At 62.5% G+C, this 57,671-nt stretch carries 54 protein-coding genes (2 of these 54 cut by a window edge); 18 read left to right on the top strand and 36 right to left on the bottom strand.

All coding sequences use genetic code 11. The annotated features are described in order from the left end of the window. The 13 genes from JX25_RS13300 to JX25_RS13240 all read right to left on the bottom strand — a co-directional run. Positions 1-14, bottom strand: partial view of a type 1 glutamine amidotransferase domain-containing protein gene (locus JX25_RS13300; RefSeq protein ID WP_128255582.1) — the 5' end (the start) only. It extends 667 nt beyond the left edge of the window; only the first 14 of its 681 coding nucleotides appear in the window; it begins with the start codon at positions 12-14; the stop codon falls past the left edge of the window. A gap of 150 nt (positions 15-164) precedes the next feature. Next, on the bottom strand, positions 165-1,445 hold the full coding sequence (locus JX25_RS13295; protein ID WP_128255581.1) for a TRAP transporter large permease: 1,281 nt from the start codon (positions 1,443-1,445) through the stop codon (positions 165-167). Next, positions 1,446-1,997, bottom strand: coding sequence for a TRAP transporter small permease (locus JX25_RS13290; protein WP_241557969.1), 552 nt, complete (start codon positions 1,995-1,997; stop codon positions 1,446-1,448). It abuts the gene before it with no gap. Further along, entirely contained in the window at positions 1,994-2,974 is a 981-nt protein-coding gene (locus tag JX25_RS13285; RefSeq protein ID WP_128255580.1) for a TRAP transporter substrate-binding protein, read from the bottom strand. Before JX25_RS13285 ends, JX25_RS13290 begins: the two co-directional genes overlap by 4 nt. A gap of 449 nt (positions 2,975-3,423) precedes the next feature. Beyond that, entirely contained in the window at positions 3,424-4,185 is a 762-nt protein-coding gene (locus JX25_RS13280; protein WP_128255579.1) for an isocitrate lyase/PEP mutase family protein, read from the bottom strand. Beyond that, a complete protein-coding gene (locus tag JX25_RS13275) occupies positions 4,182-5,255 on the bottom strand; it encodes a bifunctional transcriptional activator/DNA repair enzyme AdaA (protein ID WP_128255578.1) in 1,074 nt (357 codons plus the stop codon). The genes JX25_RS13280 and JX25_RS13275 overlap by 4 nt, the downstream gene beginning before the upstream one ends. A gap of 302 nt (positions 5,256-5,557) precedes the next feature. Further along, positions 5,558-7,525, bottom strand: a complete 1,968-nt coding sequence (locus JX25_RS13270) for a TonB-dependent receptor domain-containing protein (RefSeq protein ID WP_128255577.1) — start codon at positions 7,523-7,525, stop codon at positions 5,558-5,560. 56 nt (positions 7,526-7,581) lie between these two features. Continuing rightward, positions 7,582-8,349 carry a heme ABC transporter ATP-binding protein gene (locus tag JX25_RS13265; RefSeq protein WP_128255576.1) on the bottom strand — a complete coding sequence of 256 codons (768 nt, stop codon included), beginning with the start codon at positions 8,347-8,349 and terminating at the stop codon, positions 7,582-7,584. Beyond that, on the bottom strand, positions 8,346-9,395 hold the full coding sequence (locus tag JX25_RS13260) for a FecCD family ABC transporter permease (RefSeq protein ID WP_128255575.1): 1,050 nt from the start codon (positions 9,393-9,395) through the stop codon (positions 8,346-8,348). The genes JX25_RS13265 and JX25_RS13260 overlap by 4 nt, the downstream gene beginning before the upstream one ends. Before the next feature lies 1 nt (position 9,396). After that, complete coding sequence (locus tag JX25_RS13255; RefSeq protein WP_128255574.1) at positions 9,397-10,209, bottom strand: heme/hemin ABC transporter substrate-binding protein; 813 nt, start codon at positions 10,207-10,209, stop codon at positions 9,397-9,399. Next, entirely contained in the window at positions 10,206-11,204 is a 999-nt protein-coding gene (locus JX25_RS13250) for a hemin-degrading factor (protein WP_128255573.1), read from the bottom strand. Before JX25_RS13250 ends, JX25_RS13255 begins: the two co-directional genes overlap by 4 nt. 105 nt (positions 11,205-11,309) lie before the next feature. Then, positions 11,310-12,524: an MFS transporter gene (locus JX25_RS13245; protein ID WP_206611599.1), complete on the bottom strand. Its 1,215-nt coding sequence runs from the start codon at positions 12,522-12,524 to the stop codon at positions 11,310-11,312. Between the two features lie 84 nt (positions 12,525-12,608). Continuing rightward, positions 12,609-13,115 (bottom strand): MarR family winged helix-turn-helix transcriptional regulator, encoded by a 507-nt coding sequence (locus JX25_RS13240; RefSeq protein WP_128255571.1) that lies wholly within the window; start codon positions 13,113-13,115, stop codon positions 12,609-12,611. Positions 13,116-13,264: 149 nt separating this feature from the next. On the opposite strand from JX25_RS13240, the gene JX25_RS13235 reads away from it, so the two are divergent. The 3 genes from JX25_RS13235 to uvsE are packed head-to-tail and all read left to right on the top strand — an operon-like array spanning position 13,265 to position 15,758. Beyond that, complete coding sequence (locus JX25_RS13235) at positions 13,265-13,558, top strand: hypothetical protein (protein ID WP_128255570.1); 294 nt, start codon at positions 13,265-13,267, stop codon at positions 13,556-13,558. Positions 13,559-13,611: 53 nt separating this feature from the next. Then, positions 13,612-14,670, top strand: a complete 1,059-nt coding sequence (locus tag JX25_RS13230) for a DHH family phosphoesterase (protein ID WP_206611598.1) — start codon at positions 13,612-13,614, stop codon at positions 14,668-14,670. Beyond that, positions 14,667-15,758, top strand: a complete 1,092-nt coding sequence (gene uvsE, locus JX25_RS13225) for a UV DNA damage repair endonuclease UvsE (RefSeq protein ID WP_164876162.1) — start codon at positions 14,667-14,669, stop codon at positions 15,756-15,758. The genes JX25_RS13230 and uvsE overlap by 4 nt, the downstream gene beginning before the upstream one ends. A gap of 5 nt (positions 15,759-15,763) precedes the next feature. Here uvsE and JX25_RS13220 read toward each other — a convergent pair whose 3' ends face one another. Both JX25_RS13220 and JX25_RS13215 read right to left on the bottom strand, forming a co-directional pair. Continuing rightward, positions 15,764-16,414, bottom strand: a complete 651-nt coding sequence (locus JX25_RS13220; protein ID WP_128255569.1) for an HAD family hydrolase — start codon at positions 16,412-16,414, stop codon at positions 15,764-15,766. Continuing rightward, positions 16,380-18,860, bottom strand: a complete 2,481-nt coding sequence (locus JX25_RS13215) for a glycoside hydrolase family 65 protein (protein ID WP_128255568.1) — start codon at positions 18,858-18,860, stop codon at positions 16,380-16,382. The genes JX25_RS13220 and JX25_RS13215 overlap by 35 nt, the downstream gene beginning before the upstream one ends. A 489-nt stretch (positions 18,861-19,349) precedes the next feature. On the opposite strand from JX25_RS13215, the gene JX25_RS13210 reads away from it, so the two are divergent. Further along, on the top strand, positions 19,350-20,300 hold the full coding sequence (locus JX25_RS13210) for a sulfotransferase (protein ID WP_128255567.1): 951 nt from the start codon (positions 19,350-19,352) through the stop codon (positions 20,298-20,300). 33 nt (positions 20,301-20,333) lie between these two features. Here the strand turns inward: JX25_RS13210 and JX25_RS15290 are convergent, their stop codons facing one another. Next, on the bottom strand, positions 20,334-20,861 hold the full coding sequence (locus JX25_RS15290) for a hypothetical protein (RefSeq protein WP_338323042.1): 528 nt from the start codon (positions 20,859-20,861) through the stop codon (positions 20,334-20,336). Between JX25_RS15290 and JX25_RS13205 the strand changes: the two genes are divergently transcribed. From JX25_RS13205 to JX25_RS13185, 5 genes are all read left to right on the top strand, one after another. Further along, a complete protein-coding gene (locus tag JX25_RS13205; RefSeq protein ID WP_338323041.1) occupies positions 20,860-21,504 on the top strand; it encodes a hypothetical protein in 645 nt (214 codons plus the stop codon). The genes JX25_RS15290 and JX25_RS13205 overlap by 2 nt on opposite strands. Positions 21,505-21,823: 319 nt before the next feature. Then, positions 21,824-23,278 carry a hypothetical protein gene (locus JX25_RS13200; RefSeq protein WP_206611596.1) on the top strand — a complete coding sequence of 485 codons (1,455 nt, stop codon included), beginning with the start codon at positions 21,824-21,826 and terminating at the stop codon, positions 23,276-23,278. Beyond that, entirely contained in the window at positions 23,275-24,273 is a 999-nt protein-coding gene (locus tag JX25_RS13195; protein ID WP_128255564.1) for a UbiA family prenyltransferase, read from the top strand. Before JX25_RS13200 ends, JX25_RS13195 begins: the two co-directional genes overlap by 4 nt. Beyond that, positions 24,270-24,959 carry an HAD family hydrolase gene (locus JX25_RS13190; RefSeq protein WP_128255563.1) on the top strand — a complete coding sequence of 230 codons (690 nt, stop codon included), beginning with the start codon at positions 24,270-24,272 and terminating at the stop codon, positions 24,957-24,959. The genes JX25_RS13195 and JX25_RS13190 overlap by 4 nt, the downstream gene beginning before the upstream one ends. Beyond that, entirely contained in the window at positions 24,956-25,357 is a 402-nt protein-coding gene (locus JX25_RS13185) for a GtrA family protein (RefSeq protein WP_128255562.1), read from the top strand. The genes JX25_RS13190 and JX25_RS13185 overlap by 4 nt, the downstream gene beginning before the upstream one ends. Before the next feature lie 18 nt (positions 25,358-25,375). On the opposite strand, the gene JX25_RS13180 is transcribed toward JX25_RS13185, so the two are convergent. The 3 genes from JX25_RS13180 to JX25_RS13170 are packed head-to-tail and all read right to left on the bottom strand — an operon-like array spanning position 25,376 to position 28,330. Continuing rightward, positions 25,376-26,167 (bottom strand): ABC transporter ATP-binding protein, encoded by a 792-nt coding sequence (locus JX25_RS13180; RefSeq protein WP_128255561.1) that lies wholly within the window; start codon positions 26,165-26,167, stop codon positions 25,376-25,378. Next, a complete protein-coding gene (locus JX25_RS13175; RefSeq protein WP_128255560.1) occupies positions 26,161-27,219 on the bottom strand; it encodes a FecCD family ABC transporter permease in 1,059 nt (352 codons plus the stop codon). The genes JX25_RS13180 and JX25_RS13175 overlap by 7 nt, the downstream gene beginning before the upstream one ends. Continuing rightward, the gene (locus JX25_RS13170; protein ID WP_128255559.1) at positions 27,212-28,330 is read right to left on the bottom strand and encodes an ABC transporter substrate-binding protein; all 1,119 of its coding nucleotides are present in this window, start codon (positions 28,328-28,330) and stop codon (positions 27,212-27,214) included. Before JX25_RS13170 ends, JX25_RS13175 begins: the two co-directional genes overlap by 8 nt. A 158-nt stretch (positions 28,331-28,488) precedes the next feature. Between JX25_RS13170 and JX25_RS13165 the strand changes: the two genes are divergently transcribed. Both JX25_RS13165 and JX25_RS13160 read left to right on the top strand, forming a co-directional pair. Continuing rightward, positions 28,489-29,403, top strand: a complete 915-nt coding sequence (locus JX25_RS13165) for a DMT family transporter (protein WP_128255558.1) — start codon at positions 28,489-28,491, stop codon at positions 29,401-29,403. 136 nt (positions 29,404-29,539) lie between these two features. After that, positions 29,540-32,170, top strand: a complete 2,631-nt coding sequence (locus JX25_RS13160) for an ATP-binding protein (RefSeq protein WP_128255557.1) — start codon at positions 29,540-29,542, stop codon at positions 32,168-32,170. A 69-nt stretch (positions 32,171-32,239) separates the two neighbouring features. On the opposite strand, the gene JX25_RS13155 is transcribed toward JX25_RS13160, so the two are convergent. The 3 genes from JX25_RS13155 to uxuA all read right to left on the bottom strand — a co-directional run bounded on the left by JX25_RS13155 (position 32,240) and on the right by uxuA (position 35,842). Continuing rightward, a complete protein-coding gene (locus JX25_RS13155) occupies positions 32,240-32,887 on the bottom strand; it encodes a PRC-barrel domain-containing protein (protein ID WP_164876160.1) in 648 nt (215 codons plus the stop codon). Positions 32,888-33,149: 262 nt separating this feature from the next. Then, positions 33,150-34,622, bottom strand: coding sequence for a mannitol dehydrogenase family protein (locus JX25_RS13150; protein WP_128255556.1), 1,473 nt, complete (start codon positions 34,620-34,622; stop codon positions 33,150-33,152). Next, on the bottom strand, positions 34,619-35,842 hold the full coding sequence (gene uxuA, locus JX25_RS13145; RefSeq protein ID WP_128255631.1) for a mannonate dehydratase: 1,224 nt from the start codon (positions 35,840-35,842) through the stop codon (positions 34,619-34,621). The genes JX25_RS13150 and uxuA overlap by 4 nt, the downstream gene beginning before the upstream one ends. A gap of 96 nt (positions 35,843-35,938) precedes the next feature. Here uxuA and JX25_RS13140 point away from each other — a divergent pair, with 96 nt between their 5' ends. From JX25_RS13140 to JX25_RS13115, 6 genes are read left to right on the top strand one after another with little or no spacing between them, the layout of a single operon-like run. Then, entirely contained in the window at positions 35,939-36,646 is a 708-nt protein-coding gene (locus JX25_RS13140; RefSeq protein WP_128255555.1) for a GntR family transcriptional regulator, read from the top strand. A 22-nt stretch (positions 36,647-36,668) separates the two neighbouring features. After that, entirely contained in the window at positions 36,669-37,649 is a 981-nt protein-coding gene (locus JX25_RS13135; RefSeq protein ID WP_206611595.1) for a TRAP transporter substrate-binding protein, read from the top strand. A gap of 52 nt (positions 37,650-37,701) precedes the next feature. Continuing rightward, positions 37,702-38,202, top strand: a complete 501-nt coding sequence (locus JX25_RS13130) for a TRAP transporter small permease (protein WP_128255554.1) — start codon at positions 37,702-37,704, stop codon at positions 38,200-38,202. Between the two features lies 1 nt (position 38,203). Continuing rightward, positions 38,204-39,481, top strand: a complete 1,278-nt coding sequence (locus tag JX25_RS13125) for a TRAP transporter large permease (RefSeq protein ID WP_128255553.1) — start codon at positions 38,204-38,206, stop codon at positions 39,479-39,481. Position 39,482: 1 nt separating this feature from the next. After that, positions 39,483-40,526, top strand: coding sequence for an L-idonate 5-dehydrogenase (locus JX25_RS13120; protein WP_128255552.1), 1,044 nt, complete (start codon positions 39,483-39,485; stop codon positions 40,524-40,526). Position 40,527: 1 nt separating this feature from the next. Further along, positions 40,528-41,385 carry a sugar kinase gene (locus tag JX25_RS13115; RefSeq protein ID WP_128255551.1) on the top strand — a complete coding sequence of 286 codons (858 nt, stop codon included), beginning with the start codon at positions 40,528-40,530 and terminating at the stop codon, positions 41,383-41,385. 39 nt (positions 41,386-41,424) lie between these two features. Here the strand turns inward: JX25_RS13115 and JX25_RS13110 are convergent, their stop codons facing one another. The 8 genes from JX25_RS13110 to JX25_RS13075 all read right to left on the bottom strand — a co-directional run bounded on the left by JX25_RS13110 (position 41,425) and on the right by JX25_RS13075 (position 50,001). Beyond that, entirely contained in the window at positions 41,425-42,834 is a 1,410-nt protein-coding gene (locus JX25_RS13110; RefSeq protein ID WP_241557968.1) for an alanine/glycine:cation symporter family protein, read from the bottom strand. Positions 42,835-43,009: 175 nt separating this feature from the next. Then, on the bottom strand, positions 43,010-43,801 hold the full coding sequence (gene cobA, locus JX25_RS13105) for a uroporphyrinogen-III C-methyltransferase (RefSeq protein ID WP_128255549.1): 792 nt from the start codon (positions 43,799-43,801) through the stop codon (positions 43,010-43,012). 27 nt (positions 43,802-43,828) lie between these two features. Then, complete coding sequence (locus tag JX25_RS13100) at positions 43,829-44,668, bottom strand: formate/nitrite transporter family protein (RefSeq protein ID WP_128255548.1); 840 nt, start codon at positions 44,666-44,668, stop codon at positions 43,829-43,831. A gap of 24 nt (positions 44,669-44,692) precedes the next feature. Then, on the bottom strand, positions 44,693-45,157 hold the full coding sequence (gene cynS / locus JX25_RS13095) for a cyanase (RefSeq protein ID WP_241557967.1): 465 nt from the start codon (positions 45,155-45,157) through the stop codon (positions 44,693-44,695). A 12-nt stretch (positions 45,158-45,169) separates the two neighbouring features. Beyond that, the gene (gene nirD / locus JX25_RS13090) at positions 45,170-45,499 is read right to left on the bottom strand and encodes a nitrite reductase small subunit NirD (protein ID WP_128255547.1); all 330 of its coding nucleotides are present in this window, start codon (positions 45,497-45,499) and stop codon (positions 45,170-45,172) included. Further along, complete coding sequence (gene nirB, locus JX25_RS13085; protein ID WP_128255546.1) at positions 45,496-47,985, bottom strand: nitrite reductase large subunit NirB; 2,490 nt, start codon at positions 47,983-47,985, stop codon at positions 45,496-45,498. Before nirB ends, nirD begins: the two co-directional genes overlap by 4 nt. Before the next feature lie 262 nt (positions 47,986-48,247). After that, positions 48,248-49,414, bottom strand: a complete 1,167-nt coding sequence (locus JX25_RS13080; protein ID WP_338323040.1) for an ABC transporter substrate-binding protein — start codon at positions 49,412-49,414, stop codon at positions 48,248-48,250. 2 nt (positions 49,415-49,416) lie between these two features. Further along, positions 49,417-50,001, bottom strand: coding sequence for an ANTAR domain-containing response regulator (locus JX25_RS13075; RefSeq protein WP_128255544.1), 585 nt, complete (start codon positions 49,999-50,001; stop codon positions 49,417-49,419). Between the two features lie 173 nt (positions 50,002-50,174). Here JX25_RS13075 and JX25_RS13070 point away from each other — a divergent pair, with 173 nt between their 5' ends. Then, complete coding sequence (locus tag JX25_RS13070) at positions 50,175-51,179, top strand: SDR family oxidoreductase (RefSeq protein ID WP_128255543.1); 1,005 nt, start codon at positions 50,175-50,177, stop codon at positions 51,177-51,179. Between the two features lie 7 nt (positions 51,180-51,186). On the opposite strand, the gene JX25_RS13065 is transcribed toward JX25_RS13070, so the two are convergent. From JX25_RS13065 to putP, 6 genes are all read right to left on the bottom strand, one after another. Further along, positions 51,187-51,957 (bottom strand): ABC transporter ATP-binding protein, encoded by a 771-nt coding sequence (locus JX25_RS13065; protein ID WP_128255542.1) that lies wholly within the window; start codon positions 51,955-51,957, stop codon positions 51,187-51,189. Then, on the bottom strand, positions 51,954-52,928 hold the full coding sequence (locus tag JX25_RS13060; RefSeq protein ID WP_128255541.1) for a FecCD family ABC transporter permease: 975 nt from the start codon (positions 52,926-52,928) through the stop codon (positions 51,954-51,956). Before JX25_RS13060 ends, JX25_RS13065 begins: the two co-directional genes overlap by 4 nt. Next, the gene (locus tag JX25_RS13055) at positions 52,925-53,911 is read right to left on the bottom strand and encodes a FecCD family ABC transporter permease (protein WP_164876159.1); all 987 of its coding nucleotides are present in this window, start codon (positions 53,909-53,911) and stop codon (positions 52,925-52,927) included. Before JX25_RS13055 ends, JX25_RS13060 begins: the two co-directional genes overlap by 4 nt. Then, the gene (locus tag JX25_RS13050; protein ID WP_128255539.1) at positions 53,908-54,897 is read right to left on the bottom strand and encodes an ABC transporter substrate-binding protein; all 990 of its coding nucleotides are present in this window, start codon (positions 54,895-54,897) and stop codon (positions 53,908-53,910) included. The genes JX25_RS13055 and JX25_RS13050 overlap by 4 nt, the downstream gene beginning before the upstream one ends. Positions 54,898-54,907: 10 nt before the next feature. After that, complete coding sequence (locus tag JX25_RS13045; protein ID WP_128255538.1) at positions 54,908-57,001, bottom strand: TonB-dependent siderophore receptor; 2,094 nt, start codon at positions 56,999-57,001, stop codon at positions 54,908-54,910. Positions 57,002-57,173: 172 nt separating this feature from the next. Next, a protein-coding gene (gene putP / locus JX25_RS13040; RefSeq protein WP_128255537.1) for a sodium/proline symporter PutP crosses the window boundary here: on the bottom strand, positions 57,174-57,671 show its final stretch. Its footprint extends 963 nt past the window's final position; only the last 498 of its 1,461 coding nucleotides appear in the window; its start codon lies off the right edge, out of view; it ends in the stop codon at positions 57,174-57,176.

Here is a 57,671-nt window from a genome sequence, read left to right as displayed (position 1 = left end):
ACGAGGATTTTCATGAGCGTTCCTTTCATGCAGCGTGACTGCCACGGCCCGGCCGGACGTTCACCACTTCATTGCGCAGGGGGTCGGGTACCTCATGTAAGTGTCCCGACGTGCCGTGCAAGGAACAAGGCAGCGGCGGCGCCGTGAAGCGCCGCCGGATCGTGTCAGTGGAAAAGTGCCGGCAACCAGAGCGACAGGGCCGGAATATAGGTGACAAGGACCAGCGTCATGCAGGCCGCGCCATAGAACGGCCAGATGGACCGCATGGCCTCGCCGATCCCGATGCGCCCCACGGCACAGCCGACGAACAGCACGGATCCTACCGGCGGCGTGCACAGGCCGATCCCGAGGTTCAGGATCAGGATAACCCCGAAATGCACCGGATCGACCCCGAACGCCTGCGCCACGGGCAGGAAGATCGGCGTGGTGATCACGATCAGGGGCGACATGTCCATGAACGTGCCCAGCACCAGCAGGGTCAGGTTGATCAGCAGCAGGATCACCAGCGGATTGTCCGAGATGCCCTGCAAGAAGGCGATCATCGACGTGGGCACCTTCAGGAAAGCGAGAAGCCAGCCGAAGCAGGCCGCGCTGCCGATTACCATCAACACCATCGCAGTGGTGCGGACGGCGCCAAAGGTGGCTTCCTTGAAATCTTCCCATCCCAATGTGCGATAAACCAGCAGCGTCACCAGAAGCGCATAAACGACAGCGATGTTGGAGCTTTCGGACGCGGTGAAGATGCCCGACCGGACGCCGCCGAAGATGATCGCGATCAGCAGCAGGCCGGGCAGCGCCGAGACGAACATCACGCCCAGAATGCGAAGGCCGGGGAACGGCTCGGTCGGATAGCCGCGACGGCGTGCCACAAACCATGCCGCCACCATCAGCGAAAGGGCAAGCAACAGGCCCGGAATGATCCCTGCGGTGAACAGATCAGCGATGGAAAGCCGCCCGCCGGCTGCGATCGAATAGATGATCATGTTGTGCGACGGCGGGATCATCAACGCGATGATGGAACCGACGACCGTGATGTTGACCGCATAGTCGGCGCTGTATCCACGCGCCTTCATTTGCGGAACCATCAGGCCACCCACGGCCGATGCATCCGCAGCCGCCGAACCGGAAACGCCCCCGAACATCACCGAGGCAAGGATGTTGACCTGCCCCAGCCCGCCCCGCAGGTGCCCGACCAGCCCCCCTGCCAGTGCAACCAGCCGCCGCGCGATATCCCCGCGCACCATCAGATCGCCCGCAAAAATGAAGAACGGAATCGCCATCAGCGCATAGACCGAGATGCCCGAATTCAGCCGTTGGAACACCACCACCGGCGGCAGTCCCATGTAAAGCACGGTGAAGAAGCTGGCGGCGCCCAGGCAGAAGGCCACGGGCGTACCGATCAGCAAAAGCAGCACGAAGCTGCCGAAAAGAATCCAAAGCTCCACTTATTCCTCCACCGTCTCGTCTCCGAAGCGCCGGGTCGGAAGTCCCGCTGCGCGCCGTGCAATGCGTTCGGCGCAGAAAATAACCAGAAGCGCGCCCCCGCCGATGACCGGGGCGAAATCCCACATCCGCGACACACCGATGCCCGGAATGCTGCTGCCTGCCGATTTGGCGGCAAGCTGGACACCATAGAACGCCATTCCAAAGCCGAACGCCCCTACGACGATGTCGGAAACCGTGAACAGCACGGCCCGCAAACGGTCTGAGGCAAGATAAAGCAGCACGTCGAAGGAAAGGTGATAACCTTCCCGGATTCCCACCGCTGCACCCAGGAAGATGAACCAGCCCATGATCATCACAGAGCCGGGTTCCGCCCATTGCAGTGAAGACCCCAGAACGTAACGCCAGACAACCTGCGCAAAGACAAAGGCTGTCATCAGCACAAGTCCTGTGCCGGCAAGCCACAGGGCAATGGTTGAAAGCCGTTCCGTCACGCCGGCGACGCGCAGCATGGCGGCCCTGAGGCCGCCAGCTTCCATAGTCGAACTTGTCATTCGGTATCCCGGATACGCTGGACCAGATCCTTCGCCTCGGGCGTGGTCACGTATTTTTCGTAAAGGGGTGCCATCGCGTCGATGAAGGGTTGCTTGTCGATCCCTTCGACGATCTCGACCCCGGCCTCTTCCACGCGCGCCCGCGATGCTGCCTCTGCCTTCGCCCAAAGATCACGCTGCACGGCAACGGAATCCTGCGCGGCCTGGCGGATGATCTCCTGATCCTCGGCGGAAAGGCCATCCCATGTCGATTTGGACATCGCGACGATCTCCGGCACGATCAGGTGTTCGTCCAGCGTGAAGTATTTCGCAACCTCGTAATGCCCCGATGTGTCGTAGGACGGCCAGTTGTTCTCGGCGCCGTCCAGAATGCCTGTCTGGATGGAGGAGTATACCTCGCCATAGGGCATCGGGGTCGCGTTGGCGCCAAGGGCATCGACCATGTCTACGAAGACGTCCGACTGGATGACGCGGAACTTCATGCCCTCCATATCCTCGATCGAGGAGATGGGCTTTTGCGAGTTGTAGAAGCTGCGGGCACCCGCATCATAGAAGGCAAGCCCCACCAGATCGTGCGCGGCGAACGATTCAAGAATGCCGTCGCCGATTTCGCCATCCATCACGGCGTGCATGTGATCCACATCGCGGAAAAGGTAAGGCAGCGAAACAATGCGCGTTTCCGGGATGAGGGTGTCAAAGGTGCCGAAGCTGGCGCGGATCATGTCGATCACGCCGAACTGCGTTTGTTCGATCGCGTCCTTTTCTTCGCCCAGCTGCGAGGAGGGATAGACTTCGATGCAGATGCGACCGCCGGACCGCTCTTTGACCATCTCGCCCATCGCGCGCACCGCTTCGACGGTGGGATAGCCGTCCGGATGCGTGTCGCTGGATCGCAGGGTGGTTTCACAGGCACTGGCTGCGCCGGCCATCGCGCACAGCGTCGCGACACCTGCCAGCAGGATGTTTTTATGTTTCATCAGTATCCTCCCCATGGGCATTTCGCCCGTCCCGCGGCAGGCCCTTGGGCGCGACCGCGGTCTGATCCTGCCGATCTCAGGCCAGTTCTGTCAATATATTTATCATACCATTTGTGCGGCAATCGTAGTACATATATGATATGTTTGATTAGATCCGAAAAAGGCGCCGCTTGGATAACTCTTGATAGTCGCCCTTACAGGAGGATCTTTGCCCTGTTTGCGTCACAGGGTTTGCCTGAAAAATCGAGCAACGAGAAATATGGTTGGCACAGTACCTAAGTCACAGTTACCTGAATGGATCGTCGTTCGGTGTCATAGTGGTGCCGATCGGGGACAGCGACAGCATATCATGCGCTGGCATCCTCAGGTCGGCAACGTGCCTCCTCGAAGTTCAGAGCCCTTTGCTGCCGTTTGTGAGACGAACTTCCGCGTTGGCCCTACACTCGCATTCAGACACAGGCACCCGCTTCGCGTTTTAGGACGGCGGCCAATCTGATATACGGATTGGGCCCGAAGCTGATGCGTGAAACGCCGAGGTTTGCAAGGTCGCCGATACCCTGCGGATCTGCAGCCATAACGTTGACCGGAAGCGCGACCGTCTCGCAGATGGTGCGGATCAGCGCCTTGTCCGTCAGCCCCGGCACGAAGAACCCATCCGCGCCCGCTTGGGCATAGGCTGCGGCGCGGGCAAAGGCATCGTCCACAAGACTAGCGTGATCCACATCGGGTGCCGCCTTCAGGAACACGTCCGTGCGGGCGTTGATGAAGGCGGGGATACCCAACGCGTCGGCGGCGGCGCGAACAGCGCGCAGCCGCTCCACCTGATCTTCAATGCTGTAGAGGCCGGGGGCATTCACCACCTGATCCTCGAAGTTCAGGCCGATCACTCCAAGCATCAGTAGGCGGCGGACGTTCTGGCCTACGGTGTCAGGATCGACGGCATACCCGCCCTCGAAGTCCACGGTGACAGGACATTCCACGCTCCGCACGATCCTGCCAACCACCGCCAGCGCGTCATCCAGAGGAAGTTCCTCCCCGTCCTCGTAGCCCTGAGCTGCCGCCACCGACCAGCTTCCGGTCGCAATGGCCTTCGCTCCGGCGCGGGCCACCGCCTTCGCACTGCCAGCATCCCAGATGTTGTAGAGGATAAGCGGGTGGTTCGGGGCATGCAGGCGACGGAACCGCTCGGCCTTGTCTATCTGTGATGTCATGCGAAAGTTTCCTTCTTTGTTGTCCTGAGCTGCCGCTCGATCTCGATCAGGCGTTGCTTGCGCCAGAGGCCGCCGCCATAGCCGGTGAGGGAGCCATCGGCGCCGATGACGCGGTGACACGGAATCATCAACGCGATCTGGTTGGCGCCATTGGCACGCGCGACCGCCCTCACGGCCGAGGGACGGCCGACCTGCCGCGCAATCTCGGAATAGCTGCGTGTCTCGCCCGCCGGGATCTCGCGCAGCGCATCCCAAACCTGTTGCGTGAAGGCACTGCCGGCCAAGGCGAGCGGCGTCCGGAAGCGGTCCGAGCGGGCGGCGAAGTAGTCGGCCAGCTCCGCCGCCGCCTGTTCGGAAGGCGGGAGGGAGCCGATCCCGATCCCTTCCTTCGACCCGGCCTGCAGTCGCGCCAGTTCGGCGGGCAGCCCCTTGCGGTCCACAAACTCCAGCAGGTGAAGGTGGCGGCGGCTGCTGACGGCGATCATGTCGCCCAGCGGGGTCGGGATCCACGTCGCCCGCAGCAGCCGGCCCGCCCTCAGATCCGCAGGTGCACAGCCGAGAAGCCGCGCGAAGGCCGCGCGGAAGGCGCTGGCGGACTCGAAGCTCGCCTCGTGCTGGGCCGTGCTGACCTTGCCGCCCGTGGCCAGCGTCTCGAAGCCCTCGCGCAGGCGGCGCTGGCGGGCCATCTCCAGAAACGTCATGCCGAATTGCCGCTTGAAGCTGCGCCGCACCGTAGAAAGGTCGAAGCCGAGCTGTTCCACGTGACCCTCGGACCAACGCAGGCCGGGCTGTTCGTCCAGCGCACGAAGGAGTGCCGCAATGGTCGGATCAGCCAGTGCGGCGGCCTGAAGCGGGTGGCAGCGTCTGCACGCGCGATAACCCGCCTCGATGCACTCTCCGATTGTGGCGAAGAACGTGCAGTTCTCCGCCTTCGGCTTCCGCGCGGGACAGGTCAGCCGGCAGAACACGCCGGTGGAGGAAACGCAGACGAAGGCCTGCCCGTCGAAGCGCGTGTCGCGGGCCAGCAGTGCAGCATAGAGAGTCTGGTGGTCCGGAAGATCAAACAACATGGCGGGGTTCTACCCTTGCATGATGCGCCGCGTCGCCGCTTTTCGGGCGTCTATTCTCTTTCTCGTCAGCACGAAGGTTCTGGCCTGCCCTGAAAAGGGGTCCTCCCCGAAGTAATCCAGTTGGAGGAGGCGAAAATGCTCCAGAAGACGCGTGTGACGCAAAAGGGCAGAGCCGTGTGTTGGGCATCTCATAAGCCCCATTTGTTTGGGGCTGTGAAAGGGCAATTATCATGACTTGCGTCACGCCACCCGATGGGTGACGGCGCGTGTGCGGCTTTGGTCGCCGCCATTGGGAACACCGGTCAGAATGTCTTGGCGATCGTGAACTTGATGTTGCGTCCCGGTGCATCGCGCGTCGCAAGGCGCGGGCGATAGTCAGTGTCGAACAAATTCTCCACCCCAACACGGAATTCGACGTCGCGGGCGATTCCGGCTCGCGGGGAATAGGTGATGCGCAGGTTGTGGATCACGCTGCCGGGTGTTTCATCAGAGATGTTGGCCACACGGTTGAAACGGGCATTGGCCACGGCTTCCCAGCTCAGATCCAGTTCATCCCCCAGGCGCTGGCCCAGCGTCAGGCGCAAACGGTCGGCTACGGCGTTCGTCCAGTAACCTTTGGTGCCGTCTGCCGATGCATCCCCTTCGGCGATGTTCGCGTTCAGGTCGGCATAAAAGCCGTTGGCCAGCGAATAGGCCGCCTCAATCTCGATCCCCCGGGTCTCGACCTTGTCGATACCGCTGTATGAGGTCACGTCCCAAAGGTCGGTATGGTAAAGGTTCGCCTTGATCTGGAAGGCATCGCCCGCCTGCACCAGCCCATGCGTTTCATAGGCAGCGCCGATTTCCCATGTCCGCGCCTTCTGGCTTTGCTGCATGAAGACAAGGTTGCCGAAGTCATCAAGGATCGGCAGGGTTTCGGTATAGGCGCCGCTTACGAAGGCCGACAGGCCATTTCCCCAACCATGGCGGATCGAGAGTCCGCCCATCACCGCGTCGTTATCACATTCCGTGGGTGCAGAGGATGCCGCGCCCGAGGCACGCTCCATATCCTGCGTTTCGTAACGCAGCGCGGGGCTAAAGGTCCAGTTGCCCAGCCTTGCATCATCCACGATGAAGAGCGCCAAGCGATCATCCGTCCCGCCGGGGGCCGCGGATGCCTCCTTCCGCTTCTTGTGGATCACCTCCACCCCGGCGCGCAGATCGTGCGCCACCGTGCCAGTGGCAAAGGAGGCGCTGTTCTTCACGGTCAGCTTTGTTGTTTCATAGCGATGATCGGCATCGCCAAGGCTGCGCCCCATATCACCGGGGGAGCTTCCCTCGACATAGCTGCTGTCAATGCGCTGATCGGCGTGCGACAGGTTCGCCTTCACATGCCAAAGCGGGCTGGCGGGGTTCCAGTCATAAGCCAGAACCGTGGTGCGGTTGCGAATATCGCGATCCACGTTCCCGAAAAAGCCCGGGCCAATGCCGAACTGGTCGTAAGGTACATCCCGTTCCGTGGTTTCGGTGTTGTTGAAGGACAGCGCGACGGACTGATCGCCGAAGCTATATTTGCCCTTCAGCAGATAGCTGGGATCCGTGAAGCCTTCTGCGCCCGTCGGCTCACCCTCGCCGTCTTTCTGTTCGTCCTGCGTGCGCCAGACAAATTGGGCAAGAAACTCCAGATCCTGCCTCGGCTGCCATGCAAGAATGGAGGAGGAGGTGATCCCGTCACCGTTCGTCCCGAGTTCCAGCGTTTGGCGGCCCGCCCAGCCCAATGCACCGCCAGTGAAATCAGAGGCATCCTTTGTCTGCAGCCGAACAAGTCCGCCCACCACACCCGATCCGTACTCGAAGCTTCCGACGGTTCCGCGCTGCACCTCCACCTCTTTATAAAGGGCGGGATCGGTATAAAGTTGGGTGCCGATGCGATACAGCTCCTCGGACCCTTGGGTTGCACCATCCACCTGGATCAGAACCATCTGGTCGGTGCCATAGGTGCCGGTGGCTCCGAAGCCGCGGATGTTGATGCCCGATCCGCCCGGCGTAGTGCCGTTCATAAGCGTCACGCCCGGCACGCTGTCGATCAGTTCCGCGATGGTGGAGGCTTGCCGGTCATCGATTTCCCGCTGGTCGATCTGCGTGACCGGAACGGCCGTATCGGTGGCAACATCGCGCTTGCTGTCAACGACGATGGCCGGCAAGGCCGTCATCTCTTGCGCGCGAACGGACATCGGCAGAAATGCCGCGCCGCACAAAAGGGCGGTGCGGAGTGTGGATGGTTTGACCATGTTTCCCTCGGTTCTTCGTTTTCGGGGAAGCTGGCGGGGGGCTGGCTGCCGGTTGTTCAGTTGCTTTCGGCCAGATGCGGCAGAAGCCACGTCCCACTTTCGGGTGTCTTGTTGACGCGGATCCGGCAGCGATAGGCGGCGGAAAGCGCGCGGTCGGTCAGGACGTGACGCGGGGCCCCCTGCCCCAGCAGCCGCCCGTCTGCCAGCAGCGCCACGCTTTGGGCGAACATGGCCGTCAAGTTCAGATCATGCATGACGGCGATCACGCCACCGCCTTGTGCCGCAAAATCTGCGGCCAGTTCCATGATCTGAAGCTGGTGGCCGATGTCGAGACTGCTGACAGGTTCGTCCAGCATCAGCCAGCGCCCGCCCGGACGGCTCACCTGCGCCAGCACCCGGGCGATCTGCACGCGCTGCTGCTCGCCCCCCGAAAGCTCCTGATAAAAGCGGGCCTCGTATCCCTGAAGCCCAACCCTTGCCAGCGCGGCAAGGGCAAGGTGCGGTTGCCGCGCATCAAGGCCGGCCTGAAGGCCAAGGCGCACCACCTCCAGCACCGTGAAGGGAAAGGCCATGGGGGTGGCTTGCGGCAGAACGGCGCGGATCGCGGCCATCTGCCACGGCTTTGCCGTGCGTGGGTTCAGGCCGGCCACCTCGATCTGCCCTTCGGCCGGCAGATCGCCGGTCAGCGCCCGCATCAGCGTCGTCTTGCCCGAACCGTTGGGGCCGACGATCGCCGTCACCTCTCCCAGCCGCGCGAAGAAGTCAATGCCGTGCAGGATCGCGCGGTCGCGCAGGCGGACAGTCAGGTTCGATGCACGGATCACAGGTCCACCACTCCACGGCGCTGCAGAAGGATCCACAGGAAGACCGGTGCACCGATAAGGGCCGTCACGATCCCGATGGGCAGTTCTGCCGGTGCAACGACCATCCGCGCCGCGATATCGGCGAGCGTCAGAAGCGCGGCGCCCAGCACCGCCGCATTGGGCAGCAGCCAGCGGTGGTCCGGCCCCACGGAAAGGCGCAAAAGGTGCGGCACCACGATCCCGATGAATCCGATCCCGCCAGCGACGGCAACTGATGCGCCCGTGGCCGCCGCGACAATCAGGATTGCGCCGGCCTTGATGCGTTGCACCGGCAGGCCGGTATGGGCGGCGACCGCCTCGCCCAGTGCCAGTCCGTTCAGCCCGCGTGCAAGCAAGGGCGCGGCCAGCAGCGGCGGCAGGATCAGGGGCAGAACGGCCCCCAGCTTTCCCCAAGTCGCCCCCGCAAGCGACCCGAGGCCCCAGAAGGTTAGCGTGCGCAGTTGCTGGTCGTCTGCCAGATAAACCAGCACCCCTGTCACCGCTCCTGTCAGCGCGGCAATCGCGATCCCGGCCAGCAGCATCGTCGCGACGGAAGTACGCCCGCCTCGGGTTGCCACGCGATACAGAAGCAGCGTCACACCAGTGCTTCCTGCAAAGGCCATCAGGCCGATCAACTGCCCGCCGGCCTGCTGCAGAACCCAAACCGGCAGCAGGCCGCCCAGCACGATCCCGACCACAGCGCCAAGGCTTGCCCCCGCGCCCACACCCACGATGCCGGGATCGGCCAGGGGGTTGCGGAACAGGCCCTGCATCACCGCGCCAGAAACCGCCAGCGCCGCCCCCACCAGCATGGACATAACGAGACGTGGCAGGCGGATACCCCACAGGATCACCTTGTCGCGCGGCGACAGTCCCTGCCCGTCCCAAAGCCCCGCCAGTGACACACCCGACGCACCGGTCTGGATGGAAACCACCGCCACCAGGGCCAGCAATGCCGAAAGCCACAGGAACAGCCTGCGCGCACGATGGCTGCGATCGCCCGGCATCGGAGGGTTCAGCGCGACCATATCAGCCACCGTAAATCGCGGCGTGAAGATCGCGGGCGGCCTGTGGCGTGCGCGGTCCAAATCCCAGAAGCAGCAGCCCATCCATGCGAATGACAGGGATCTGCGCGGCAGGTGTAACGGCCAAGGCAGGATGGGCAAGCAGGTCGGCATCACTCAGCGCATGGCTTTCGCCTCGGGTCATCATCAGGATGGCGTCGGGCTGTGCCGTAATGATCGCCTCGTCCGTCATGGGTTTATAGCCGGAAAAGCCGGTCGCCGCGTTCATGCCCCCTGCCAGCCGGATGATCCCATCGGCTGCGGTGCCCTGCCCGCCGACCATCAGCCGCCCACCTTGTTGGGCCAGAACGAACAGCACGCGCAGGGGTTGCCCCTCTGGCTCCGGCACCGCCGCGAAGGCTTCGGCCACGTCGGCGGCCAGCGCCTCGCCCTGCGCTGGCATGTCCAGCGCGGCTGCAACGGCACGGATTTTCGCAAGCACACCTTCGGGCGAAGGGTCTTCCGGGATGGACACGAACGGCACACCCGCCTGTTGCAGGGCTTCCACGACTTCCACCGGCCCTGCGCCGTCTTCGGCAAGGATAATGTCCGGCCCGACGGAAAGAACACCTTCGGGCGAAAGAGAGCGAATATAACCGACATCGGGCAGATCGATCAGCTCCGGCGGATAAAGTGTGGTGGAATCGCGCGCAACCAGCCGGTCCGCTGCACCAAGCGCTGCCACGATTTCAGAAACCGAACCGCCCAAAGATACGATTCGGTCCTGTGCCGCCGCAGGGAAGGCAAGGCAGGCCAGAAGAAAGGCCAGCCTGATCACGCGTCCACCCCTGCCAGGGCAGATGTAAGTTCGGCCCACGCTTCGGGCTGCGCATCCTTGCGGGCGCCAAAGATCTGCGCGATCAGCCGGCCCTTGGCATCAAAAGCCTCGACAGAGATGGCAGGGCCACGCTGCGTGGGCTTCGTCACGCACCAGGCCTCGGCGACGTGATCCTGCCGCAGATGCAGATCGAAACCGGGATCAAGGACGTTGATCCACGGGCCCGTCGCGCGGATATTGCTGATCCGCCCGCCATGGATCTGGATGCAGCCAGGGTTGCCGACAAAGATCATCACGGGGATCGTTCGGGCCGCCGCCTGCTCCAGCACCTCCGTCACTGCAAGCGGATGCAGCGGCACGGCCCGCGGGGCACCGACGATCCGATACGCACCAAGGCGGTTCATCTTCAGCTTGCGCGTGATCCGGACGAACTGGTGCGTATCCGTCATCCGGTCCCATTCCGCGCGCAGAACCTCTGCCCTCGCAGGATCGGCATGCGGCGGTTCCACCTGTGCGCCGGCTTCCGGCGTCACCGGCGCATCGGGCAGCCGCAACGTGGCCACCAGCGCCTCAAAAGCGGCGATGCTGCTCTCCTCTCGCAGATGCACCTTGTGGATCGCATCGCCCGCCGCATCGAACACCTGCAGCGACCGTTTCGCACCCTCTGTCACCGCAAAGCCGTGAACCCAATGGGTAGGGAACATCCGCATGTCGATCCGGGGCCCCGTCACCATGGAAGCGTGGGGGCCAGACTGAAAATTGGAATAGGTTCCGATGATTTCGGACACGGCGCTTTTGTTGCGGGTCAGGGCCATGACATCTCCTAACTCTTCCAGCAGCGGGAACAGCCGGTCGGGATGGGGATTGATCCGCTGTGGACCAAGCGCGGCAACCAGCTCCGCCTCGGCGATGCCATGGGTGGTGGCGAAATCGCGCGCCCGCGCAGTCGGGTTCTCGCTGCGAAGCGCGCGGATCTGATCGGATGTGAGAGCCATGAGTCCTCTGGCGAAGAGATCTCTTGGCTGGGGCACGAGGGGACGGGCCTTGGCGCGAGAACCGCCGCGACACCGCGCGGCATTAGTTTACTGATTCACTCACCTTTATCTCCCCAAATGGCGGCTTTCGCAACAAAAATCTGTTGTCTCGCCCTCTGCGGCACTGCCGAGGCGCGATCCCGGTCGCATGCAGATCGCGATAAAGCCAAGCGCAAGGCAAAGCGCGGCCATGAACCACCACACATAGCTTAGATCAGCAAGATGCTGGCGGGTAATGCCGGCAACAAGGGGAAGCAGGGCAGCAAGAATGTAGCCACCGCCCTGCACGAAGCTGACGATACTGCCCGCCTCGTCGGGGGTGCGACCGTGATCCATCGCCACGATCAAGGAAAGCGGGAAGAGCGCGCCAATCCCCAGCCCCGTCAGCACAGCGGCAGGCCACGCAAGCAACAGTGGCGCCGTGCCAAAGCAAATCAACCCGACGATCAACGCGCCTGTTGCCGCCAGCAAGGCCGGACGACGATCAACGAAACAGCCGATCCAGACAGAGACGGAGATGCCGGCGGCCACCTCGGCCAGGGTCACGGCGGCGAGGATTCCCCCCGCAGCCTCGGCACGCCAGCCAAGCGAAAGATAGAAGGGCGGAAGCCATGCCAGCACCAGCGTATAGGCGCCCGTTCCAAGCCCGAACAGCGCCATGAGCAGCCACGCCCGCAACTTGCGGTGCAATTTCAAGGGCGCAGCGTTGCGCGCGGCCACGGGATCTTCGGACAGGGTCCACCACCAGAGGATACCGGCAAGAGCTGCGGGAACGGCCCAGATACCAAGCGCCGCCGGCCAGCCTGCCACCTGCGCCACCCACGGGCTTGCCGCACTGGCCAACAAGGCGCCCGCCATAATTGCCGTGGAATAAAATCCCATGAGGCTTGCCGCATCCGTTGCCGCCCTGCGCCGGATCACGCGGGGCATCAGCGCCTGAACCAAAGCGATCCCGAATCCACTCAGCACTGCCGTCGCAAGAAGGGTGAACATGTCCGGACCGATCCAGCGGCCAAGGCTGCTGACTGCAACCAGCGCGATGCCGATGGCGATGCCGTGACGTTCGCCCAGAAGCCTGCGAAGCCAGCCGGTCGCGAACATGCAAAGCCCCATCAGCGCCACAGGCAAGGTGGTCAGCAGGCCTGCGGCGATATCGGACAGATGTGTTTGCTTCTGGATCACGTCCAGCAGCGGGCCAATGGCGGCAAGCGTCGGGCGCAGCGCAAGCCCAGCCAGAACAACGGTGACCGGAAGAAGCATCCGGAATGGGGGGCGGTGCATGAAAAGCCTCATTGATCCGCGCGCACTCCCTGCGCGTCTTGTTGTTTCGTTCGAGTTGGAAAGGGCGTTGCCCATGCGGTCGCGTCAGGCGCTGTCCGGGGCCTCGACCCGCTCAAACATGCCCAGCCATACGCGCAGGCAGTCGTCAAGCTGCGCGCGTTGATCCGGGGCAAGCGCCTGCAGCAAGCGGTGCTGGTTGGCGACATGCTCCTCGATGACGCGGTCAATCAGGGCAAGGCCGCGGGCTGTGAGCGCAACGACCGATCCGCGCCCGTCTTCAGGATTGCGCCGCCGTTCGATCAGGCCCACATCCTCCAGTCGATCAAGTCGGTTCGTCATCGTGCCCGAGGCAACCATTGTCCAGGCGATCAGGGCGGAGGGGCTCAGCTCGTACGGTTTTCCGGCCCGTCGCAGGGTTGCAAGAACATCGAAACCCGCTGGCGTCAGATCATGCATCCTGTAGCCGGAGGCAAGGTCTTCCGAAAGATGATCGGCCAGCCGTTTGAGCCGCCCGAGCGTTCCCATCGGTGCGACGTCAAGATCGGGCCGTTCCCGGCCCCACTGCTGCAAGATGCGATCCACTTGATCCATGGCTGCTGATATGCCGCATATATCTCGACGTCAAGATAATATCTTGAGGTTCTGCGGCCAAAGCCCTCGGGTTGGCAGGTGCAGACGGATATCATACACAGGAGGGGCCTGCTTCCGGCTGAATTCCAAACCTCAAGGGCCCTTCACTGATGACACCTGAAGAACGCGACGATCTTGAAGACATGCAGGCATCGGTCACGCAGATCGTGGATCTTGTGCAAGCGGCAGAGCGGGACGAGACGCTTTCAGCCGAAGACGCGGCGCGGATCGCGGACATCGCGAAACAGACCGTGACGCTGATGCATGAACTGCTTACAGAGGCGGAAGAGGAAGGCGAGGCCGAGGACGCTGTCAGCATGCTGCGCAACATGCTTGTCAGGGCGACAACCGCCGCGGCACAGGCGGACACGGTTCTTGCCCGGCGGAATGGCGGCGAAGAGTAAACTGCGGGCCTCCATTTTGGAAACCGCTTGGGCAGTTGCGCCGTTGGGGTGGCATGTGCAGCCACCGGATCCAGAACAAGACCGAATTGGGGCCCGCCTTTCGCACGGCGCTGGAGCGGTTTGACCCGAACCGCCGCCCGCTGATCCTAGGGCATTTCGATGCGGACGGGCTTTCGGCAGCGGCGATCCTTTCGCAGGCTTTGCACCGTGCGGGCATGCCGGCCGATATCCGCATCCTGGGAAAGGGCGAAAACCCGTGGTCTCCCGCCCTGCGGCAGGAACTGGAGGATAGTTGCCCTGCCGGCCTGATCGTGACAGATCTGGGGGTGCGGGAAGGCAAGATCGTCCCCGGCCTGCCGACGGTGCTGATCGATCACCACGTCCCCACCGGCACGCCGGGCGATGCCACCGTCATTTCCGGAAACGGGTGGAAGCCGGAGCCGACATCGTCGCTTCTGGCGTTCTGGTGCGCCAGCGCGATCTGTCCGGCGGATGACCTTCTGTGGCTGGCTGCGCTTGGCCTGATCGGCGACATGGCGGATGGGGAATTCCCAGAACTGGCGGACGCGCAGAAACTCTATGGCAAGACGGCGTTGCGCGACGCGGTTGCGCTGGTCAATGCACCCCGGCGAACGGCTGCGGCGGATGTGGGGCCGGCGCTTTCGCTTCTGCTCCGCTGCGCCTCGCCGAAGGAACTTCTGAAAGGTGGCCATCCCGAGACGGAGCGTCTTCGCGCGGCCAAGGCCGAGGTCGCGGCAGAGCTTGATATCGCAAAGCGCACGCCGCCGAAGGTGCGGGGGGACGTTGCGCTGATCCGCTTCTCCTCCCCATGCCAGATCCATCCGCTGATCGCGCAAAGCTGGCGGGGGCGGCTGAAGGACAAGATCGTGCTGGCTGTGAACACCGGCTATCGCGAGGGGTGGGTGCATTTTGCCGCCCGAACGTCCACCGGCACGAACCTGATCGGGTTTCTTGCGGAACGTCGCCCGCCCGGCGCCGGTGCGGAATATGGCAGCGGCCACGCACAGGCAACGGGCGGCGCGCTGCGTCCAGATGACTGGAACGATTTTGCCGCGCGGATCGGCTTTCCCGAAGAAAAGGTACCCTCATGAACACTCGACCACTGCGGCTTGGCTTTCCCGTCAAGGTCATGGGGCGCGCCGATCTTAAAAGCAACGATACGCGCCGCTGGCAGCAAGGCCCGCACCTGAAAACCTCGCTGGAATATCTGGACGCGATCCTTGATTACCTGGTGAAGGCGGGCATCGACATGTACCGCATGTCCTCGGATCTGGCGCCTTATGCCACGCATCCCGACATGCCGCAGTTCCACGACATGGTGGCGCAAAGCGATGCGGAACTTGCCGCGATCGGCCGCAAGGCGCGTGAACTGGACATACGGCTTTCCTTCCATCCATCGCAATTCGTGCTTCTGAACAGCCCCGATCCGGCCCTGACGAAGAAAAGCATATGGGACCTCAGCTCTCAGGCGGAAATGCTGGACCGGATGGGGCTGGGGCCGGAAGCGGTCATGGTGACCCATGTCGGCGGGGTTTATAATGACCACGAGGCAAGCCGCGCCCGCTGGATCGAAGGGTATGAGCAATGCCCCGAACACGTCCGCCGCCGCCTTGTGCTGGAGAATGACGACCTGCGCTTTTCCGCCGCCGATGTTCTTTGGATTCATGAACGCTGCGGCGTTCCGCTGATCTTCGATTACCAGCATTTCTGGTGTCTCAACCCCGAGGGGCTGGACCTTCGCGACGCGCTGGAACGCATCATCCGGTCTTGGCCGAAAGGGGTAAGGCCGAAGATCCACTTCTCATCGCCGCGGACCGAACTGCGCGAGATCAAGCGAAAGGTGACCGACAAGGAACGCGAGGCGCTGAAGACGGCACCGGCAAAGGGCAGCGCGGTCACGAAGGGGGTGGTGAAGCCCACCTCCCGCACGAAGACCGTGCTGCTGCCCCCCGTCTGGACAGGCCATGCCGATTTCACCAACCCGTTCGAATTTGCGACGTTCATGCGCACCGCTGCCGGTCTTGAATTCGACGTGATGCTGGAGGCGAAGACAAAGGATCTTTCGCTGCTGAAACTGCGGAAGGACTTGTTTCGTTACGCGCCCGATGTTGCCGCGCGCCTTGGTGTGGCCGCCGATGAGGGACCGGACGTGGAGGAGATGGAAGCTGACGCGGAATAGGCCGGTCAAGCAAGCAGCGCCAGAACCCGCGCGTCCGTGAAATCGGCCACGACCAGATCTGCGCCCAAGGCCGTAAGTTCGTCCTCGCTCCGGGTCGTCGCGATGCCGATGGTGGTGGTTCCAGCGGCTTTGGCCGCCTGGATGCCGGGCGGGGAATCCTCGAAGGCGAGGGCTTCGGCCGCGTGGATTTGCAACCTTCGCAACGCTGTCAGATAGGGCAGCGGATCGGGCTTTGCCCGCTCCATCTCGTCGCCATAGACGATGGTATCGAAGCGCCCCGCCGCGCCAATCGCTGACAGCATGTGATCGACATTGTCCCGTGGCGCATTGGTGACAAGTGCCAGCCCCATGCCTTTCTGGCGGGCCATGTCCATAAGCTCCAGCGCGCCCGCAAGCGGGATCAGATCCTTGGCCAGTTCGCGGAACAGCGCCTCCTTGCGGGCCAGAAGGGGCGGATGGGTATGGGCCTCACGCTCGGGGAACAGCCGAAGCCCGATTTCGGCGTTGGACCGGCCCGAGATGTATTCGCGATACGCCACCTCGTCCATGGATCGCCCTTCATCGGCCATGAGCTGCTGGAAGGCCCGCAGGTGGATAGGGTCGGTATGCGTCAGCGTTCCGTCAAGATCGAAAAGCAGCGCCTTGATCCGTGGCATCGGCATCTTCCTTCCTTGGGGCATCCAGATGCGCGATATAGGTCTTGCCCGGCGGCAGGCGATGCGGAACGCCCAGAACTAGAAGCGGCACCGCGCTGTGATTTCCTTCATAGGCCAGAATGTGGATGCGCCCGTCCTTCATCTCCACCACGATGGAGTTGGAGCGGAACAGCACATGCGACCGGATACGGCCGTGATGGGGGTGTGGGGCGGGATCGACGATCAATGCCTCCTCCCCCGGACGGATGCCAAGCTGGATGCGCTGCACGATATCAAGCGTGGCAGACATCGCACCAAGGTGGACGCCCTTCTCCGTGCCGGAATGCCCCGCCTTTTCATCGGGATGAAGCGAATCGCGAAACATCTTCCACGACGTTTCGGGTGCGACGCGGGCCAGCGCCCCGGCATAGATAAGGTTGGACAGGCTGGAATCATGCGACGTGCGGGCAAGGTCGGTGGTGATCGTCTGCCGGATCTGGTCGACCGTGGCCGGATGCCCCATCCGCTCCAGCAGTTCTGTCAGCTCATCCAGCGACAGAAGGTGGGCCAGCATGGCGAAGGTTGCCTGCTTCTGGACCTGCAAGCCGTTGATGTCCCGCCCCTGCGCCTCGACAAACCAGTCAAGTCGTTCGCCCGGATGCTGCCGCTCGTGCCTTTGCAGATCGAAAGGCGCCAGCTTTTCATAGTTGTCGAAGGGCAGGAACAGCCCCTGTTCATCCCGGACCAGATGCAGTCCGGTGATGACGGTTTGCCAATGCGCGGTCTCGTTCCGCTCCAGCTTCAGCCGCGCGGCCAGACCGTCGCGGTGATCGGCGGGCAGGCAGTCCAGCGCCTTCGCCGCAAGCGTCAGGCTCCAGGCCGCCATGATGTTGGTATAGGTATCGTCGTTCAGGCCCGGCGCATCCGCATCCGGATAGCGGGTATGGAATTCGTCCGGGCCAACCACACCGCGGATGGTGAAGCGGTGGGGATGGTCCGGATGGGGCTTTGCCAGCGAGGCCCACATACGCGCGATCTCCACCATCATCTCGGTGCCGTAACCGGCCATGAAGTTGATGTCGCGCGTGGACAGGAAATAGCGCCAGATATTATGGGCAATGGCCGAACCGATGTGGAGCTGGAAGCGCGTATCGTCCCGGTGCCAGCGGCCCGATCTAGGGTTCACCTGAAATTCGGGCGTTTCCTCGAACCCGATGGTGCCGCTGCGCCATGGATAAAGCGCACCGGCAAGCCCCCGCTTTGCAGCCAGCGCACGGGCTGCGTCCAGCCGCCGGTAGCGGTAGATCAGGATCGAACGGACAACATCGGGGAGGTGCAGGCTGAGGAAAGCCAGCGACAACGTTTCATCCCAGAAGATGTGGCCATGATATGCCTCTTGCCAGCCGCGCGACGGCAGCCCCGCATCCGAGTTCGACGCATGGGGGGACGCGGTCTGCAGAAGGTGGAACCCGTGAAGCGCGATCGCGCGGGACAGGTTCTCGTTCTCTATCTCGATCGCGCAGCGGCCCCAAAGCTGTGTCCAGGCCCGCATGTGCGCGCCGCGCAGAACGTCATAGTCGGGTGCACTGCGGGCTGCGGAAACTGCCGCACGGGGAACCGACCCGATGGCGTGATCGCGGGAGGTGAATGTCACCCCGACCTTTTCGACCTGCAAGACGTCCCCCTGCTGCAGGTCTGCCTTCCAGAATTGCGCAATCTGCGTTGCGCCATGATCGACCTTCGGCATGGGTGCAACCTGCCGCGGACCGATGGAAACCCGGTGGCGCGCCGCAACCGCCACATCGACATCCGTGCCAAGCGTGCGCACGGATGCGACAAGGCAATCTTCCTCACCATGGCTTAACGCGCCCGCCTTCAGGGCATGGGGATCGTATCCGCCTTCTGCCACTGCGAGATGGTTTCCCACATCGCACGCGATGCCAGAGCGGATCTCGATCCGGCCGGACCAGTTCAGGGGGCGCAGGCTGACCCGCAGCGCACCCGTATGAACCGCCGCCATGGAGATGAAGCGCTCCTCAGTTAATTCGGTACGGCGGCCCCGACTGTCACGAAACGTCACCTCCCGCGTCAGCAGCGCCGCCTTCATGTCAAGTTTCTGGCGGTAGCGAAGTAGCTCCACAAGATCGAAGGACAGCCAGTTGTCCTCCCCCTCCAGCCGGAAGGCCAGATGAAGCCAGCTTGGCAGATTGGCAAGCGAGTCCGTGGAAACGACCGTGCCTTCCACCTGCCCCGTTAGCCGCGAATAGCAGCCAGCACGATAAAGTCCGGGATAATGGGCATGGTTCGCGCCTTCTTCCGGGGCCGAGGCGCGGCAATGCAAAACCCCGTTTCCCAGCGACAAAAGCGATTCCCGGCGCCGCTCATCCTCAGGATCATAGTGATCGAAGATGATCTCGTGATCTTCGCTTCGGGCGGTTTCGGCTGGTTGGGTGAAATGAGGCGTCAAGGATCACCGACATCATGAACTGAACTTGCGAATGATAAGAAGGGGCATTCAGCAGCGCCAGCACCGGCAGGGCAATCAGCGCCAGAACCGTCTGGCTTAGAAAGCTGCCGGCATAGAGCGACGTCCGGAACGCTTTCGCGCGTCAGGATCGCAAGCTGCGGCCCGATGATGGCGGCTATCAGCCCACTCACCATCACCGACGTTACGCCGGACGCGCCGGCTTCGCAAACGCTTCCCCCGCGCCGGCGCACCTGCCGTGAAGCGGCCTTCGCGGTTCGAAGGCATCGCGGGGAAGATGTCATTCCTGATATTTATCCTTCACCTTTCGCTTCTGGCCGCTAAGTCCAACCGGGTCGCAACGTAACGTCAGGTTTCTTTTCCCATAAACATGTCATCCAATCCCCCTTCGCCATCCGTCGGCATCTTTTTCCGCCGAGGCCGCCAAAGGACGAAATGCGGCCCAAGACCTGAATATTTGGAGTGATCTATATGGAGTTGGCACCGACCAGAAGAAGCGTTGCGCCTTTGGTTGTTTATGGCCCGCTCAGAAGCGGCACGACTATGATCCGTCTTATGCTGGATGGTCATCCGGAGCTGATTGCGCCGGGCGAAAGCGATTTTCTTTTTGATCATCTTCAGGCGCGGGCAGGATCCTGGAGATATGATGTTCCCGCGCTTGCAGCAGATCGGATTTACCAGGACAATCCGGTCCAGATGAAGAAGCACTTGGCGGGCGATGCGACCTTGCGCGATATGGTCCAGCAGATCGGACGATATGGCCAAGGACGTCCGGTGCTGATGTTGCACCGACACTTGTCCGCTTGCGCTGACCTTATGCCCTCTTTGAGGGTGATACGCCTGCTGCGCGACCCGCGTGACGTGGCGCGATCCTCGATCGGCATGGGCTGGGCGGGCAATCTGTTTCACGGGCTGGACCCGTGGCTGGAAACGGAAAGATCATGGCGCGAATTCGCTTCCAATCACCCGCACGTTCCGCAACATGTTCTACGGTATGAAGATCTTGTCACGGACCCGAAAGGCGAACTGCTCAAGATCTGCAAGTTCCTTGGTATAACCTATACCGACGACATGCTCTCCTACCCCTCCAGAACCAGTTATGCGCCACCCGATCCCGGCCTTGTATTCCAGTGGAGGAAGAAAATGTCGGATCGTGATGTCCAGCTGGTGGAAGCGCGCGCCGGATCATTCTGGGAGGGTTGCGGCTATGAACGCAGCGGCATGCCGCCATTGCATCTGAGCGCGGCAGACAAAAGGCGCCTCTGGCTTCAGAACCGCGCCTATGTCTGGCGCCATCTTATTCGTCGCCACGGGCCGGTGGCGCCTATCCTGCGCGGTCTGGGGCGCAGGCTTCGCTTGCGTCGACTGGAACATGCCGCCGCCGCCCGTATTGCCAGAAACGACCGGAACTATCTGAAATGAATGGTCAGAGCCGGTGGACTCCCGCGCGCGGGTTCAACAACGGGGCTGATCCAAGGCAGGCGTAGGGTCAGATAACGAAGTCACCCGTCCGGTAACTGGAAGAGGCGCTATCAGCCGGTCGTTCGAACCTCGACTGTAGGTGCGGATGGGAATGACGCCACCGATTGAACTGGGGCTGGCAAAAGGCTGCGCCGGAATAACAATATCTTCGACCGCAGGATTGAGTGTGAACAACTTCGTCATCATCACCGGGAAAGGAAGATCGGGTTCGAACAGGCTTCTGGATATGTTCGACCGCAGCGCCGAAACTGTGTGCCGCAGTGAAGTGAACGAGATCAGCGGCACCTGCTTTTCCAAAATCGGAGGAACGTTGTTCGAGGAGGATCTTTCCTCACCGGACCGAACCAACCTTATGCGAGCCTTGCAGGGTTGCATGTCCCGAAGAAGCCTCCGGGACAGGTTCGACATGACGCGCAAGGATTTCTTTCGCGGTGCGACTTCGGCCGGATTGTGGATGATGTCAAAACGTCGGGTTCGGCAGGCATTATCGGCAACGGGCATGATGAATGATCCGCTGGAATGGGAAATCCCCGACGCGATGCTGAACCGCCGCAAGCTGGATCTGGCTGTTCCGGTGCTGAAGCTGAATTCCTCGCCAGCCTGGGGATTGGCCTATCACGATATGTCGCCTGCCGCTCGGATAGTTCTTAATATCAGAGAACCTGTCGGGTACATCAACTCGTGGTATAACAGGTTCGTCCCAAATGCCGACAAGGCGCATTTCCGGAACCGCTTCCCCTCTGCCTGCAGGATCCTTGAACACTTCGGGCAGAGCGGTCGCATCGACCGCCTGTCGCGCCTGACCGATGCCGACCTGATCGAAATCGAACTGTGGCGGTGGCGCTACACGAACGAAGTCACGTACGAGCGGCTGAAAGGGTCTGACCGCTTCATGACCGTCACCTATGCCGAGGTGGACAACGACGCGGTAGCCGTCGCACGGAAACTGTATGAGTTTGCTGGTCTTCAAAGTGACCAGGTGGCGATGGGGCAGATCGCGGCCATGCAGAACACCCTCTTCGCTGATAGAAGACCCTCCCGCATTGACCGGCGGATTCTGGACCGCCTGCTTCCGGATGTTCTGGGAGACAGCTTGCTTGCCGGCGTTGTCGGCATGAACCTTGGACTGCCTTCGTTCTCGTAGCGTGGTTCGCGGATCGTGGCGCCTGATCTGCATAGGTCTGCAGGATCCGCTTGTCCCGCGTTGGCGAGAACAGCGAAAGTTTATCTACGCGGCTTTCACAGCCATAGCCTTTAAATTGTGAAATATTTCCCTGCGGTCTTCGATAGGCGCTGGTGCATCGGCGACCGCTTTGCATCAAATCTCTTGCAGAAGCTCAAGATTATGTGAAACTAGCTGAAGCTACGGAGCGGTTTGCCTGCCCTCAGTTGTTTCGCTTTTTAGTCAGTCGATTGGCCACATGTTGTCTGTAAAGAGTCCGCAGGGTATTTCTTCCTATCTGATGGCATGTCCTGCGGCACTTCTGCTGTTGGCCTATGCACTGATCAATGGCGTTCCATTCTTTTATCCCGACGCCTTTGTTTATGCCCATTATGGTGAGTCTGGCTGGCGGATGATCGGCCGCGCAATCGCCGAGCTTTGGCCTGCAGGGCAGTCGGCATTGGACATCCAGACCGCGGATCTTGCCAGCAGTGGGCGCGTTTCCGGCACACTTGCGGGATCTGTACAAAAGGAAGGTTGGACGCCGGAAGCGGGAAGGTCTGTCTATTACGGGCTTCTATTGGCCATACCGGGCATCTTTCCCTCACCCTGGAACGGGGTCATCCTGCAGGCCTATTGCAGTGCGCTGACTGTCGCTTTCGCGTGGCGTCTGGTCATGGGCACGATCGGTGCAGGTTACCTTGCAGCCATGGCGGGTTTGGGCCTTTTTTCCACCTTTGGCATCTTCGCGTCGACGGCGATGCCGGATGTCTGGTCCGCGATCGCCATCCTTGCTGTGGCGGTGCTCATCGCCGGGAATGGCAGGCTCCGGCGGCTTGACGCCCTCTTCCTATGGGGTTTCATCCTATTCGCGACGCTCGCGCATTCATCGCATCTGGCCGTTGTTGCTGCGCTGACCGCACTTTGCATCGCGGGGCGCATTGTCGGGCTTGGCGTGATCCCCTGGGCCACCATAGGAAAACTTGCAGTTCTTATCGTGGCAACGGTTTCCCTAGGGACCGGCGCGCGAATGGCGATGGAACGTGCTGCAGGCAATCCGACGCTTGGCATCCCGTTCCTGACTGCGCACCTTGTGGATGGCGGCCCCGGCATGGCCTTCATACGTGAAGCCTGTCCGGCAGCGGGATATGCCGTCTGCGAAAAGGCCGATGATCTTCCGGTGGAGTGGCGGACCTTCATCTTCGGCTTCTCGAGGCCCAGCGAATACAGACGACAACTTGCTGAGGAGGATCTCTCGTTCGCGATCGCCACGCTGCGTCACGATCCGGCAGGCGTTTTGCAACTGGCCCTGCAGGACGGCCTGCGGCAGATCGGCATGATCGACCTTGCCACCACCCCCATTCGCAGCTCCATCAGCGAAAGCGCCGCAGCTGAAAAGTCCGAAGTTTCGCTGGCCCGGAAAATCCGTGAAGGCCGTCTTTACAACGCGTCCTGGCTTTATCGCGACGTCTCGCTGATCAACGCGGCGCTGGTTCTGGCTGGCCTGGCCGCGATTATCCTTGCGGCGACGCGGCCCGTCCCGGGTAGGGAAAGCGCTGGCCTGCGGCAACTGCTGTCTGTCACCCTAACGGGTGTTCTTCTGAATGCTGTGATCTGCGGCGTGCTCGCTTCACCTTATGACCGTTTCCAGGCGCGCGTGGCGTGGCTGATCCCCGTCATCGCCGTCATCGCCATTGCCGCTTTCTTGCAAAATCGCCGGCTACATCTCCGAGAGAGGGAGACCACGTACTCATGACATCCGTAGACAATATGAAATTCCCCGATACCCGCGCGCGAGTATCTGATTATCTGCGCATCGCGCGGCTTGACCACGTCACGAAGCACGTGTTCATCATACCGGGGATTGTTCTTGCGCTGCTGCTGCGGCCTGAACATGCGGAACTGTCGTTCCTGCCGCTTCTTATTGGCTTCCTGTCGGCGATCGCTCTCGCATCGGCGAACTATGTCATCAACGAGTGGCTCGACCGCGAGTTTGACAAGTATCATCCGGAGAAGTCGCAGCGGGCGGCGGTCCAGAAGGTTTTGTCGGGTTCGATTGTTTACGCCGAATATGCGGTTCTTGTCGTCGTGGGCCTTGGTCTTGCATGGATGCTGAACAGCACATTCTTCGTCATTGCCGTCCTGTTCCTCGTTTCGGGCGTCACCTATAACGTGAAGCCGCTGCGCACGAAGGACGTCGTCTTTGGCGATGTGCTGACCGAGTCCATCAACAACCCGCTGCGCCTGATGCTGGGTTGGGCGATGGTCGATCCCTCCTCGCTGCCGCCGATCAGCGTCCTGCTGTCCTATTGGTTCGGAGGGGCCTTCCTTATGAATGCGAAGCGCCTTGCCGAATTCCGCGATATCGTCGCCGATCAGGGGCAAGAGCTTCTGGGCCTCTATCGCCGGTCATTCCGCTATTACACCGAGCGCCGCCTGCTGGTCGCATCGCTGCTTTATGCACTGTTTTCCAGCTTCTTCCTTGCGGTATTCCTGATCAAGTACAAGGTTGAATACGTTCTGGTTTTCCCGGTCCTGTCCTTCCTGTTCGCTGAATATTTCGTTCTGGCGCTGAAGGAAAACTCGGTTGCCCGCAAGCCGGAGCACCTGTTCAAGGCACGCCGGATGATGGTTCTTGTCGCGCTGATGATCGTCCTGTTCATCTTCGCTTCGGTCGTGGATATTCCGCTTCTGGGGACGCTGACGGACCAGCACTTCATCGAGATTCCCGTGCGGGAGGAGATCCAGTGAAACCGGCAGACGCCTCGCTTGCCGACCGTCTGCGCGACCGCCGGCTGGTGATATTCGATGTGGACGGCACGCTTTACGATCAGTCGCGGCTTCGCCGCGCGATGGCGATGCGCCTGCTGTCCCACATCGCCCTGTCCGGCAGGGTTTCCACGCTGAAGGCGCTCAAGGCCTATCGCCATGCGCGAGAGGCAACGGCCGACGCGGAAAGCGCCGATTTCGAAAGCGAGGCTTTGGCCGCCGCGGCACGTGCGGGGCGGATGGACCCTGCACGTGCCCGCGAGCTGGTAAACGACTGGATGCAGCAGCGGCCGCTTCCGCTGCTGGGCCGCTGCCGTTATGACGGCGTGGCAGAGCTTTTTGCGCGGTTGCGGGCGCAGGGCACGGTCATCGGCGTCCTGTCCGATTATCCGGCTGAAGCAAAGCTGAAAGCAATGGGGCTGGAAGCGGATGCCATCGCCTTCGCGGGTGGTCCGGGCGTACCGCTGCAAAAACCACATCCGGACGGATTGCATCACCTGATGAAGGTGACCAATGCCCTGCCGGCAGAAACGATCCTGATCGGCGATCGAGACGAACGTGACGGGGAGGCAGCGCGCCGTGCCGGTATCGATGTCCTGATAAGGGCCGATCGCCCGGCAGGCCCCGATGCTTTTGGGTCGTTCGCATCGTTCGGGGCGCTGGCATGACGGCGCGCTTGCGTCATCTTGTCGGCTCAGATGCGCTGAGCGGGCGTTTCGCGCGATACCTGTTTGTCGGGGGTTCGGCTGCCATTGTCGATCTTGGCGGCTTCGTCCTGCTGATACAGGCAGGATATGGAACTGCCGCCGCAGCAGCAGCAAGCTTTGCCTTCGCCGCAGTTTACAACTTCACGCTGTCATCGTCCGTTGTGTTCCGAACAGGATCGACCTGGCGGCGCTTTGTGATGTTCATGGCGCTGGCACTGGTCGGCGTTTCCGTCAACACGGGCGTGACCACCTTGGCGGCAACCTGGCTTCCCGAGGTTCTGGCGAAAGTGGCGGGGATTGGCATGGCCTTCGGGCTGAACTTCTGGATGAACAACACAATCGTCTTCCGCCGCGCGTGATCCGCGCGGCAGCCGTGTTCAAGCCGAGCGGCGGATTTGCTGACAATTCGCCCGCAGACAATTTGCCCTTCCATCAACGATCAGCTGCGGCGATCCCATCGAACAAGGCTCGATCCGCGCCGCCACATCGAACACCTCGCGCAGAAGGTCCGTCGTCACGACATCTCCGGTTGCGCCGCAGGCGACGAGGCTGCCGTCGCCAATCACCATGACAGCATCCGCAAAGCGCAGCGCATGACCCAGATCGTGCATTGCCACAACGATCAGCAGCCCCTGTTCGCGCGTCAAACGGTGCAGCAGAGCCAGAAGGTCGATCTGCCGCGACAGGTCAAGCGCCGAAGTCGGCTCATCCATCAGCAGGATCTCGGGGTTTTGCACCAAGGCTTGCGCCGCCCCCACCATCTGGCGCTGGCCGCCCGAAAGATCGCCAACATGGCGCCCCCGGAGGGCGCGGATGTTCAGCAGATCAAGAATCCGCTCAACCTCGACATGATCTTTTGATGTCACACGCAGGCCGCGTCCCTGCATCCGCGCCAGCAGGATGGATTCGTAAACCGTCATCACCGGGCGTGCGCCATTATCCTGCGGCATGTAGGCAAGGGGCCGCGGAACGGTTGCCCCCTCCACCCGAACCTCCCCGCCGCCGCGCAGCAGCCCGAAGATGCGGCGGAACAGCGTGGATTTGCCTGCCCCGTTTGGCCCAAGCAGCGCCACCAGTTGCCCGCCCGGCAAGGTTGGCGTCGTCACCCCCGACAGAACCTGGCGCCCCCCATAGGCGGCCGAAACAGCGTTGAGCGTCAGACTTACCATGTGGCAACCCGTCTATTGAGGATCAGGTAAAGGAAGAACGGGATCCCCACCAACGAGGTTACGATCCCGATGGGAATGATCGTCCCCGGAATGATGATCTTCGACAGGATGGAGCCGGCAGACAGGATCAGCGCCCCTGAAAGCGCGGCCCCGGGCAGAAGGAATCGCTGATCTTCCCCCAGCAGCATCCGGGCAATATGCGGACCGACAAGGCCGATGAAGCCGATGGTCCCGACAAAGGATACGGAGATCGCCGCCAGAAGACTGACAATCACCAGCACCTCAAGCCGCAGGCGGCGCGGGCGTACACCCATGCTTTCGGCCTTGGCGTCGCCCAACCTCATGGCGGTCAGCTGCCATCCCCGGCGGGCCAGCAGCGGGGCCGCAGCGGCCAACACGGCAAGCGCGATCCACAGCTTCGGCCAGGTTGCCTTGGTCAGGCTGCCCATGGTCCAGAACACGACGGCAGCAACGGCCTGCTGACTGGCAAAGAACTGGATCAGCGACATCAGCGCGTTGAAGATGAACACCAGCGCAATTCCAAGCAGAACGATGGTTTCGCTGCTTACGCCCTGTCTCAGGCTCAACCCATAAATCGCAAGGGATGTCAGCATGGCCATGACGAAAGCATTGACAGGGATGATGTAATCAACGGCAAAAGGAACCAGCGCCACGCCGAAGGCTAGCGCCAGTGCAGCGCCAAAGCCCGCACCGGCCGAAATCCCAAGGGTGAAGGGACTGGCAAGCGGGTTGTTCAGGATGGTCTGCATCTGAACGCCGGCAATCGACAGGCTTGCCCCCACCACCACCGCCATAAGGGCGACAGGCATTCGGATTTCCCAAAGGATGACGCGGACCTGATCTTCGACCTGACCTGGCCAAAGCAGGCCTTCGATCACCTGACCAAGGTTATAGCTTGCGGGGCCAAGCGCCAGATCCGTACAAACACTCAGGGCCAGCGCAAGCGCCAGCCCCATCAGGATCAACTGTCGGCGCAGCACAAGGGCGCTGTAGAATCCGCGCCCCTCTCCGGCCCCAACTGCATCAGTCATTCAGCGACACCCAGTAACCCGGTTCATAGGGCACGGGCAGGAAGCGCTCGTGCAGTTCCTTCAGCGTCGCCTCGGGGTCCAGATCGGCGAACAGTTCGGGGTGCTGCCACTTCGCAAGCTGTTGCACCGCGACGAAGTAATAGGGGTTGTCATAGAACTGGTGCCAGATGGCGTGGAATTGGCCGGACTTGACGGCGTTGATCCCCGTCATGGCCGTCCGCTCGGTCAGGGCCTGCAGCTTGGTGCGTGCCGCATCCATGTCCGCGCCCGGCCCAAGGCCGACCCACGCGCCGCCCGGCACATAGGCGTCCCAGTTTCCGCCCGTGACGATGACATGATCGGGATTGGATGCGATGATCTGTTCGGGGTTCAGCGTGCCGAAGGTGCCGGGAATGATGTCCTTGGCGATATTATTGCCGCCGGCAATTTCGACATACTGGCCGAAGTTTCCGTCGCCAAAGCTCATGCAGCAATCGTCGGAATAGCCGCCTGCGCGATCCACGAAAACGTTGGGACGGGTGAAATCCGCCTGCGCCAGCACGTCCGTCACGCGGGCCATCTGCTCGTTGACGAAGCTGACATATTCTCCGGCGCGATCTTCCTGCCCCGTAAGCTGACCCATGATGCGCATCGATTCGACGCTGTTTGCCATCGGATCTTCGCGGAAATCGACATAGACGATAGGAATGCCCAGTTCGGCCAGCTTGTCATCATAGCCTGCATCCTCGGTTGCCGCCTTGGCTTCAAGGTTCATCAGGACAAGATCGGGATTCAGCGCGGCCGCCTGTTCCACATCGAAGGTGCCGTCCTTGAAGCCGCCAAATGTGGGCAGATCCTTCAGCTCGGGGAACTTCTCGGCATAGGCGGCATAGTTGTCGGGATCTGCCTGCAGCAGATCTTCGCGCCAACCCACCACATGGGCGAAAGGCGCCTCACGCTCCAGCACGCCCAGAAGATAAATCTGCCGGCCTTCACCCAAGATGATGCGCTTTGCCGGGGCATCGACAGTCACCTCGCGCCCGGCGATGTCGGTAAGGGTGATGGGATCGGCCAGTGCAGCAGAAGGCGCTGCAAGGAAGGCGAAGGCGGAAATAACAAGCCGAAGGGTCATGGATGCAGGTCCGTGAAAAGATGGCGCAGGTGATGCCCGATGATGCGGCCTATGAAGGTTTATCGATTTAGTCAAGAAAAGACTTCGCCGCCCAAACCATCATGCCGCGGATCATCAGCCTTGCAGGGCAATCTTCCTGCCCCTAGTGGGGATGCATCATGATCCGCATTCGCCGCCCCTCCTCCATCCCCCTGCCCGAGCTTTCGCTGATCGGGATCACCATCATCTGGGGTGCAAGTTTCCTCGTGGTGCACATCGCGGTGGAGCTGACGGGGGCCCTGTTTCTTGTCGGCCTCCGCTTCCTGATCGCGGGTGTGCTGGCGGCGGCCTTCTGCTGGCGTCAGCTGGCCGGCCTTACCCGGTTCGAGATGTTCGCGGGCCTTGCCATCGGTGCATCGATCTTTGGTGGATATGGCTTGCAGGCCTATGGGCTTCAAACCATCGAAAGCAGCAAGTCGGCCTTTCTCAGCGCGCTTTATGTGCCGCTTGTTCCCTTGTTCCAATGGGCAGTGTTCCGCAAGCCTCCGGGGCTGTTCAGCTGGATCGGGATCAGCCTTGCGTTTATCGGCCTCCTGCTCATCTCTGGCGGGGGCGCGGAAGGGCTGACCATGTCGAGAGGGGAGATCGCAACGCTGGCCGCCACGGTGTCCATCGCAGCCGAGATCATGCTGATCGGGTATTTTGCGCCGCAGGTGAATACAAATCGCGTAACGGTTGTCCAGCTTCTGGCCGTTGCACTGTTTGCATTCGCGTCGATGCCGGTTGTGGGCGCACCCCTTCCTGCGCTTTCATGGGTATGGATTGTCGCGGTGATTGGGCTGGGCGCAGCCAGCACGCTGATCCAGCTGGTCATGAACTGGGCGCAACGTACCGTTTCTCCCACACGCGCGACGATCATCTATGCGGGGGAGCCGGTCTGGGCCGGCATCATCGGCCGCATTGCAGGCGAACGGCTTGGCCCGATGGCCCTGCTTGGCGGCGCCGTTATCGTCATCGGCGTGCTGGTAAGTGAACTGCGACCTGCGAGGAAAGCGCCCGCGCAAGTGGAAGGTCGGGCCCCGGGACAGGCTTGAAAAGAAGCCGCACATGGCGGGAAGGCTGGCCTTGCAACCATTTCATTGACCGACACGTATCGCACATGCTTGATCCCGCGCTATTGTGCTTCACTTCTGCCCATGCACCCCTCTTGGCGCCACGTAAGAAACGAACATGATTTCCCAGCAGCCTGCAGATCTCGCCTTCCTGAATTCGACGCAAAGTGCAGTCGGCGCGAAGATTGCCGCTCATGACTGGCGGAATACGGATGTGGGACCGATCGAGACGTGGCCCCTGTCGCTCCGCACCACGCTCGGGATCATGCTGGCCTGCCCTTCGCCGATGTTTCTTGCATGGGGGCCCAATCTCGTCTCGTTCTATAACGACGCCTATGAACCGCTTCTAGGATATCGGGCGCCTGATGCCCTGGGCAAGCCGTTCCGGCATCTTTGGGACATCATCTGGGATGACATCAGCCCGCTGGTCGAAGACACCCTGCAAGGCAGAAGCCGCAAGATGGTCGACATGCCTCTGGATATCGCCCGCAATGGCCAACCCGAGGAAAGCTATTGGACCTTCAGCTATTCCCCCGCGCTGGATGATGCAGGACAGATCGCCGGTGTCTTCGGCGTCATCAACGAAACAACGGACCGGGTGCTGGCCCACCGTAACCGGACGCTTTCCGATGAACGCCTCCACTTGGCGCTTTCGGCCGGTAACAGCATCGGAACGTGGGACTGGGACCTGCTGACGAATCTGGTCACGGCAGACATACGGTTCGCAACACTCTACGGCGTGGATCCGGAAAAGGCAGCCTCTGGCGCCTCGGTCGACGAATTCTTCTCCGGCATCCACCCGGCGGATCTTCAGCGCGTCAGAGCCGAGATCGAGGCCGCGCGCGTTGGGTCCGGCGTTTTCGTGTCGGAATACCGCCTTGCACGACCTGACGGCGGGACTCGCTGGGTTTCAGCTCAGGGCCGGTTCGTGAAGGATGCCGATGGCCGCGCGATCCGCCTTCCCGGGGCCAGCCTCGACATCACGAACCGCAAGCTGATGGAACTGGAACTGCGTGCAGCCAAGGAGGAGCGGGAGTTCGTCGTTGACCTGCTGGCCCACCAGCGGACCTTGTCGGACCCGGACGCAATCATCCGCCATGCCTCGCAGGCACTGGGCGAACGCCTTGGCGTCCACCGCACGGGCTTCTATCGCCTTTGCAGCGCGACCCATCTTCGCCACAGTGACGCATGGATCACCGGCAGCCTTTCCGCGCTGGAAGGAGAGCATCCGGTCGATCAATTCGGCACCTATGCCGCCCATGAACGGCAGGAAGGACGCATCCTCGCATTTTCTGACAGCCGCCATGATGCGGATGGCCGCCTTGTCCCCTATTCAGCAAACGGGGTGCTGGCCGCGGTATGCGTACCCCTGATGACAGGTGAGCGCTGGTCGGCGGGCTTCTATATGCATCACGCCGAGGTGCGCCATTGGACCGATGCAGAGATTGCGCTGGCGAAGGAGATCGCGACCCAGACCTGGCTTGCGGTGGAACGGGCAGAGGCACAGCTGCGCCTTGCGCAATGGGTGGACCTGCAGGATGCTGCGCTGCTGAAGGGCGCGTCCAAGCTTCAGGAACAACAGGCCCGTCGCAAAGCCGCCGAAGACCAGGTGCGCCATCTGCAGAAGATGGAAGCGGTGGGCCAGCTGACCGGTGGCATCGCGCATGACTTCAACAATATGCTGGCCATCATCATCAGCGGGTTGAACCTGACTCAACGCAAGCTGCGCAGCGGCAACATCGACGTTCAGGATTTCCTCGAAGGTGCGATGGAGGGCGCACAACGCGCCGCGTCGCTGACGCAGCGCCTTCTGGCCTTCGCCCGCCAGCAACCCCTGACACCCGAGGTGATCAACGTCAACGCCCTGATCTCCAACCTGACGGACCTTCTGGTTCGCTCGCTGGGTGAGACAGTCGAACTGCGGACCGAACTGGCAGACGGGCTGTGGAACGCCCAGGTCGACCCTGGCCAACTTGAAAACGCCATCGTCAACCTTGCCGTAAACGCGCGGGATGCAATGCCGACGGGTGGGCAGGTTCTTATCGCGACGCGGAACGTAGATATTGACGCCGTCCTGTCGGTGGAAACGGGCCTGGACGCAGGACCGTATATCCGGATCACCGTGACCGATACCGGAAGCGGAATGTCCTCCGAGACGCTGTCGCGGGCGTTCGAACCTTTCTTCACCACGAAAAGCGTGGGCAAGGGCACCGGCCTTGGCCTTAGCCAGGTGTTCGGATTCATCCACCAGTCGGGCGGCAAGGTCCAGATCGACTCCGAGGTTGGCCGCGGCACCACAATCACGCTGTTTCTTCCCCGCAATCAGGGGGAACTGCAATCCGCCAGCTCTCAGATGCCGGATGACCGGCCGTATTATGGGCGTGCTGATGAACTGATCCTTGTGGTCGAGGACGAGGAACAGGTACGCCATTTCTCGGTCGAAGCACTAAGGGAACTGGGATACACCGTGACCGGCGTCGGCAGCGGCGCCGAGGCGCTGAACATTATAGAACAACGGGACGATATCGCCCTGTTGTTCACGGATGTGGTGATGCCCGAGATGACGGGCCGCCAGCTGGCAGAACGCGCATCAGCGCTGCGCCCCGGCCTTCGCGTGCTGTTCACATCCGGATACACACGCAACACCTTCGCAGAGGCCGAGAAGATCAGCGGGCAGACTGATCTGCTGCCAAAACCATTCACCATGGACGAACTTGCAAGCAGGATCCGGTCCGTGCTGGACAGATAGCCTTACACCCCCAAAATCCGGATGCAAAAAGGCCCCCGAAACGGGGGCCTTTTCCGTAAGTGAAGGTGCTTATTGGAACCAGCCTTGCTCCAGCTCCGGCTTGGACTCCAGTTCTTCCTGGCTCATCCGGGTCACGACGGCGACACTGCCATTATCGTTCACAAGGCGCACGTCGTTCAGGCTGACAAGCACGACATCGTCGCCGATATCCAGCCAGCCGCCTGTTTCGATCCCGAGCCCGACCATGCGTCCATCGCTGGACAGCACGATGTCATTGACGGAACCGATGTTCTCCCAGTTCTCCCCGCGCTCTTCATACGTGCGGGCTTCGTTCCACGCGTTTTCATCATATTCGCTGTTCATCGAATAGATGTTGGCGCCGATGATCTCGTCGGCCGTGACGAGGTTTTCATAGTTCGTCTGGTTCACGAAACCGCTGTTGCCCATCATTCCCTGATGCTGCAAGCCCGTTCCATCCTGCGTCTGCATTCCGGAGGTGCCCATGCCCGTCGTACCGGTGGTGGTGGTGCCCATACCGGTCGTACCGGTGGCGCCCATGCCGGTCGTGCCTTCGGTGTGGACGCCCGTGCTGCCTTGCGTTTCCACTCCGGTTGCACTCTGGTCCTGAACTTCCGGTGTGGCGGCAGTTTGCGCACCAGCAGTGAAGGCGGACAGTGCGAGTGCGGATGCGGCGAGGGAAATGGCTTTGAGTTTCATCGTGATCCTCCGTAATATCATTTGTGCGGCGGCATAAGCCTTCCCGCGTGCACGACATCTCGATGTCGTCGGACCGGCTCCCTCCGGCCCTTTGGTCCGCGCGGATGCCGCGCGGCGATGTGGCCACAGCCAGGCACCGGAAGTTCGGTGCGTTCTGTCTGCTTCCTTTTGCATCACGGGTAACAAACGATCAAAGGCGGGCAATGTTCCGCCCGCCTTCATATCTTTCTATGGCCAGTTTCCGCCACCGCAGCGGCAGATCCTAGGAATGAGGGTGCGTTTGCGCCTCTTCACGCAGAACATCCGCCATGGGCTGCGCCAGCATCCGTGCCAAAATCTCCGTCACCGTTTCCGCCCAGTGTGCGTCAGATGCCAGTGGCGGCGGCATCAGGCCCGGCAGGCCGGACAAGGCGGCAAAGATCTCGGGCGCTGTGGTGCATCCTGCCAGTGCCTGCCCGATCTCCTCTGCACGCGGGTCACGAAGGTCATAAGCCGGCGTGTCATGGCTCGCACCGGTTGCATGACGCATCCATGCGGCAGTGGCAAAGGCGAAAGGCCGCAGGTTGCGGCCTTCCGACAGTGCCATCTGCGCCGGCTTGAAGATCCGCTGCGGCAGTTTTTCGGTGCCGTCCATTGCGATTTGGAACGTTTCATGCGCGATGGCAGGATTGGCGAAACGCTTCACCAGATCATCGGCATAGGCATCCACATCGATATCCAGCGGACCAAGGGTGGCTGCTGCCGCTTTCAGGTGCCGGCGTACCAGAATGGTCAGATCAGGATCTGCCATCACATCCCGAACGAAGCGAAGGCCTGCATGGAACCCTGAATAGGCCAGCATCGAGTGCGTCCCGTTCAGCATGCGCAGCTTCAACTCCTCGTACGGCGTGACATCGTGCACGAACAGGGCGCCCGCCACGTCCCATGAAGGGCGACCAAGGGGGAAGTTGTCCTCGATCACCCATTGATGGAAGGCTTCCGTTTCCACCGCGGCGCGATCTTCGCATCCTGTCAACCTTGCGGCCTCGGCCAGTGTGGCGGGCGTTGCGGCGGGGGTGATCCGATCCACCATGCTGGACGGGAATGCGACATCCGCGGCAATGCGGCGTGCCAGTTGCGGGTCGACGCGCGCTGCGAAATCCACGACCGCATCCCGCAGCAGGTGTCCGTTGCTGGGAAGGTTGTCGCAGCACAGCACAGTGAAAGGCGCAACGCCCGCCGCAAACCGCCGCGCCAGTGCCCGCACCAGAAGGCCCAGAACACCGCGCGGATGCTCCGGATCGGCCAGATCGGCCGCCACGGCAGGATGGGCGGGATCACACCCCCCGCCTGCGCGATCAAGCCCGTAGGCTTTTTCCGTCACCGTCAGCGTCACGATCCGGCAGTCAGGTGAAACCATCGCATCAAGAATCGCGCCCGTTCCGTCAGCGCAGCTTAGCGCCCGCGCGATGGAGGCGATGACGCGGGCGTTGGTTCCGCCCTCCCCCCGCTCGACCAGGGTAAAGCGGCAATCCTGCGGGCACAGCGCATCAACCGCATCGCGGCTGCGCAAGGAAACGCCTGCGATACGCCAGTCGCCGCCCGTCGCTGCCAGTGCGGCATCGGTATAGGCGGCCTGATGCGCCTTGTGAAACGCCCCCAGCCCCAGATGCACGATCCCGATGCCATGCGCTTCGGGATCGTAGGCAGGCCGCATGGCTTTCGGCAGCACGACTTGCGCGGAAAGGCGGGTCATGCCTGCACCCCTGTGACCCTCGGATGGTCAAGGGCAGTCATGATGCCACGCAGCTCTGCCAGACCTTTCAGCCGCCCGATCGCGGGATAGCCGGGCTGGGCCTTGCGGTTCAGGTCATCAAGGATATCCTGCCCGTGATCCGGGCGCATCGGGATCTGCCAGTCCGCGCGGCCTTCCGCCTTACGCCGACGTTCCTCATCCAGAACGGCGGCGATCATCTCCACCATGTCGGTCTGGCCGGCCAGATGCTCATCCTCGAAGAAGGACCCGCGCGGCTGCGACGGATCATCCAGTGACACGTTGCGCAGGTGCAGGAAATGTACGCGGTCGCCCATGCGGCGCATCATGCCGGGCGCATCGTTATCGGCCCGCGCTCCAAGGCTGCCGGTGCATAGCGTGATGCCGTTTGCCCGCAGATCGACCGCCTGCATGACCTTGGCGTAATCTTCCTCGGTCGACATGATGCGCGGCAGGCCCAGAAGCGGGAACGGCGGATCGTCGGGATGGCAGCACAGGCGCATGCCCAGCTCTTCCGCCAGGGGGGTTACTTCGGACAGAAAGTCCACCAGATGGCCGCGCAGCTTGTCTTCGCGAATGGAATCGTATTCGGCCAGATGGCGGCGCACATCTTCCAGCGTGAAAGCCTCGGCAGCGCCCGGCAGGCCGAACACGACATTGCCTGCAAGTTCGGTGCGGCGCGCGTCGGACATGTCGGCAAAGCGGCGTGCGGCTTCCTCGACGATCGCCTCGGGAAAATCCTCGGCTGCGCCGGGTCGCTTCAGGATATGAATGTCGAAGGCTGCAAAGTCGGCAAAGTCGAAGCGCATGCAGGTCGCGCCGGTCGGGCGGCGCCAGGACAGATCAGTGCGTGTCCAGTCCAGCACCGGCATAAAGTTATAGCAGATGACCTCCAGCCCCGCCTCGCGCAGGTGCCGCATGCTGGTCTTCCAATTGGCGATATGTTCGCGCCAGTTGCCCTGCTGCTTCTTGATGTCTTCGGACACGGGTAGGCTTTCGACCACGTCCCATGCCAGCCCCGACGGCACGCCATCGGTCATCGTGCCGATCTGGCTTTGCCGCAGCGCGATTTCCTCGGGCGTCCAGACGGCGCCGGTTGCAACGTGGTGCAGCGCAGATACGACGCCCTCCACCCCCGCCTGCCGCATGTCGTCGATCGAGACAAGGTCCTTCGGGCCGAACCATCTCCAAGTCTGCCGCATCATCATCCTCCCTCTGCGTCCGGTGAAGATTAGCAGCGAGAGTCGGTGTTGACTAGTATGGAAGTATGGCGCATCTTCCGCTTCGGGAGGAACGAGATGCGCGATGCGAGTCATTCAGGACAGGTCGACCCCGGCCTTGCGGTCGGCCCGCAGCTGACCCGCATCCTGCGGGAGCGGATCGTGCGCAACCTGCTGGAACCCGGAGAGCGGATTTCAGAGGCCGAGATTGCCCTGCAATACGGCACCAGCCGGCAACCCGTGCGCGAAGCCTTCATCAAGCTGGCCGAAGAAGGGCTGGTCGAAGTGCGCCCCCAACGCGGTACCTTCGTGCGCAAGATTTCCACGGCCGATGTCATGGATGCCCGCTTCATCCGCGAGGCGGTGGAAGCCGATGTCGTGCGTGCGCTGGCCGGCGATCCCGATCCCGCCCTGCTGCGGGAACTGGATGCGCAGCTTGAAGCGCAGCGGGCCCTTGTCCGGACGGAACCGCAGGATTTTCGCCCTCTGGACGATCTGTTCCACCGAACTTTGGCCGAAGGCGCGGGCCTGCCTTATGTCTGGCGCGTCATCGACGGGCTGAAGACGCAGATGGACCGTGTCCGCCAGATCTCGACCGAGAAGTTCGCGCTTGGAAAGCTGATCGAACATCACAGCGCGGTGGTTGAGGCGATCCGCCGCTGCGATGCCGACGGCGCGGAAAGCGCGATGCGCCTTCACCTGCGCGAGATTTTGAACGACCTGCCGATCATCCGGGGCGCCCGCCCCGATTTGTTCGAAGACCCGGGCCGCCCCGAGCGGACCTGACCATGGATTTGAGGGAGGAGCCATGATCATGAAGAACCTGAAAAGTGTCATCGCCGCAGTTATTGCCGCGCAGGCCATCGCCGGTGCAGCCGCCGCGCAGGATGTTACGCTGCGCCTTGGCCACCTGGCCAATGAACAGAACATCTGGAACAAGGCGGCCGAAAAGTTCGCCGAGGAAGTCTCGGCACTGTCCGAAGGGCGCATCGCTGTCGAGATCTATCCCAACGACACGTTGGGTTCGGAAATCGACCTGATCAACGGCATGCAGCTGGGCACCGCCGACATGACGATCACGGGCGAATCGCTGCAGAACTGGGCCCCGATGGCGGCCCTGCTTGCCCTGCCCTATGCCTATACCTCGCTGGAGCAGATGGACGAGGTCGCCTCCGGCCCGATCGGACAAGAGATCGAGCAGCAGGTCATCGACAAAGCCGGCGTCCGCCCGCTGGCCTATTTTGCCCGCGGCCCGCGGCAGCTGAGTGCGAACCGCGCGATCACCACGCCTGATGAGCTGAACGGCCTGAAACTGCGCGTTCCGAACGTGCCGCTGTTCCTGAACGTGTGGCAGGCGCTTGGTGCGCAGCCGACGCCGATGGCTTTCTCAGAGGTGTTCACCTCGCTGCAGAACGGCACGATCGAGGCGCAGGAAAACCCGCTGTCGCTGGTGCAAAGCGCCAACTTCAACGAGGTGCAAAGCACCATCAACATGACCAACCACGTCCGGTCCTGGATCTATCTGGCGATCTCGGAACTGACATGGGAAGGTCTTTCGGCCGAAGATCAGGAAGCCGTGACGCAAGCCGCCAAGCGCGCGCAGGAATACGAACGCGGCTTGTTCCTTGAGAACGAGGAAGCCATCCGCGCCGACCTGGAAGAAAAGGGCGTGAACTTTGTTGAAGTCGACGAAGCCGCCTTCGCCGAAAAGGCGCGCGATGCGGTGGTGAACGGCGTCAGCGAGGAACTTCGCCCGACGGTCGAGCAGATCTTCGCCATGCAAAACTGAACCGGACCCGCGTCGCCACGCGCGGCGCGGACCGGACTTATCCGAGGTCGCCATGCATAGCATCACCCGCGTTCTTGAAAGCGTATTCCGCGCGCTTACCGGCCTGTCCTTCGTCATCATCGGCGCGGCGGTCGTCATCCAGCTTATGGGCCGGAACGGTCTGATGACTTCGGTCGTCTGGACCGAGGAAATCTCGCGCTTTGCGCTTCTTTACATCGCGGCGCTTGGCGCGGGACTGGCCTTCCGCACGGGAGACATGGTCAACGTGGACCTCGTGTCGGAGGCGCTGCCCGGTCGCGCACCGTGGGTGCTGCGGCTTCTCGCGGCAGTCGCGACGCTGTGCGTGATGGTTGCACTGATTTTCCCTGCTTGGCGCTTCACGTCGATCGGGGCCCGGCAGACGGCGGCAGCCAGCGGCCTGCGCATGGATTTCGTCCATGGTGCCATCCTTGTGCTGATGGTCGGGCTGGCCTTGTTCGCGGTGCTTCGCATCATCGGAATGCTGCGCGGCAGCGAAGATGGCCGCCCCGTTCGGCCGGAAGAGGATATCTGACATGGATCTGTTCGTCCTTCTGGGCACCTTTCTTCTGGGGCTGGTCGTCGGGATACCCGTGGCCATCACGCTGGCGCTGTCTTCGGTCTGCTATGTGCTTTACGCGGGGCTGCCGCTGGTGGTGATCCCGCAGAAGATGTTCGCGGGCATGGACAGCTTCGTGCTGCTGTGCATTCCGGGCTTCATCCTCGCCGGCAACCTGATGAACATGGGCGGCATCACCGAACGCATCGTCCGTCTGGCCAACGCGCTGGTGGGCTGGGCGCGCGGCGGGTTGGGGCTGACAAACGTTGCAGCCTCCATGCTGTTCGGCGGCATTTCGGGAACCGCCGTGGCGGATGCGGCATCGATCGGCGGCATGATGATCCCAGGGATGAAGAAGGCGGGCTATCCGGCCGACTTTTCGGCGGCAATCACGGCTGCCTCCTCCACCGTCGGGCCGATCATTCCGCCTTCGGTTCCGATGATCATCGTGGGGGCATTGTCCGGCATCTCGGTCGGGCAGATGTTCATGGCGGGCGCCATTCCGGGCCTGCTGATGGGCCTGGCCATGATGCTGACGGCATGGATCATCGCGCGCAAACGCGGCTTCCCGCGCCAGCCGTGGCAGGGCTTCGGCGAGCTTCTACGTTCGTTCACCGGGGCGTTCTGGGCCGTGGCCATGACCGGCCTGATCATCGGCGGTTTGCTTTCCGGCCTTGCCACACCGACAGAGACTGCAATCGTCGCCTCAATCTATGCGTTCGTCGTCGGTGCCTTCGTGTATCGTGATCTTCCGCTGCGCCAAGTTCCCAAGATCATCATCGACAGCGCCGTTTCGGCAGCTGGCATTCTGGTTCTGGTGGGCTTTGCGAACGTTTTCGGCTGGATCCTCGTGGCCGAGCGTATCCCGCAGGCAATTGCCAGCGGCGTTCTGTCCATCACCGACAACCGCATCATCGTGATCCTGCTGATCAACCTGATCCTGCTGTTCGTCGGGATGTTCATGGAAACCATCGCCGCGCTGATCATTCTGTTCGTGCCGCTTCTGGCACTGGCCCAGGCTGTCGGGATCGAACCGCTGCATTTCGCGACATTCGCCGTGCTGAACCTGATGATCGGCCTGACCACGCCGCCCGTTGGCGTGTGCCTGTTTATCTGCGCCAACATTGCGCGGCTGCCGCTTGCGCCGGTGATCCGCGCGATCACGCCTTTCCTGCTGACCAACATCATCGTGCTGCTGTTGGTGTCCTTCTTCCCGCCGCTGGCCACCTGGCTGCCCTCGATCATGGGGAACTGACATGACCACCCGCATCTGCCGCCTGCACGGCGAAAACGACCTCCGGCTTGAAACAACGGATACCGGCATCCCCGCCGAGGGCGAGGTTCTGGTGGCCGTAGGCGCGGGGGGGATCTGTGGGTCCGACCTGCATTACTTCCAGCATGGCGGCTTCGGTCCTGTGCGGGTGCGCGAACCTATCATCCTTGGGCACGAGGCGGCAGGCACGGTGCTTTCGCTGGGCCCCGGCGTGACCGGGCTGGAAGCAGGCGACCGTGTCGCGCTGAACCCCAGCCAGCCCTGCGGTGATTGCCGCTTTTGCGACGAGGGTCTGCACCAGCACTGCCTGAACATGCGGTTCAAAGGCTCTGCCATGTATCTGCCGCATGAACAGGGCATGTTCCGCGACCGAATGGTGATCCGCGCGGCCCAATGCGTGAAGGTTGCGCCGCAGGTGTCGCTTGCCGCCGCCGCCTGCGCCGAACCGTTGGCCGTATGCCTGCACGCGCGCAATCAGGCCGGATCGCTGGCCGGCAAACGGGTGCTGGTGACAGGCGCTGGCCCCATCGGGGCGCTTTGCGTAGCCCTTGCCGCCGAGGCGGGCGCGGGGGAAATCGTCGTCACCGATCTTCAGGACGCAACGCTGAAGGTCGCCGCCGGCATGGGGGCGACGCGGACCGTGAACGTGGCGCGCGATGCAGCCGCGATGGAAGCCTATGCTGCCCAGAAGGGCCAGTTCGACGTTGCGTTCGAATGTTCTGCCGCCCCGCCTGCCATCCGCATGGCCATCGAATGCCTGCGCCCGCAGGGCACGCTGGTGCAGGTTGGCGTTTCAGGCGATGTGACGGTTCCGCTGAACCTGATCGTTGGCAAGGAAATCCGCTTCATCGGAACGCAACGTTTCGATAAAGAATTCGAACAGGCTGTTTCTTTGATCAACGAAGGCCGCATTCCTGTCGAACGCATGGTCACCGCCTCGTTCCCGATGGAACAGGCATTGGAGGCTTTCGCGGCGGCATCGGATCGAAGCCGCGCGGTCAAGGTCCAGCTCACGTTTGGGGGGTAGGATGACTGACATCATTTGTCTGGGCGAGGCGATGGGCGAGATCGCCTTCGCGCCTGACGGCACGCATAACATCGGGGTGGGCGGCGATACGTTCAACACCGCCATCTACCTTGCGCGCGGGGGGGCGAAGTCCGCCTTCGCTTCGGCCATAGGCGATGATCCGTTCGGGGCACAGGTTCGCGCGGCACTGGCCGAAAACAGGGTGGAGGATCGGCTGGTCCTGCGCGAAGGGGAATCGACGGGGATCTACTCGATCACCAACGACGCGTCGGGAGAGCGCTTCTTTCACTATTGGCGCAGCGACGCTGCCGTGCGGCGCCTTTTCCGCAACCCGCCGGAACTTGACGCGGATTGGGTCTACCTTTCGGGGATCAGCCTTTACGCATTTTCGGATGATCCTGACAGCCTGTTCGCAGCGTTGGAGGCGACACGGGCGAAGATTGCCTTCGACGGCAACTATCGTCCGCGTCTGTGGAAAGGGCACGAGGATGCCGCGCGCGAGATGTTCGCCCGCGTGATGTCCATGTCATCGGTCGTTCTGCCAACCTTCGACGATGAGGTTCTGATGTGGGGCGATGCCAGCCCTCAGGACACGCTGAAACGGATCGCAGGCTTGGGCGTACCTTTGGTCGTGCTGAAACAGGGGCCGGATGGCTGCCTGATCCATGATGGCGAAACGCGGCATGTTCCCGTGCCCGCCCCGGTGACGCCTGTCGATACCACCGCTGCTGGCGACAGCTTCAACGCGGCCTTCCTTGCAGCACTTGTGCGGGGTGAGGACGTGATCTCTGCCGCGCAGGCCGGACACCGCCTTGCAGGGCGCGTTATCGCCCATCGCGGGGCGATCGTTCCGACCTGACGGAAAAAGGGCCGGAGGATCCTCCGGCCCTTATCATTTTCAGCGATGCGCCGAACGTTCGGATGCTTTCCATTCATCCCAATCCGGCTGGCCCTGCATGAATGCCTCGATCTCGGCCTTGCTGGCTTCCAGCTTGGGATCGTGACGCAGGTAGTGGCGCGTTTCGCGCGCGATCAGGCCCGACATGATCAGCAGACCGATCAGGTTCGGAATGGCCATCAACCCGTTCATCACGTCCGAGAAGTTCCAGACGACGCCAAGCTGGAACGTGCAGCCAAAGAACACGACGATCGAAAAAAGCACCCGGAACGGCATCACGCCGCCGCGGCCGATCAGACGCTCCACGTTCCGCTCTCCGTAATAGGCCCATCCAAGGATGGTGGAATAGGCGAAGAGCACCAGCCCCAGTGTCACAACCCAGTGGCCCCAGTCGCCCGGAAGGCCGTGCGTGAACGCCTCACCCGTCATGATGGCGGCCGAGATCTGCTCGCCAGTGGCAGTGTCCGTCTGCTGCCAAACGCCGGTCGTGATGATCACAAGCCCGGTGCAGGTGACGACAATGATCGTGTCGATGAAGGTTTGCGTCATCGACACCAGGCCCTGCCGCACAGGGTGGGTCGTTTGTGCCGAAGCCGCCGCGATCGCCGCCGAACCCATCCCGGATTCGTTCGAGAAGATGCCCCGCGCGACCCCGTATTGCACCGCGATCATGATGGTGGAACCAAGGAAGCCGCCAACCGCCGAGCTGCCGGTGAAGGCCGAGCTGAACACCTGCCCGATGGCACCGGGAACGTCCGTGATATTCACCAGCAGGATGTACAGGGCAGCCGCCACATAGAAAAGGATCATCAGCGGCACGAGTCTGGCCGTGACCTTGCCGATGGATTTGATGCCACCCACCAGCACCAGAAGGGTCATGGCCGCAAGGACCAGTCCCGTTGCCCAGGTCGGCAGCGCCAAGCTGCGCTCTAGGTTGGACGCGATGGAGTTGCCTTGCGTCATGTTGCCGATGCCGAAGCAGGCGCAGACGGCGAAGATCGAAAAGGCAAGGGCAAGAAGCTTGCCGAAGCCGTTCGGAATCCCCCGCTCCAGATAATATTGCGGACCGCCCGATTTTTCGCCGGCAGCGTCGGTGGTGCGGAAGCGGACGCCAAGGAAAGCTTCGGAATATTTCGATGCCATCCCCAGCAGGGCCGTGATCCACATCCAGAACAGCGCGCCGGGCCCACCAACGGCGATGGCCGTCGCAACACCCACGATGTTGCCCGTGCCCACGGTTGCCGCCATTGCCGTCGTCAACGCCTGAAACTGCGAGATGTCGCCTTCGGCGCCCTCATCCTTGCGGCGGATCAGGCCAAGGCGCAGGGCTGGCCCCAACCGCAGGAACTGGATGAAGCCCAAGCGCCCCGTCAGATAGATACCCGTTCCCAGCAGGAGCGGGATCAGCATGTACGGCCCCCAGACGATACTGCCGACCGCTCCCAAGAAGTTTCCCAATCCGTCCATTCATGCCCCCGTTATGTTGTCGTTTCCTACATCACCACGCCCATGCGCGACAAATGTCAAGAATACAGGCCGGACAGGCTTCTGAAACGGGCACGACAGCGGGCTGGAGGACGATGCGTCAGCACAAAGGTCGGGCCGTGGCCGCTGACGGCGTTCGTGAGGATGCCCGTGAGGGCATTTGTTTTGACAAGCGGATGAAGACAACCGCACAGTCACGGATGCCCGCGCGGGCGGCGTCCAAAGCCATCCCGCCGACCGAGGTGACCAACTGCCGTTCCGCGCGCTTGCTGACCTGCGAACAGATCGTCACCTCTGTTCCGGCTGGCACGCCCGCCCGCAAAAGGTCGGCCGTGACAGCGTCCAGACGCTTCATCGCCATGTACATGACCAGCGTCGTGCCCGGCTGCGCCAGATCTGCAATGCCTGACCATTCCTCATCCGTGCGGCATGTGCCGGTGGCCAGCACCAGACGGTCAGTCTGACCGCGTTCGGTCAGCGGGCGCAGCATGCTGGCAGCAGCGGCACTGGCAGCGGTGATACCGGGCACCACCTCCACCTCGATGCCGCAGGCGCGTGCGGCCTCGATCTCCTCGCAGGCTCGGCCGAAGACGGAAGGATCACCGGACTTAAGACGAACCACGTTCAGGCCCAACAGGGCTGCCTGCGTGATTGCCGCGTCGATCCGCGATTGCGGCCATGCGTGGCAGCCAACCTCTTTTCCAACGAAGACCCGTTCAGCCGCAGGATTGGCCATGGCCACCGCCTCGGGATCGACCAGCCGGTCGAAGAAGACGACATCGGCCGCCTGAAGACGCGCAGCGGCGCGCAGTGTCAGAAGGTCGGCCGAGCCGGGCCCCGCGCCGACCAGCGTGATGCGACCCGTGGGAAAGTTCGTGGCGTGGAACGTCATGGCGCGTCTCCGGCTGGGGTGAAGGGGTTATTCGGCGGGCACGCCGATGGGGTCTTCCACCGCGTCACGTGCAGGGGATGTACGGTAATGCGTGGCGTAGATCATCGCGCCCACAAAGGTCAGGCCGCCGACAAGATTGCCCAGAACGGTCGGAATCTCGTTCCAGATCAGGTAATCCATGACGGTGAACTGGCCGCCCAGCATGATGCCCGAAGGGAACAGGAACATGTTCACGATGGAATGCTCGAACCCCATGTAGAAGAAGACGAGGATCGGCATCCACATCGCCATGATCTTGCCTGAAACGGAGGTGGACATCATCGCAGCCACGACGCCCGTGGATACCATCCAGTTGCACATCACGGCGCGGATAAACAGCGTCAGCATCCCGCCAGCGCCGTGTTCGGCGTAACCCAGCGTGCGCCCTTCCCCGATATGACCGATCTGCTGGCCAACGGCATTGGGTTCGGTGGTGAAGCCAAAGGTGACGATGACCGCCATGAAGATCGCCACGGTGAAAGCGCCAAAGAAGTTGCCCGCGAACACCAGGCCCCAGTTGCGCCACAGGCTTTTCATCGTCACGCCGCGCCGCTTGTCCAGCAGGGCCAGCGGCACCAGCGTGAACACGCCCGTCAGCAGATCGAACCCCATGAGGTACAGCATGCAGAACCCGACGGGGAACAGCAGCGCCCCGATCAGCGGATTGCCGGTGTTCACGGTCACGGTCACGGCGAAGGCGGCGGCAAGGGCAAGGATCGCCCCCGCCATATACGCGCGGATCAGCGTGTCCTTGGTCGACATCAGCGCCTTGGAGGCGCCTGCATCGATCATCTTTCGCGCGAGGTCGGATGGGTTGACGTAGGACATCGTGGAACCTTCCTGTTGTTCTTCTTACCAGTTGGAATAGGCGAGGTACTTTCCGGACATGGTCAGCTTCACGCGATCGCCCTTCGGGTTCGGCTCCCTTTCCAGCTGCATCGAAAAATCGATGGCGGACATGATGCCATTGCCGAACTCTTCGTTGATCAGCGCCTTCAGCGTGGGGCCATAAACGCCCACGATCTCGTAGAAGCGGTAAAGGCAGGGATCGGTGGGAACGGCCTGGTCCCAGACCTTCAGCGGGCTTTCGGTCAGCAGGTCCATCACGGTGTCGGGCAGGCCCAACAGGTTCGCGAAGGCGCGGGCCTTGTCTTCGGGAAAAGCGTTCATTCCCGTCGCGGCCGAATGGGTCCAGACCGGCGACATGCCGATCTTCTCCGCGATCTCGGACCAGCCAAGCCCTGCGCGCTTCTTGGCGCGCAGGATCATCGCGGTCAGATCGTCGCGTGTCATCTCCTCGATTGTCATCTTGGTCATGGCTGGGGCCTTTCAGGCGGCAGAGCGGGAAAGAAGAGAAGCATCGATCAGCACACGGCCCTGTTCGACGCGCACGGCGAAGGTGCGAACCACGCCTTCATCCGCGCCCTCGGCAGCGCCGGTATTCATGTCGAACACCCAGTTGTGCAGCGGGCAGGTCACGCGGTCGCCATGCACGATCCCTTCGGAAAGTGGCCCGCCCTTGTGGGGGCAGCGATCCTCCAGCGCGAAAACCTGATCGGTGGCGGTGCGGAACACGGCAACGCAGCCCAGATGCGTGCGAACAAGCCGTGCGCCCTGGCGCGGGATGTCCGAAAGCGATCCGATATCGACAAAGCTCATTCCGCTGCCTCCAGTGAAAGATCGGCCATCGGGGCCCATTTCTTGTGTTCTTCGGGTTGGGCATGTTCCGCCCACGGGTCCTTGCGATAAACGGACTGGCTGATCTCGAACCGCTGCACCAGCGCGCGGCGGTTCTCCACATCATCGACCACCTGCGCGATCACCCAATCAAGGCCCACCTTCGGCACCCATTTATATGGGCGGTCCAGATACTTGGCATGTTCGCGGTACAGCTGGATGAAGGCTGTCGTGACTTCCACGGCCTCATCCTCGGTCGGAACGGTGGCAATCAGTTCAGTCGCCTTCACCTCCATCCCCGCAGCGCCGGCAACGCTGACCTGAAAGCCGCTTTCAACGCAGACGATGCCGATATCCTTGCACGTCGCCTCGGCGCAGTTGCGCGGGCAACCCGATACGCCAAGCTTCACCTTGTGCGGTGTCCATGTACCCCAAAGCAGCTTTTCCAGACGGATGCCAAGGCCGGTGCTGTCCTGCGTGCCGAAGCGGCAGAACTCGGATCCTACGCAGGTTTTGACGGTGCGGAGGCCCTTGGAATAGGCGTGGCCCGAAACCATTCCGGCGTCGTTCAGGTCGGCCCACATCGCGGGCAGATCTTCTTTCTTCACGCCCAGAAGGTCGATGCGCTGTCCGCCCGTAACCTTCACCATCGGCACGTCGTACTTATCCGCAGCATCAGCGATGGCGCGCAGTTCGGCCGATGTGGTCACACCGCCCCACATGCGCGGCACGACCGAATAGGTGCCGTCCTTCTGGATGTTGGCGTGGTTCCGTTCATTCACGAAGCGCGACTGACGGTCGTCCTGATATTCCAGCGGCCAGTCCGCCAGCAGATAGAAGTTGAGCGCAGGACGACAGGAATGGCACCCGCCCACCGTTTTCCAGCCAAGTTCCTGCATCACGGCGGGAATGGATTTAAGTTCCATCGACTTGATAAGCCGGCGCACGTCCTCGTGGCTGTGATCGGTGCACTTGCACATGCCAGCGGGTGCAGGTGCGGCAAAATCATCGCCCAGCGTCAGCTTCATCAACTGTTCGACCAGCCCAGTGCACGTCCCGCACGAGGCGCTGGCCTTGGTGCAGGTGCGGATCGCATCCAGTGTGCAGGCCCCGCCCTGAACCGCACCGACGATGGCGCCCTTGCTGACGCCATTGCAGCCGCAGATCTCTGCCTCTGGCGGAAGCGCGGCAACGGCGGCCAGCGGATCGGCCTTGCCCGCAGCGGGCCCGAAGATCAGCGTGTCGCGCGTGCCGCTGATGTCGGCGGCATCCTTCAGCAGCCCATAGAACCAGTTGCCGTCGGCCGTATCCCCATACATCACGACGCCGATGATCCGGTCATCCTTCAAGACCAGCCGCTTGTAGATGCCGCGCCCGGGGTCGCGGAACACGATATCCTCGCGGTCGGGGCCATCGGCAAAATCACCGGCGCTGAACAGGTCGCAGCCTGTCACCTTCAGCTTCGTCGCCGTCTGGACGGGGGCAAAGACAGCATCTTCCTTCATCAACGTTCTGGCGAGCGTCTTGGCCTGATCGTAAAGGGGCGCAACAAGCCCGAAGACCTGCCCGCAATGTTCCACGCATTCGCCAAGCGCGAAGATGTGCGGGTCGCTGGTGCGCAGGGCATCATCAACCACGATGCCGCGTTCCACCTCCAGCCCGGCATCGGTGGCAATGCGCGTTTCGGGGCGGATGCCCACGGCCATGCAAACAAGATCGGCGGGATAGGTGGTGCCATCCTCCAGCAGCACGGCCTCGGCCTTGCCATCGCCGAGGATCGCTTTCGTCGCGCCCTTGCAATGCACCTTGATGCCGCGGCGTTCCAGATCGCGTTGCAGCAGATAGCCCGCCGCAGGGTCCAGCTGCCGTTCCATCAGGTGGCCCATCAGGTGGATGACCGTGACCTTCGCACCCCGTGCGGCCATGCCCGCCGCGGCTTCCAGCCCCAGAAGGCCGCCGCCGATCACCACGGCGTTCTTGCCGGCAACACCGGCATCAATCATGGCGTTGGTATCTTCCAGGTCGCGATAGGTTACGACGCCCGGCAGATCCTTGCCCGGAACGGGAATGATGAACGGGGCAGAACCGGTGCCGATGACCAGCGCATCATAAGGGGTTTCGCCGCTTGCGGTGTGGACCGTGCGGGCAGCGCGGTCGATGCGCGTCACTGCTTCGCCGAAGCGGCACGTGATCCCTTGGGCGGCGTACCAGCCATCATCATGCGTGACGATTTCCTCATAGGTCTTCTCGCCCGACAGGACGGGCGACAGCATCAGGCGGTTGTAGTTGCCGCGCGGTTCGGCGTTGAACAGTGTCACGTCGAAGCGATCCGGCGCCGCTTCCAGCAGGTGTTCAAGCATACGGCCCGAAGCCATGCCCGCGCCGATGACGACAAGCCTTGTCTTTCCGGATTGGACAGCAGCGGACGGAACCGGGGCAAGGCCCGGCGGGATTGCGGATGCAGACATGGATACTCCGATCGCGAAAAAGAGACTTCGGCTGTCGGAAAGCGCTGGCGTGGCAGGCACGAGAGGCGCTTCCAGTTATTCCGCTTCATCGCGGAATGTGCCGCATCCTTGCGGGCGGACGGGATGCGACGTTGCACCCTGTCATGGATCAAGATTGCGGGTCCGGCAGCGCCACCTCAACCCTGCAGCGGGGTGAAAGGCGGCCAAGACCGGGGATGCACGTTCAGGGTGCGCCCCTTGATACGGAGCGCACAAAAAGAAATCACGTTGCGGATGGAGGCTCGAACAACCGCCCGTCGAAGAAGGCATCGGGGCGCAGAATCATTTGCCCGCTTTCGGCCGCAACAAGGCGCGGGATGTCAATCGCTCCTTCCACCCGCAAGGACGCACCGGGAAGCCCAGCCCCTGCGGGGCGCAGATGTTCGCGGTACAGATCGGTGCGGAAGCAGTCCATCGCTGCTTGGGAAGCCGGCGCAGGATCCAACCCGTGGTTGCGGATCATCCGCGCAGCGAACAGGGCGGCAAGGCTTTTCCACGGGAAGGTGGCCGCATCACGATGGAAGGCGATAAAGTCGTCGCACTGCCGCGTTTCCCCCGCCGAGGAAATCATCAGCCGTCCTCGCAACCCGCGCTCTGCCAGTTCTGGCGGCAGGTCCAGGTAATGCGGGCGGCACAGGATGTCGGCTGCGGTTCCACGATTTGCAGGATCGTCCAGCCAGCGACCGGCCCGCCACATCGCGCGCATCAAGCGGCCTGTCGTGTCTGGCCGCGCGGCGGTGAAGTCGCGCCGCAGGACCAACCCTTTTTCGGGCGGCGACATCCAGATCGCGCGGCCCGTCAGCAACAGAGTGGCCGCCCCCCGTTCCACTGCGAAAGAGGGCCACGGCTCTCCCACGCAGAAGGCATCCACCTCCCCGGCATCGATCGCGTCGGCCATCATCGGCGGGGGGATGGTGACAACACGAACCTCCTCCCCGAAACCCGAAGCTTCCAGCCAATGGAAAACAATCTCCGCTTGCGTGGAAAAGCGGAACGGTACGCCCACGCGAAGCGGGCCGCGCACCACACGCCGCAAAGCCTGCCCCGCCGCCCGCGCATTGTTGAAGTTAAAGCCATGCCCCTCAGCCCGCAGACGCGCGGCGATGTCCTGGTTCACTGCAACCGCCTGCCCACCTTGTGACAGGAACATCACCAGATCCATCGGGGGCAGAACCGGCCCCAGCCCCACCGCCTGTGCAACGGGCAGCGGGACAAGCATGTGCGCCGCATCGATCAATCCGGCACCCAGCAGATCGCGGCTTTGCGCCCATGCACCGATGCGCATCAGGTCAAGTTCCAACCCTTCTTCGGCTGCGAAACCCAGTTCATGGGCGATGATGGCCGGCGCGGCGTCGGTCAGCGGCACATAACCGAAGCGAATTATCTCCATGCTCATATCAGCAGGCCCGCTGCCATCACGATCTGCTGGGCGATGTCGCCCACCCGCCGGCCCTGATCCATCGCGGTCTTGCGCAGAAGGGCATAGGCCTGCTCCTCCTCAATGCCGCGGGCGCGCATCAGGATGGCCTTGGCACGGTCGATGACCTTGCGTTCCTCCAGCGCGGCCTTGGTTGCGGCAAGCTCGGCGCGCATGCGCTGGAACATGTGGAAGCGCGCGATGGCGGCATCAAGGATCGGCTTCACGCGGTCGGCCCGCACACCGTCAACGACATAGGCCGATACGCCCGCTTCGATCGCGGCGCGGGTAAGCTGTTCATCCGAATGATCCACGAACATGGCCACGGGCCGATCCAGCGGGCCCGAGGCAAGGGCAAGTTCCTCCAGCACATCGCGCGAGGGGCTGGCAAGATCGATCAAGACGATATCAGGCCGGAAGGCCGTGACCTTGCTGGCAAGGTCCGTCATCTCAAGGATGACGTGGACATCGTATTCACCCGCCTCTTTCAACCCCTCCACGATCGGGCCGGCGCGATGTTCGTCCGGGTCGATAAGAACGATTGAAAGGCGTTTCTGCATGGAACTTTCGCTGCGTAGGTCACGGGCACATGTCTTCACGGATACGCTGACGAGGCAAGGGGCAGATCGCCTCATGGCTTTCTTTCGGAACCTGCATCGGCGGGCGGGCGTAGAATGGGTGCGAACGCCGGACGTTCCCGATCCCCTTCGCAAACCTGATGAAAGGAAATCTGATGGCAGACGAGATTCTGCAGGATCCTCAGCGCCGCCTGCTGATTGGAGGAGTGGCCGGAAGCATGGCCGCAGCCGGTTTCGCCGGTGCAGCCCATGCCCAGGAAGCTGGTGCTTCGGATCAGGCCTCCCCGCTGACGGAGATGCGCGACCCGCAGACCGCCTTCCCCCAGCCGCCTTTTGAAGAACAAAAGCAGGAATGGCCGGGGCTTACAAGCAGGATGACACCCGTCCCCGATCATGGCGAAGACAGCTACAAGGGGTCCAACCGCCTTGCCGGCCGCAAGGCCCTGATAACGGGTGGGGACAGCGGCATCGGCCGCGCCGCAGCCATCGCTTTCGCACGCGAAGGTGCAGATGTTGCAATCAACTATCTTCCTGACGAGGAAGAGGACGCTCAGGAGGTCGTTTCGCTGATCGAAGAGGCCGGCGGCACCGCGGTGGCCATTCCCGGCGATATCACCGATCCGCAATTCTGCCGCGATCTGGTGCAGCAGGCGGTGGATGGGCTTGGCGGGCTGGACATCCTCGTGAACAATGCGGGCTTCCAGCAATCCTCCCCCTCGATCGAAGAGATCGAGGAAGACACCTTCGACCGCACGATGAAGACCAACATCTATGCGCCGTTCTGGATCACAAAGGCGGCCTTGCCGCATATGGAAGCGGGCAGCTCCATCATCATCACGGCTTCGGTCGTGGCGCAGCAACCGCCTGAAAACCTGTTCGATTACGCCCAGACCAAGGCGGCGAACATCATCTTCGCCAAGGCGCTGGCCAAGCAGCTCGGCTCTCGCGGTATCCGCGTGAATGCCGTGGCACCCGGGCCGTTCTGGACACCGTTGCAGGTCGTGGGTGGGCAGCCGACGGATGCGCTGCCGCGATTTGGCGCCGACACGTCCATCGGCCGTGCCGGTCAGCCTGTGGAGATCGCGCCGCTTTACGTCCTGCTGGCAAGTGCGGAATCCAGCTACTCCACCGGGCAGGTGTTCGAGGCGACCGGCGGCTGAACCAGCTTCAGGCCGGAATGACCATTGGCGTTCCGGCCACCGGATCGGGCTGCACCACGGCCCGCAGCCCGAAGGCCGCGTGCAGGCTTTCGGGCGTCAGCACAAGATCGGGCGCACCTGCCGCAACAAGGCCTTGCGGGCCCAGCAGGATCAGGTGATCGGAGAAGCGGGCAGCAAGGTTCATGTCATGCAACACGCTGACCACCGTCAGCCCGCTTTCGCGGTTGCGACGGCGCAGCAGCGAAAGAACCTCCACCTGATGCACCAGATCCAGAAACGTAGTCGGTTCGTCCAGCAGCAAAAGGCGCGGTTCCTGGGCCAGAACCAGCGCAATCCAGGCACGTTGGCGCTGACCGCCCGAAAGCTCGTCCAGGGGCCGATGCGCCAGATGGGTCAGGCCCACGGCCTGCAACGCGGCGGCACAGGCGCGGGCATCTTCGGCCCGCCACGGGCTTAACAAGCCCCGCCAAGGGATGCGCCCGCGCCGGACCAAGTCGCCCACAAGTATCCCCTCGGGCGCAACCGGTGCCTGCGGAAGGATCGCCAGCCGCCGCGCCAAGGCCCGCGTGTCCTGATTGCGAATATCGGCCCCATCCAGCAGAACCTGTCCCGATGCGGGGCGGATCAGCCGCGCCATCGCCTTCAAAAGCGTCGATTTCCCGCATCCGTTGGGACCAAGGATCGCCGTCACCCGCCGTTCGGGAATGACGACATCCAGATCCCGCAGAACACTGCGGGTTCCATACCCGAAGCTGAGCGCGCGTGTGCTGAGTATCATAAGCCGCCTTTCTTCATCTCGCGCGAGAGGCGCCACAACAGATAGGGGGCACCGAAGAGGCCTGTCGCGACGCCCACCGGCAGCGCAACGCCCGGCAAGGCGGCCTGCGCGGCCAGATCTGCGAGCGTCAGGATCAGCGCTCCGGCCATGGCGCCCGACATCAACCGCCCTTTCAGATCCCGCGCGCGCGCCAGCCGGATCCCGACCGGCGCCGCCATCAGGGCAACAAACGGCACCGGCCCCGCCACGGCAACAGCCGCAGCGGCCAGCAAAACCGCGATGGCGGCAATGGCCCACCGTGCGCGATCCGCCCGGATGCCAAGGCCGGTGGCAAGATCGCTATCCAGTTCCAGCGCCTCAAGCGGGCGCAGTTGGGACAGGGCAAGAACTGCCAACATCGCCAGCGCCAGCCAAACCTGCGCCGCATGGTCCCATGCCCGCGCATTCAGCGATCCTGTCAGCCAGCGCTGCGCCTCGGCCGCCTCGTTCAGTGGCAGGGATGTCAGGGCAAAGGATGACAGGGCCGAAGTTGCGAACCCGATCCCAAGGCCCACCAGCACCAAGGTCAGCGGCGGCGTCGAATGCCCCGGCCGCCATGCAAGCAGCGCCACAAGCACTGCCGCCACAAGCCCGCCCGCCGCAGCCACCAGTGGCACCGGCAGTGTCAGCCCCGCTGCAACCGCCACAACGATCGCGAGGCCGGAGCCGGAGGTGAACCCCATGATGTCGGGTGCAGCCAGCGGGTTGCGGAACAGCGTCTGAAACAGCGCGCCCGACAGGCCAAGGGCCGCGCCTGCGCCCACCGCTGTCATCACGCGGGGGCCGCGGATGACCTTCAGTACCAGCGCGCCCGTCCCGTCGCCCGTCAGCGCGCCATGCAGCAGGGCCATCGGCCCCACGGGCAACTGCCCGATCATAAGCGACGCAAGGATCGCCAGCACCAGCGCAAGAGGAAGAACCGCCGCCCTCACCCGAACGCTCCGGACCGGACGCGGCGGGCCAGCCAGATGAACACCGGCGCGCCGATCAGTGCGGTCATGATGCCGGCCCGAACCTCGGACGGGGGGATGACCACGCGCCCAAGCGCATCCGCCATCAAAAGAAGCGCCGCCCCCAGAAGCGCAGACACCAAAAGCTGCATACGCAGCGAACTGCCGGCAAAGCGCCGCGCAATCGGTGGCACGATCAGCCCAAGGAACGCGATGGGGCCCGCAACGCCGACAGCGGCGCTGGTGGTCAGCGTCACCGCGACAAGGGCCGCCGCCTGCACCCATCCCGGCCGCGTGCCAAGCCCGCGCGACAGCGCCTCGCCCAGCAAAAGCGCCTCGATCCTCGGTGCGGCGGCCAGTGCGACAAGGCCCCCCCCAGCCGCCAGCAATGCCATGAACAGGATCGGACGTGCCCCCGCCTCGGCCAAGGATCCGGCCACCCAGAACCGGAACACGTCCAAGGATTCCTGCCGCAAAAGCACGATGGCCGAAACCAGCGAAAGCAGCATCGCGTTCAACGCCGCCCCGGCCAGCGTCAGCCTTACCGGCCCGGCATCGCCGCGCATCCCGCCGCCCAGCATGAACACGAGCGCCGAGGCCAGCGCCGCCCCCGGCAGCGCCAGCAGCGTCACGGTGGCCGCATCAGGTTGCCCCAGCAGCAGCCCGCCCAGAAGCAGGGTGAAGGCAGCCCCGGCATTGATCCCAAGGATGCCGGGATCAGCAAGGGGGTTGCGCGTGATCGTCTGCATCACCGTTCCTGCGATACCAAGCGCGGCACCTGCCACAAGTCCGCCCAGAAGGCGGGGAATGCGGATCTGCATAAGCGTGATATGCGCCGGATTGGCGAGATCATAGGCGGCAAACGCGCGTGCATATTCCACAAGTGGCAGGGCACGCGCCCCCGCCACAAGCGATGCCGCGACCGCAAGGAAAAGAACAAGCAGGGCCGGAAGCAAACGCGTCACGGGACCAGTCCGGCCTTTCGCGACGAAGGAACCACCGTTTCGGGCCGCCCGTCCATCGCAAGGGCGATGTCCCCCTCGATCCGATCCAGCGCCCAGGGAAGCGACAGAACCGAGCCGAATGACAGCGCCCCGGCCAGAAGCTCATCCCCGAACACCTCGCGCCCTTCGTGCACGGCGGTCAGGGTTTGTCGCATCGCAAGGGTCGCAATATCCGCCGCCCGATCGTACGAGGAAATCCAGATGATCAGATCGGCATCAATCGGCGACAGATCTTCGGGGGATAGGGTGGTATAGAAACTCGTGCCCGCCAGCGACGCAAGCGCAGGGGGGGGAACGAAGCCAAGCTCTGCCAGAAACTGCACGCGAACGTCATCTGAAAGAAACGCGCCGGTCTGGCCGCCATCCTGCCAAGCCGCAACAGCGGTGCGGCCGGACCAGTCCGGATGGCGTGCGCGCGCCGCAGCAAAACGGGCCCGCAAATCCACGATCATCGCCTCCGCCTGATCCGCCTTGCCCACCGCGCGCGCGATCGTGCGCGTAACGACATCCCACGGGGTGCCATAGGTGGAATATTGCGGCTCCTGCAGCAACACCGGCGCAATCTGCGACAGCAGATCATATTCCGCCCGCGACATGCCGGAACCGATTGCAACGACCAGATCAGGGGCAAGGCCCGCAACGGTTTCCACCGAAATCTCACCCTGCATCAGGACAGGGGCGGTGTCGCCAACATAATCCCGGGCCCAAGGCCAGATCCCGCCTTCATAATCCCCGTACCAATAGCGCACGCCCACCGGCACGACACCAAGGGCAAGAAGCGGATCCTGCGTATTGAACCCGGCTGACACGACGCGGCGTGCGGGCTCCTTCAGCACCGTTTCGCCAAAGACGTGGGGAAAGCGCATCTCGCCTTCCTGTGCCAGCACCGCCGGCGCTGCCATTGTTGCGGCTGCGCCAGCCAGAAATCCGCGTCTTCCGATCAGCATCGCGCCATCCTCACCACGTGTATTTCAGCGTTGCCGTGACTTTGCGCCCGTCGCCATACCAGCCGGCACCCGTCGTGTCCGTGGCCGAGACATAGCGCTTGTCCAGCAGGTTGCTGACATTGGCCTGCAGCGCAACGTTCTGCGCAAGCTGATAGCTGACAGCGGCATCAATGGTCGTATGCCCCCCGATCCGCCGCGTGTTCGCGTTGTCAGGATAGGCCGAGGACACATAGCGCAGCCCCAGTCCGACCATCGTTTCCCCGCGCGCACCTTGGCGGGGGAAGGTGTAATCCCCCCACAGCGACACCGTGTTGCGCGGGGTGAAGGCGGGACGGTTGCCTTTGTTGACGGCATCCTCGGTGATCTCGGCATTCCAATAGGACCAAGCGGCGGTCAGGCTGAACCGGTCGTTGAGTTCCGCCTTGGCCTCCATCTCGGCGCCCTGCACGTTCACCTCGCCCACCTGCATCGGAATGTTGTTTAGCGTTGTCGTTACGTTCGTCTGCGTCAGATCAAACAGCGCGGCGCTGAACATCAGGTCCGTATCCAGCGGGCGATACTTGAACCCGACCTCGTATTGCGTGCCTTCGCGCGGGTCGGCTGACAGATCCCACAGGTCCGGCTCAAACGATTCGGAATAGTTGGCATAGACCGACATCGACGGGTCGATCTTGTAGGTCAGACCGATGCGCTTCGTGAAGGCGTTGTAATCGCGATCGTCCTGCGCGCCCGTTTCGGGATACCCCATGGTGACGTGGATATTGTCGGACCGGCCGCCGAAGGTCAGGATCCAGCGATCCGCGAAGGTCAGTTCCTGCTGAAGATAGACCGACCGCGCGTAAAGCCGCGGCGACTGGTCAGAATAGCCTGCATCCGACAGCTTGATGCAAGCGCGCCCGCAATAGGAAGGATCGTGGATATCGATCCCCGTGGCGCTGCCAAAAAGGCGGTTTTCCTTCAGATGCATCCACGAATATTCGAAACCAGCCAATGTGCGGCTTTGGACAGAGCCGAAGGTGGCATCGAACTCCAGCTGGTTGTCGATCGCGAACTGCTTGTTCTTGCCATAGATTGCAAAGGCGGTCCGATCATCGGCGGGATCTTCCGTTGCGCCGTAGATGCTTTCATAGGTCAGGTCGAGATTGCTGTAGCGCGCGGTCTGCCTGAACGTCACGCCCCGACCGAAATCGCGGCGGAAGGCATAGCCGTAGCTACGCTCGGTCGTGTCGAACTTGTTGAAATCCGGCTCGCCAAGGAACGTCTTGGGGTCGATGCCCGCATCAAGCGGTGCGCTGGATGCGCCGGGCGTGCCTTCGCGATCGTTGTGATCCAGCATGACGGTCAGTTCGGTGGCGTCCGACGGACGATAGGTGAGCGCACCTGCGAGATATGCCCGATCATCATTCGAATAATCATATCCAAGCGACGCATCCTGCGTCTTGGCGGTGACGCGATAGCTCCACACACCTGCAGGATCCAGCACGTCGCCGAAATCCGTTCCAACTTCGACATGGTCATCGCCAAGCGTGGTATACACCTCGCCGAAGCGATAGGGTTTCGGCGTCTTGGTCACGGCATTGACCAGCCCGCCCGGCGCGTTCATCCCGAACAACGAGGAATTGGAGCCTTTCAGCACCTCCACCCGCTCCAGTCCATAGATCTCGCGCCGGCCAAACGTCCAGCCGAAACCGCGCACCGGTAGCCCGTCGCGATAGGAGCCGAGCGACATTTCATCAAAGCCGCGGATGCGAACGTAGTCATAACGGTCGTCGCCGCCGCCATATTCATTGACCAGCACACCCGCAGAATAGGCCAGCACCTTTTCCATCGTGTCGGCGTTGCGGGTTGCAATCTCTTTCGCAGTGATCACGGAAATCGAGGCGGATGTGTCAAGCACGTCCGTCTGCATCTTCGATCCGGCGGTGGTGTCCGTGGCGACGATGTTCGTTTCATCCGAAGTGGCATTGACCACGATCTCCGGAAGGGTCGTCACATCCTGCGCATATGATGCGGCAGGGCAGATCGCCGTGCCGAGCGTCAGCAGGGCCAGCAGCGACCCGGCACGGCGCCGTTCGTGAAAACCGGAAGGAGTATGGTTTTGCATCTTTGCATCCTGATCACGATCCGAACCAACCGATCTGCCAGACATGCGCGACGACACTCGATCAGCTTTCCCGATAGAAATAGTCGGAATCATGCAGGAGTTGCAAGCCACCAGCTTCAGCGTTGCAAACAAGAGCCGGTGGCGGGAACGCATGAGCGTTCCCGCCTGAGGATCACGATGCGCGGTATTCGCCCCGATCGCGGCCAGCAAGGCTGACGACAACGATCGCGATCAGAGAGGCAACGAAGCCCGGAACGATCTCGTACAGGCCCTCGCCGCCCAGAAGCGACTGGTTCAGGCCAAGGCTGATCCAGATGATCACCGTGACCGCACCGACAATCAGGCCCGCAACAGCGCCTGCGCCCGTCATGCGCTTCCACGTCAGAGACAGCACGATCAGCGGGCCGAAAGCCGCGCCGAAGCCGGCCCAGGCATTCGCCACCAAGCCAAGCACCTGGGAGTCCGGATCGCGCGCGATATAGACAGCCACAAGCCCGACGAGCAGAACCGCAACGCGGCCCACCGTAACCAGCTCACGGTCCGACGGCTTGCGCTTCACCGCGCTGCGATAGATGTCTTCCGTCAGCGATGCCGAGGAAACGAGGAGCTGGCTGGAAACCGTCGACATGATCGCGGCCAGCAACGCCGCATACAGGAACCCTGTGACAAG

The sequence above is a fragment of the Falsirhodobacter deserti genome, from assembly GCF_004015795.1.
GTDB lineage: Bacteria > Pseudomonadota > Alphaproteobacteria > Rhodobacterales > Rhodobacteraceae > Falsirhodobacter > Falsirhodobacter deserti.
Note: the sequence above shows the minus strand (reverse complement) of the source record. Positions and strands in the feature narration are given on the sequence as shown.

Coding starts and splice junctions, on each gene's coding strand:
- JX25_RS13290 (WP_241557969.1), bottom strand. CDS start 1,997: ATGACAAGTTCGACTATGGAAGCTGGCGGCCTCAGGGCCGCCATGCTG.
- JX25_RS13285 (WP_128255580.1), bottom strand. CDS start 2,974: ATGAAACATAAAAACATCCTGCTGGCAGGTGTCGCGACGCTGTGCGCG.
- JX25_RS13280 (WP_128255579.1), bottom strand. CDS start 4,185: ATGACATCACAGATAGACAAGGCCGAGCGGTTCCGTCGCCTGCATGCC.
- JX25_RS13275 (WP_128255578.1), bottom strand. CDS start 5,255: ATGTTGTTTGATCTTCCGGACCACCAGACTCTCTATGCTGCACTGCTG.
- JX25_RS13270 (WP_128255577.1), bottom strand. CDS start 7,525: ATGGTCAAACCATCCACACTCCGCACCGCCCTTTTGTGCGGCGCGGCA.
- JX25_RS13260 (WP_128255575.1), bottom strand. CDS start 9,395: ATGGTCGCGCTGAACCCTCCGATGCCGGGCGATCGCAGCCATCGTGCG.
- JX25_RS13250 (WP_128255573.1), bottom strand. CDS start 11,204: ATGGCTCTCACATCCGATCAGATCCGCGCGCTTCGCAGCGAGAACCCG.
- JX25_RS13245 (WP_206611599.1), bottom strand. CDS start 12,524: ATGCACCGCCCCCCATTCCGGATGCTTCTTCCGGTCACCGTTGTTCTG.
- JX25_RS13240 (WP_128255571.1), bottom strand. CDS start 13,115: ATGGATCAAGTGGATCGCATCTTGCAGCAGTGGGGCCGGGAACGGCCC.
- JX25_RS13235 (WP_128255570.1), top strand. CDS start 13,265: ATGACACCTGAAGAACGCGACGATCTTGAAGACATGCAGGCATCGGTC.
- JX25_RS13230 (WP_206611598.1), top strand. CDS start 13,612: ATGTGCAGCCACCGGATCCAGAACAAGACCGAATTGGGGCCCGCCTTT.
- uvsE (WP_164876162.1), top strand. CDS start 14,667: ATGAACACTCGACCACTGCGGCTTGGCTTTCCCGTCAAGGTCATGGGG.
- JX25_RS13220 (WP_128255569.1), bottom strand. CDS start 16,414: ATGCCACGGATCAAGGCGCTGCTTTTCGATCTTGACGGAACGCTGACG.
- JX25_RS13210 (WP_128255567.1), top strand. CDS start 19,350: ATGGAGTTGGCACCGACCAGAAGAAGCGTTGCGCCTTTGGTTGTTTAT.
- JX25_RS13205 (WP_338323041.1), top strand. CDS start 20,860: ATGATGAATGATCCGCTGGAATGGGAAATCCCCGACGCGATGCTGAAC.
- JX25_RS15290 (WP_338323042.1), bottom strand. CDS start 20,861: ATGCCCGTTGCCGATAATGCCTGCCGAACCCGACGTTTTGACATCATC.
- JX25_RS13200 (WP_206611596.1), top strand. CDS start 21,824: ATGGCATGTCCTGCGGCACTTCTGCTGTTGGCCTATGCACTGATCAAT.
- JX25_RS13195 (WP_128255564.1), top strand. CDS start 23,275: ATGACATCCGTAGACAATATGAAATTCCCCGATACCCGCGCGCGAGTA.
- JX25_RS13185 (WP_128255562.1), top strand. CDS start 24,956: ATGACGGCGCGCTTGCGTCATCTTGTCGGCTCAGATGCGCTGAGCGGG.
- JX25_RS13180 (WP_128255561.1), bottom strand. CDS start 26,167: ATGGTAAGTCTGACGCTCAACGCTGTTTCGGCCGCCTATGGGGGGCGC.
- JX25_RS13175 (WP_128255560.1), bottom strand. CDS start 27,219: ATGACTGATGCAGTTGGGGCCGGAGAGGGGCGCGGATTCTACAGCGCC.
- JX25_RS13170 (WP_128255559.1), bottom strand. CDS start 28,330: ATGACCCTTCGGCTTGTTATTTCCGCCTTCGCCTTCCTTGCAGCGCCT.
- JX25_RS13165 (WP_128255558.1), top strand. CDS start 28,489: ATGATCCGCATTCGCCGCCCCTCCTCCATCCCCCTGCCCGAGCTTTCG.
- JX25_RS13160 (WP_128255557.1), top strand. CDS start 29,540: ATGATTTCCCAGCAGCCTGCAGATCTCGCCTTCCTGAATTCGACGCAA.
- JX25_RS13155 (WP_164876160.1), bottom strand. CDS start 32,887: ATGAAACTCAAAGCCATTTCCCTCGCCGCATCCGCACTCGCACTGTCC.
- JX25_RS13150 (WP_128255556.1), bottom strand. CDS start 34,622: ATGACCCGCCTTTCCGCGCAAGTCGTGCTGCCGAAAGCCATGCGGCCT.
- uxuA (WP_128255631.1), bottom strand. CDS start 35,842: ATGCGGCAGACTTGGAGATGGTTCGGCCCGAAGGACCTTGTCTCGATC.
- JX25_RS13140 (WP_128255555.1), top strand. CDS start 35,939: ATGCGCGATGCGAGTCATTCAGGACAGGTCGACCCCGGCCTTGCGGTC.
- JX25_RS13135 (WP_206611595.1), top strand. CDS start 36,669: ATGATCATGAAGAACCTGAAAAGTGTCATCGCCGCAGTTATTGCCGCG.
- JX25_RS13130 (WP_128255554.1), top strand. CDS start 37,702: ATGCATAGCATCACCCGCGTTCTTGAAAGCGTATTCCGCGCGCTTACC.
- JX25_RS13125 (WP_128255553.1), top strand. CDS start 38,204: ATGGATCTGTTCGTCCTTCTGGGCACCTTTCTTCTGGGGCTGGTCGTC.
- JX25_RS13120 (WP_128255552.1), top strand. CDS start 39,483: ATGACCACCCGCATCTGCCGCCTGCACGGCGAAAACGACCTCCGGCTT.
- JX25_RS13115 (WP_128255551.1), top strand. CDS start 40,528: ATGACTGACATCATTTGTCTGGGCGAGGCGATGGGCGAGATCGCCTTC.
- JX25_RS13110 (WP_241557968.1), bottom strand. CDS start 42,834: ATGCTGATCCCGCTCCTGCTGGGAACGGGTATCTATCTGACGGGGCGC.
- cobA (WP_128255549.1), bottom strand. CDS start 43,801: ATGACGTTCCACGCCACGAACTTTCCCACGGGTCGCATCACGCTGGTC.
- JX25_RS13100 (WP_128255548.1), bottom strand. CDS start 44,668: ATGTCCTACGTCAACCCATCCGACCTCGCGCGAAAGATGATCGATGCA.
- cynS (WP_241557967.1), bottom strand. CDS start 45,157: ATGACCAAGATGACAATCGAGGAGATGACACGCGACGATCTGACCGCG.
- nirD (WP_128255547.1), bottom strand. CDS start 45,499: ATGAGCTTTGTCGATATCGGATCGCTTTCGGACATCCCGCGCCAGGGC.
- nirB (WP_128255546.1), bottom strand. CDS start 47,985: ATGTCTGCATCCGCAATCCCGCCGGGCCTTGCCCCGGTTCCGTCCGCT.
- JX25_RS13080 (WP_338323040.1), bottom strand. CDS start 49,414: ATGGAGATAATTCGCTTCGGTTATGTGCCGCTGACCGACGCCGCGCCG.
- JX25_RS13075 (WP_128255544.1), bottom strand. CDS start 50,001: ATGCAGAAACGCCTTTCAATCGTTCTTATCGACCCGGACGAACATCGC.
- JX25_RS13070 (WP_128255543.1), top strand. CDS start 50,175: ATGGCAGACGAGATTCTGCAGGATCCTCAGCGCCGCCTGCTGATTGGA.
- JX25_RS13065 (WP_128255542.1), bottom strand. CDS start 51,957: ATGATACTCAGCACACGCGCGCTCAGCTTCGGGTATGGAACCCGCAGT.
- JX25_RS13050 (WP_128255539.1), bottom strand. CDS start 54,897: ATGCTGATCGGAAGACGCGGATTTCTGGCTGGCGCAGCCGCAACAATG.
- JX25_RS13045 (WP_128255538.1), bottom strand. CDS start 57,001: ATGCAAAACCATACTCCTTCCGGTTTTCACGAACGGCGCCGTGCCGGG.